Source organism: Variovorax sp. AB1(2024), assembly GCF_037482385.2.
In the GTDB taxonomy this organism is placed as follows: Bacteria; Pseudomonadota; Gammaproteobacteria; order Burkholderiales; family Burkholderiaceae_C; genus Variovorax.
The window spans coordinates 4,455,001-4,508,893 of record NZ_JBBHKP020000001.1 but is presented as its reverse complement, the minus strand read 5'-3'; the positions used below and the strand labels follow the sequence as shown (position 1 = coordinate 4,508,893).

Sequence of the window (53,893 nt, the reverse complement as noted above, 5' to 3'; positions counted from 1 at the left end):
CTGACCCCGCCGAGTGTAGTTGATACGGAAGGGAGAGCTGTGTTCAGGGCGTGTGCGCAGGCCACCGGGTGCTCCCCTCCGCGAATGTCCCCCGCCCTTCGGGCTCCTCCTTTATTTCGCTGCGGGGAGCACCCGGCGCCCCGCGCACAAGGCACGCTGCTGGTGCGACCGATCGAGGAAGGCTCTGCGGTTCCGGTCAGCGCGCGACCTCAGCCGGGGGCTTGACGCGCCAAGGCGCCAGGACTTCGACCACCATCGCCTCGAAGAGAAGGATGTCAGCCTGCCAGGCGAGCACCTGGACAATTGCTTTTCTTTCCGTCAATGTCGTCACGCTGGCCTGCAGCCGGGTTTCCATGATCACGGCCGGGGTCTTGAAGTCCATGTTCATGTTGACGGTGAGCACCTGCAGCCGGTCGGGTATGACCGAATACGTAGCGAGTCCGGCCCACTGGTCGACCAGGCCTGTGAGGTAGCCGCCAAAGATGTTGCCGGTGGGCATTGCGGCATGCAAAGGCGGCGTGTAGACACCGTAAAGCCGCCCGTACTCCCAGCGCGCAACGCACGGCGTGGCAAAGGGAAGGCCAATCGTCGCGATCGGAGTCGGGGCGATGTCGGTGCCATCTACCACTTCATTCAATACCTTGCGGTATCTCGTCTTTGTCTCCAGGCCGGGGAAGTCCGCCGGGCGATCGCGCTCGCGCACCAACAGTTCAACATCAAACATCAGGTCGCTCCGTCGGTTGTCGTGGGGTGTCATTCGTGTGTAGCCTTCATGAACGTCTCTTCTTCGCGAGCGGTCAGCATCCAGATGGCGATGCATTGAGCTGCCGCGCCAGCCAGGGGAATGAAAAGCAGGTTGCCGCTTGCCGAGAAGAGTCCTCCCAGTGCAGCTCCTGCAGCCATGCCAAAGTAGGTGGCCATGGTGTTGAGTGCGATCACCTGTACGGCGTGTGGCGGGCTCAGAGCCACAAGACGAGAAGCCTGCGGGGGCGTGCATGCCCAGCCGGATGCCGCAAAGATGGCGACGGCAACCGGGAAGAGCCACACCCCCAAGGGAGGGCCGCTGAACACGGCCAGACTCATCAGGAGCAAAGAAGCGAGATGCACACAAAGAAAGTACTGCAGTGCACGTACGGGTGTTTTGAGGAAATCGCCGAGCCGTCCACCGATGAGATTCCCGGCAATGGCCGCCGCACCATAGATCAACAAGACAAAGCTTGTCTTGTCTGCCGACCAACCGGTCGCGGACTGGCTGATCGGGACGATGAACGTGTATGAGGCAATGCCACCTGCCATCCATACGAAGCAACTTGCAAGAGTCCGGATCACGTTGCCGTTTCGGAGTGGCGACAGGCGCTCTCCCAGCGAAAGGCTCCTGGACTGGAAGTTGGCCGGCATCACCCACCAGAGCGCCGCGGCCGCGGCTGCGGCCAGGGTCGCAATCAGGATGAAGGTCATCCGCCACGAACTTACGCTTGCGAGCATCAAACCCAGAGGGACGGCCGTGACGAGGGCGGCCGTCAGTCCCCCCAAGACGAAGCTGCTGGCCTGGGCACGTTTTTCGGGAGGCAGAAGGTTGATGGCAGCCGCAACTGCTGCCGGCGAATAAGCCGCGGCACTCATTGCCGCGATCAGGCGCCACAGCAAGAGCCAGGCGTATTGCTCCGACAGGGCTGCCGCAAGATTGGCAGCGGCGAAGACGCCCATCGACGCGATGAGGATCGTCCGAAGAGATTTTCCGCCCAATACGGCACCCAGGATCGGGGCGCTTATCGCGTAAGTCAGCGCGAACGCCGACACCAGCAGGCCTGCCTGGGACAGCGACACCTGAAGCCCTGTCGCCAGATCTGGAAGGATGCCCGCGATCACGAATCCATCGGCGCCGATCGCGAACATTCCGAGCGCCAGCAGCACCACGGATCCCGGCACGCTCAGCCCGGGGCCGCACTGTGCTTTCACTGTCTCTCCAGGTTGCATTGATGCTCCGCGATTTTTCAGCCATCAGGGATCGACGACGTGGATCTGTTGCTGACCGGCTGAATGGGTTTGTTCGGATGATTCTTTGCGGGGTGGATAAGATTGTCCATGTCTGTTTTTGCATCTGATGAGACATAGAAGGTCTGATGATCGATCTCCAGAAACTCCACTATTTCGTCGCTGTCGCAGAGACGTTGAACGTTGGAAAAGCGGCAACGCTGCTGCACATTTCCCAATCGCCTTTGAGCCGCCAAATCATTGCGCTGGAAGAACGTCTGGGTACGGCACTCTTCTCGAGAGAGCGGAAGCGGCTTCAGCTGACGGACGCGGGGCGGCAGTTCCTCGATGAGGCAAAAGCCCTCATGGAACATGCGCAGCAGCTGGAGGATCGGATCCGGGATGAGGCCGAGGGAAGGACGGGCTCTTTGACGCTTGGTTTCGTGGAGGGCGCCATTCACGTAGGAGCGCTCCAGACGGCCATCAAGCGCTTCCTGAAGGTCGCGCCGCACGCCAGGATCGAGCTGAAGAACCTTCGCTCTAGGCAACAGTTCGAAGCCTTGCAGTTCGGCGGAATCGATGTCGGATTCTCTTACTCGCCGCCCTTGCAAAACAGTCCGCTTGTCGCAGAGCAGATCGCGGATGAAGGGTTTGCTGTCGCGATGCCCAGGAATCACCCGCTGGCCAAGGGGCGCTTTGATCCGCGAAAGCTGGATGGGGAGGCATTCATAGCCCTTCCCGAAAAAGACTCCCCAGAGGCTCGGCAGAGTTTGATGGGGGCGTGTGCGAGCGCAGGCTTCATCCCCAACGTTCGATTCGAAGCGGCGGAGCCTTCCGTCGTGCTCGGGCTGGTAGACGCGGGTGTTGGATTGGCGATCGTTCAGGAAAGCCTGGGCAAGGCGCCAGGCAGGGGAATCGTGCTCCGCCCGTTGCCTCCGTCATTCCCCATGAGAGCCAAAATATTCAGGGTCACAAGGAAAGCCACGCGGCCCCTAGTCGCAAGATTTCTCGGCAGCCAGCAAGCCTGAGTTGCCGCCGAATGCCCGTCTTGCCTACGAGAACAGGCGGTGCATGGCGTCGATCGACTCCGGTCCATACGCGACTACGCCGACGGGCACGGCATAGTCTATGGCCTCGATGATCTTGCCCGCCCACACGGGGCTGAATCCACCGCATAGTTCGATGAGCTGCACGCCTTCGCGAACCATCTCCTGCGCGACCTCGATGCCCTCGGAGGCCGTTGCGACGCCCACCACCTTCATCTGAAACTGCACTGTCCCCTGATGCTGGACAAATCGGTCTCCGGTCACGATGAATCCGAACTTGGTGAGGGCCATGAGCTTGTTCTCCGTTTGTGCGTGGATGAGAGCGTTGGAGCAAGAGACGCCGCTGGCGACCGCCTGCCTTCAATTCAGCCTAACACCGGACCAGGCTTCTCGTCTGCAAGATTCGCGACTGGCTGGCTCTCGCTCGAACAATCTCAGTGAACTAACTCAGCCGGCGGCAGCAGCTTGTCGATCCGCTCGCGCAGCGACTCGGCGCGCTCGGGGCCGGCGGCTTTCTCGATTTCCGTGAGCATGAGCGCGGCGATGGTCAGCATGGCTTCGCGGTCGCGGGCTTCGCGCAGGGCGTCGCGCATCTGCAGCGCGAACTTGGGATCGCGGCGCACGAACATGCGCTCGCAGATGTCGAACAGGAACATGCGCGTGGTGGCCAGGGAGCGCTTGCCGTCGAAGGTGTCGGCCGATGTGGCGATCTGGATCGGCTCGCTCGCGGGGAGCGGTGCGGGTTGGGCGGGCGCCGGGGTAGGGGGCACGGCCTTGCCGGGGGCAACCGCCACCTTCGGAGTCTGCAGATAGCCGCGCTGCACCAGCGTCTGGATGGCCTGCTCGGCTTCGTCGCGGGTGCTGAACAGCGGGCTGAAGTCGCTCAGCGAACGCCGCCCGTCGGCCATGAGCAGCAGTGCGCGTTCACGCTGGCTGAGCGTGCGCTGTCCGCCCTGGAGTTCGTCGCGCGCCTTGTCGGTCTTGGTGGGAAACATGGCAGCCACAGCTTTCGGAGATCGAGGGCAGCAGCATCGTTGCAAGCGGTGACATCTTCATGAACCCTTTTCGCTTACGGAAATGGCGTTGGCCCCGCACGATTTCCCGGTACCGCGACTGCCTTGCCCGGCGGTATGCTCCGGCACCGCGGAAGGGGCCCACCTCATGCTTCCCATCGTCTTTGCACTCATGGCGACAGTCCTGCTGCTCGTGTGGATGGGCTTTTTCATGATGGGATCGCTGCCGCTGCTGATCCTCAAGCACGACACGCCGCTGGACTCGCGCTTCATCCGTGGCCTGTTCAACGTGTATTACCTCGCGACGATGCTCACGGGCAGCGCGGCGGCGCTCTGCTACGCCTGGTCGGGCAGGCCGGCATTTGCCGCGGGCATGGCCTTCGTCGCCGGCCTGGCCTTTTCGCTGCGCCGCTGGCTGATCATTCCGCGCATGGACCTGCTGCGCGGCACGATTCCGGCGCTGGATGTCTCTGCCCGCCGGTTCCGCCAGCTTCACATTGCCGGAATGGCGCTCAACGTGGTGCAGTTGGGCACCGTGGCCTGGGCCCTTACGAAGCTGGGGCTGTGAGCCGTCAGCCGCCCGCGCTTTCCTTGCGGATCAGCCACTGGTTGCCCACGCGCTGCAGCTCGAGCGTCTTGCGGCCCGTCTCCTTCACCTTGTCGGCGCGGTAGACCTGCTTGAACCTGGCGCTCGCGGCCTGTCCGTTGATGCTGATGACGAGGTCTTCGATGCCCACGCTGATGCTCGACTTGTCCGCAATGCGCGCGCGGCGCTCGGTCTCCCAGCGCTTGCGGTCCTGGTTGAGCGCCGGCGTGAAGTCGGGCGCGTAGGCGGCGAGGTAGCGGTCCACGTCGCGGGCCGACCAGGCCGCGGCCCAGGCGCGCACCGCAGCCTCGACTTCGGCGATGCCGACCGTGGGAGCGGGGGCTGCTGTGTCGGTAGCTGCGGGTGCGGCCGGCGTTGCCGGCGGCGTGGCGCCGAATGCGGCCGTGGCCAGCAGCAGTCCACCGGCGAGCAGGCTGGTGGTCGTCAAGGATCGGTTCATGGCGCAGTTCCCTCTTTGTCGGTTATAGGCGTCGAGTCCGACGCCGATTCTGGCAGTGAACCAACGCGCCGCGCGAGGCTCAGGCCGCCGCTCCCTCCACCTCGGCGGGCATCGCCTGCATCGACCGGTTGCGCAGCCTCAGGGCCAGCACCGTCGCGACGCAAAGCACGCACAGCACCGTCGCGAGCGTGACGCCGAGGCCGCGCGCATCGGACAACATGCCGAACAGCGGCGACACCAGTCCGCCCACCGACAGCGCCAGCCCCAGCGTGATGCCGCTGGCCGTGGCCGGATTGCGCGGCAGATAGTCCTGCGCCAGCGTCACTTGCGCGGCGAAGGGCAGGAACATGCACATGCCGAGCAGCGCGGTGCAGGCCAGCGCCCAGCCGGCATCTGGCGCGAGCACCAGGCCCGCGAGCGACGGCAGCGCGAGCAGGTAGCCGGCGCGGATCGTGCCCATGCGGCCGATGCGGTCGCCCAGCCAACCGCCGAGCAGCGTGCCCACAGCGCCCGCGGCGGTGAACGAGGTCAGCGCCGCGGCGCCCTGGAAGGCGGTGCCGTGCAGGTCGCGCGTGATGCGCAGCGACAGCATCGACACCACCGTCACGTAAGGGATCGACCAGCCGATGATGGTCGCGACCAGCAGGCTGAAGGCGCGCCAGTCGTTGTGGGGCTTCAGCACTTCGGCGCCTGCCTTGCGCGCAGCGGCCGCCGTGGCGGCGGAGGCCGCGCCGCTGCCGGCATTGGCGGCCATCCACACGACGCCCATCGCCAGCGCGGGCACGCCCAGCAGGTAGCTGCGCGACAGGCTGCCCCCGCTGACCACGGCGGCCGCCAGCACCGGCGCGAAAGACGCGCCGATGGTCCCGCCCACCGAGAAGACGCTCATCGCCTTCTGCGACGCGCCGCCGGCCGCGCGCGCCGCCACGGTGGCGGGCGGGTGATAGGCCGCGATGCCCAGCCCGCAAAGCACCATCGCGATCCAGGTCAGAAGGTAGCTGTGGCTCAAGCCTGCCAGCACCACGCCAAGCGCCGCCACCATGAAGCCGGTGGGCACCAGCCAACCGCGCGGATGGCGGTCTGCGTACAGGCCGAACAGCGGCTGCACCACGCTCGACAGCCCGGTGGCCGCGAGCATCAGGCCCGCCACGGCGGTGTAGCTGTAGCCGCGCTCCAGCACCATGAACGGCAGCAGTGCGGGCACGAGGCCCTGGTAGAGGTCATTGACGGCATGGGTGCCGGTGAGCAACCCGAGTCGGCGCTTGTTCATTCGATCGCTTCTTTCGTTTCCTTTGGGAAAAAGCATCGTAGGAAGCCGTGCGAAGATGTTCTCGCTACGAATCAACAAGCATCGTCGAGAAATGGACAAAGCAATCAACCTGCGGCCTGAAGAGGGCGAGTCGACCCCGCGCGCCGTGGCGGTGCTGGCCACCGACCCCGCCGGCGACGCCTTCATACCGCCGCATGCGCACCGGCGCGGCCAGCTGATCCACGCGATCTCGGGCGTGATGCTGGTGAGCGCCGCGGCCGGCAGCTGGGTGGTGCCGACCGGGCGCGGTGTGTGGGTGCCGGCGGGCATGGAACACCAGATCCGCATGGCCGGCGAGGTGAAGATGCGCACCGTGTTCGTCGAGCCCGGCACGCGCGCCGACCTGGGCGCCGAATGCCGCGTGATCCATGTCGGCGCGCTGCTGAGGGAGCTGATCGTCACCGCCGTGGCGCTGCCGCTGGACTACGCGCCGGGCGGCCGCGACGAGCGGGTGATGGAGCTGATCCTCGACGAGATCGAGGCGGCCCCCGCGCTCTCGCTGCACGTGCCGATGCCGCGCCATGCGCGCCTGGCCGTGCTGTGCGAGGAGCTGGTGCGCGACCCTTCGCTGCCCGCCACGCTGGACGACTGGGCGCTGCGCCTGCACATGAACACTCGCACGCTCGCGCGCCTGTTCCAGCGCGAGACGGGCATGAACTTCGGCGCGTGGTGCCGGCAGGCGCGGCTGCTGCTGAGCCTGCCGCGGCTGGCGGCGGGCGCGTCGATCCTGGAGGTGGCGCTGGCGCACGGCTACGAGAGCCCGAGCGCCTTCACCGCGATGTTCCGGCGCACGCTGGGCGTGCCGCCCAGCGTGTACCTGCGCCGCGACTACCTGGCGTAGACCAGGTCGCGCAGCGCCAGCGAAATCCAGGGCACGTAGGTGATCACCATCAGGCACGCCATGATCACCAGCACGAAGGGCACCAGGTGCCGCACGATGCGGTCCAGCGATATTCGCGCCACGGTGCAGGCCGCGAACAGGTTCACGCCGAAGGGCGGCGTGATCATGCCCAGGGCCAGGTTCACCACCATGACCAGCCCGAAGTGCACCGGGTCGATGCCGAAGTGCACCGCCACCGGCGCCAGGATCGGCGCCAGCACGATGATCGCCGCGCTGGTCTCGATGAACATGCCGATCACGAACAGCGCCGCGTTCACGCCCAGCAGGAACATCGCCGGCGACTGCAGCACCTCCTGCAGCCAGTGGCCGATGGCGTCGGGCACGCCCGCGCGGGTGATGAGGAACGCGAACAGCCCCGCGTTGGCGATGATGAACATGATCACCGCCGACGACATCACCGACTTGCGCAGGATGGCGTACAGGTCCTTCAGCTTGATCTCGCGGTAGATCACCATGCCCACCACCAGCGCATAGAACACCGCGACCGCCGAGGCTTCCGTGGGCGTGAAGACGCCGCCGTAGATGCCGCCGAGGATGATCACCGGCATCAGCAGCGCCCAGCCGGCCTGCCAGAGGGCCCGGCCGAAGGGCATGCGGCCTTCGCCGTCAGTCTTGCCCCAGCCCTTCCACTTGCAGTAGACCCACACGAACAGCATGAGCGCCAGGCTGATCAGGATGCCGGGGCCGAAGCCCGCGATGAACAGCTCGCCGATGGACACTTCGGCGCTCACGCCGTACAGGATCATCGGGATCGACGGCGGAATGATCACGCCCAGTTCCGCGCTGGTGGCTTGCAGGGCCGCAGCGTAGGAAGTGGGGTAGCCGTGCTTGATGAGCGCCGGGATCAGGATGGCGCCGATCGCGAAGGTGGTGGCCACCGACGAGCCCGACACCGCCGCGAAGATCATGCAGGTGAGCACGCAGGTCATAGGCAGGCCGCCCTGCACGCCGCCCACGATGCTCTTGGCAAATTCGACCAGCCGGCGCGAGATGCCGCCGGTTTCCATCAGGTTGCCGGCCAGGATGAAGAACGGAATGGCCGCCAGCGGAAACTTGTTGATCGAATTGAACATCTCCTTCACGGAGATCAGCATGTTGGCGTTCGTCACCTGGATGCCCAGGATCGACGCCAGCCCGATGGACACCGCCACCGATACCGACAGTGCAAAGCAAAGCACCATCGTCGCAACCATCACCACACTCATGATCCAGCCCCCACGCTCGGCACTTCGTGTCCTTGCTGCCCCCCGAGGGGACCGTTCGCTTGCCTGGGGCGGCCCAGCGCGGCGCTCATTGCGCGGTCTCCAGTTCGAGCCGCTTGGGGTCGAGAAAATTGCCGACGATGCCGAACAGGCAGAACAGCGAGCCCACGGGCAGCGCCAGGTAGGACCACACCATCGAGATGCTCTCGAGGCCGGCCATCGACTGCACGCGTCCGCGCATGGCGTAGTCCCAGCCCCACCACAGCACGATCAGCATCAGCACCAGCGCGGCGACGCTCACCACCGCGTCGAGCACGCGGCGCATGCGCGGCGGGCTCCAGCGGTAGAGAACGTCCACGCTCACCATCGCGCCCTGTCTGAACGCCATCGGGATGCCCATGAACACCATCCAGATGAGGCTCACGCGGATCAGGATCTCGCTCCATTCGGCCGGCTGCTCCAGCACGAAACGGGTGACGATCTGGAACACGCCCAGGGCCGACGCGACGACCAGCATCGCGCAGGCCATCAGCATCGAGAAGCCGGTGGTCCAGCGCTCGATGCCCAGGAATTTTTCTTTCACTTGTAGTCGCGGATCTTGTCGAGATTGGCCTTGCCGAAGTCTTTCTCGAACTGGGCATTGACCGGCGCGAGCGCGGCGACGAACTTGGCCTTGTCGACGTTGTCGATCACCGTCATGCCCTTGGCACGCAGGTCGGCCACGCCCTTGGCGTCGTCTTCGTCCACGCGCGCGCGGTTGGCCTTGGTGCCTTCCTTGGCAGCGTCGAGGAAGGCCTGCTTGTCGGCCGCGCTGAGCTTGTCGAAGCTCGCCTTGTTCATCACGAAGATGCAGGGCGAGTAGACGTGGCCCGTGAGCGACAGGTGCTTTTGAACCTGGTCGAACTTGGCCGAGATGATGACCGGCAGCGGGTTCTCCTGGCCGTCGACCGTGCCTTGCTGCAGCGCGGTGAACACCTCCGGGAAGGCCATCGGCGTGGTGATGATGCCGAAGCCCTTGTAGGCCGCGATGTGCACCGGGTTTTCCATCGTGCGCATCTTCAGGCCCTTGAGGTCCTCGGGGGCCTTCACGTCGCGCTTGCTGTTGGTCATGTGGCGAAAGCCGTTCTCGGCCCACGCCAGCGCCTTGAAGCCCTTGGCGTCGAACTTGGTCAGCATCTCCTGGCCGATCGGGCCGTCGAGCACGGCACGCGCGTGGGCCTTGTCGCGGAACAGGAAGGGCACGTCGAGGATCTTGGTCTCGGGCACGAAGTTGGGCACCGGGCCGGTCGAGGAGAACGCGAGTTCCTGCGTACCCAGCTGCACCGCCTCGATCGACTCGCGCTCGCCGCCGAGCGAGCCGTTGTAGAAGGTCTGCACCTTGTAGCGGCCTCCCGTGCGCTTCTCGACTTCCTTGGCGAAGGTGTCGATGGCGACGCCCTGGTGCGAGTTCTGCGCAGTCGAAATGCTGATCTTCATGGTCGTCTGTGCAAAGGCGACCGAGCTCAGGGCGAGCGAAAGGCAGGCGGCGGCAATGGGGCCGAATTTCATGTTGTCTCCGGGGAGTTGGGTCAGGAACGCGTCAGGCGCAACGGACTATGCAACAACCGGGAGCTTTACCGCGTCGGGATTTTCACGGACGTAGTCACGAATGACGGCCTCGAAGCTCTCGTCGGGCAAGAGCCCCAAGGCCTTCGCACGCACTGTCTCGAAGTGCCCGGGCCACGTCTTCACGATGCGCTGGATCGCCGGGTCGGGCGTGCGGTCGAGCAGGGCGGTGGCTGCCTTGCCGGCCACGCGCTCGAGCGCCAGCGCCATTTCGCCGACCGTGGTGGCGAGCGAGGGCAGGTTGAGCGCGGTGCGCGGGCCCCATTCGGCGTCGGTTGCTTCGGCGGCGCGCACGATGCCCTCGATGGTTCGCGTCGGTGACGCGACGGCCACAGGCGTCGAGTCCGGCACCGGACAGGCGGCGCGCAGCCCGGCCAGCGGCTCGCGGATCATGCCGCTGAAGAAACCCGAAGCTGCGCCGTTCGGCCTGCCCGGCCGCACGCTCACCGTCATGAGCCGCACGCTGCGCCCGCGCACGAAACCCTTGCGCGTGTAATCGGCCATCAGCTGTTCACCGATGAATTTCTGGATGCCGTAGCTGGTCTGGGGCGTAGGCAGCGTGTGGTCTTCGATGACCCTGGGCAACGGCTGCTCGGGCGAGTCGCCGAACACGGCGAGCGAGCTGGAGAACACCAGCACGGGCTTCGTGCCGAGCGCGCGTACCTTTTCGAGCAGCGCATGCGTGGCCGCGAAGTTGCTGCGCATGCCGAGGTCGAAGTCGGCCTCGCATTCGCCGCTGACGGCGGCGGCCAAGTGGAAGATGGCGTCGGCTTCGCGCCAGAAGCTGGCGTCGGCATCGGCTGTGAGCTGCGCGTTCAAGTCGCCGGTGACGGCGGTGATGCGCGCATCGGATGCGAGGTCGGCCGGCGGGGCGGCGCGGTCGACCAGCGTGATGCGTTCGATGGTGCGGGCCGGTGCGCCGGCCAGCGAAAGGCTGCCTCGCTTCAACAGCGTGCGTGCGAGGCGTGCGCCCAGAAAGCCGGCGCCGCCGGTGATGACGATCTGCATGGGTCTTGTCTCCTTTGAGCGCCAAGAATAAGCGCGGCCGCGGGCTGTGGCATGCTCGTTGGCGGTTTCGCGGATTTCATCGACAGGAGACGCCGGATGCTGACGGTCGTGGTTTTGTGGCTCATCGCCATCGCATGGCTGGTCGCGAACGGCGTGTTCGCGCAGAAGCCTTTGCCGCGTTACCGGCGCAGGCGCGCCTTGTGGGCCTGGATCTTCCTGGGCGCGTGTGCGGGGGCGCTCGCTGGCCTGGCCAGCGCGAATTTCTCGCTGCCCGGCGCCATCGCCGGTGCCGTCGTGGCCGGATTCGTCGCGGGCAAGTTCATCGCGCGCGACTGAGCGGATGCCGATGCTTCCAGGGAAGCAAAGGGCTCCGAGGAAAAGAAAAAGCCCTCCGAAGAGGGCGTCCTTCGAAAGGCGCAGGCGCCTTACATGCCGACGTAGTTCGGCCCGCCGCCGCCTTCAGGCGTGACCCACACGATGTTCTGCGTCGGGTCCTTGATGTCGCAGGTCTTGCAGTGCACGCAGTTCTGCGCGTTGATCTGCAGGCGCTGCTTGCCGTCTTCGGTGCCCACGAACTCGTACACGCCGGCCGGGCAGTAGCGGCTTTCGGGGCCGGCGAACTTCTCGAGGTTGATGTTCACCGGCACCGTCGGGTCTTTCAACGTCAGGTGGGCCGGCTGCTGCTCTTCATGGTTGGTGTTGCTGATGAACACGCTGGAGAGCCGGTCGAAGGTGAGCTTGCCGTCGGGCTTGGGATAGACGATGGGCTTGCACTCCGAGGCGGGCTTCAGGTACAGGTGGTCGGCCTTGTTGCGGCGCAGCGTCCACGGAATGTTGCCCTTCAGCAGCCACTGTTCGATGCCGTTCATGAGCGTCGCCACGCCCAGGCCCTTCTTGAACCATGCCTTGAAGTTGCGCGCCTTCTTCAGCTCCGCGTGCAGCCAGCTCTTCTCGAAGGCTTCGGGGTAGGCAGTGAGTTCGTCGTGCTGGCGGCCGGCCTGCACCGCCTCGAAGGCGGCCTCGGCGCACAGCATGCCGGTCTTGATGGCGGCGTGGCTGCCCTTGATGCGGCTCACGTTGAGGTAGCCGGCCTCGCAGCCGACCAGCGCGCCGCCGGGGAACACGGTCTTGGGCAGCGACATCAGGCCGCCGGCCGTGATGGCGCGCGCGCCGTAGCCGATGCGCTTGGCGGGCTTGATGCCCTTGGCCTCGTCGCCTTCCAGGTACCAGCGGATGTTGGGGTGCAGCTTCCAGCGCTGCATTTCCTCGAACGGGCTCAGGTAGGGGTTGCTGTAGTCCAGGCCGGTGATGAAGCCCATGGTGACCTTGTTGTCCTCCATGTGATAGAGGAAGGCGCCGCCGTAGGTGTCGCTCTTCATGGGCCAGCCGGCGGTGTGCAGCACGAAGCCGGGCTGGTGGCGCTTGGGGTCGATCTCCCAGACTTCCTTCACGCCCAGGCCGTAGGTCTGCGGGTCCTTGCCGGCGTCGAGCTTGTACTTGGCGATGAGCTGGCGGCCCAGGTGGCCGCGCGCGCCTTCGGCGAACACGGTGTACTTGCCCAGCAGCTCCATGCCGAGCTGGAAGTTCTCGGTGGGCTCGCCGTCCTTGCCGACGCCCATGTTGCCGGTGGCCACGCCGCGCACCGAGCCGTCTTCGTTGTAGAGCACTTCGGCCGCCGGGAAGCCGGGGAAGATTTCAACGCCCAGGTTCTCGGCCTGCTGCGCCAGCCACTTGGTGAACGCACCCAGGCTGATGATGTAGTTGCCGTGGTTCTGGAAGCACGCCGGCAGGAACGCGTTGGGCGTGCGCAGGCTGCCCTTTTCGCCCAGGAACACCATCGCGTCGTCGGTGACGGGCTGGTTCAGCGGGGCGCCCAGTTCCTTCCAGTCGGGCAGCAGCTCGTTGAGCGCGCGCGGGTCCATGATGGCGCCCGACAGGATGTGCGCGCCGGGCTCCGAGCCCTTCTCGAGCACCACGACCGAGATCTCTTTCTCCTGCTGCGCGGCGAGCTGCTTGAGCCGGATCGCGGTCGAGAGGCCGGCCGGGCCGCCACCGACCACGACCACGTCGTATTCCATGGCTTCGCGAGGGCCGAACTGGGCGAGGATTTCGTCGTGGGTCATGTGGGTTGGGTCGATAATGATTTTTCGAGGCGCGGGGCATCCCGGGTTGCGGGGCATTTTATGCGGCGTCCGCGGGCGGCCCGCGTCACTTGCGGGCACGGCTTTCCCTCGCGTCGCCTGCGCGACTCCACAGGAATCAGTTCATGGCTTACAGCATCGATCTCTCGGGCCGCGTTGCCTTCGTCACCGGCGCCTCCAGCGGGCTTGGCGCCCAGTTTGCAAAAACGCTGGCGCGCGCCGGTGCCGCGGTGGTTCTGGCAAGCCGCCGCATCGAGAAGCTAAAGGAACTGCGCGCGCGCATCGAAGGCGAGGGCGGCGACGCCCACGTGGTCGAGCTCGACGTCACCGACATCGGCAGCATCAAGGCCGCCGTCGCGCGCGCCGAGACCGAGGTCGGGGCCATCGACATCCTGGTCAACAACTCGGGCGTGAGCACCACCCAGCGCCTGCAGGACGTGACGCCCGACGACTACGACTACATCTTCGACACCAACGTCAAGGGCTCGTTCTTCGTCGCCCAGGAAGTGGGCAAGCGCATGCTGGCGCGCGCCACGGGCACGGCGCCGGGCACCTACATCGGCGGGCGCATCATCAACATCGCGTCGGCGGCGGCGCTGAAGGTCATGCCGCAGATCGGCACCTACTGCATGAGCAAGGCCGCCGTGGTGCAGATGACCAAGGCCATGGCGCTGGAGTGGGGCCGCTTCGGCATCAACGTGAACGCGCTGTGCCCCGGCTACATCACCACCGAGCTCAACGAGGAGCACTGGACCACCGAAGGCGGCGCCAAGCTGGTCAACATGCTGCCGCGCAAGCGCGTGGGCAAGCCCGAAGACCTGGACGGCCTGATCGTGCTGCTGGCCAGCGGCCAGAGCCATTTCGTGAACGGCGCCGTCATCGCGGCCGACGACGGGTTCGCGCTCTGAGTCCGAGGGCCTTGGTCGGCATTGCGGCCGGGCTGGGCGCGGGGGCGCTCTGGGGGCTGGTGTTCGTGGCGCCGCGCATGGTGGGGCACTTCGGCATGGTCGACATCACCGCCGCGCGCTTCCTGGTGTTCGGTGCCGTCTCGGGGCTCGCCGTGTTCGCGCGGCCGGCGGCCGTGCGCTGGCCCACCGGCCGGCAGGCGCTGGCGGCTCTCGCGCTCAGCGTGCTGGGCTTCAGCGGCTACTACCTGCTGCTGGCCTTCGGCATCGAGGCTGCGGGCACCGAGGTGCCGAGCCTCATCATCGGCACGATCCCGGTCTGGATGATGCTGCTGGGCAGGCCGGCGGGCCTTCGCCTGACCGCGCTGCTGCCGGGGCTGGCGCTCACCGGCGCGGGCATCGCGCTGATGATCTGGGGCGCATGGTCGGCGCAGCATGGCGCGGGCGCTGCAAGCGGCGCGCGCTTCGGCCTGGGCATCGCGCTGGCGCTGTGCGCGATGGTGAGCTGGACGGTCTACGGCCTGCTCAATGCAGCCTGGCTGCAGCGCCACACCGAACTCAATGCGACCGACTGGGCGAATTGGCTCGGCGTGGCGACCGGGTTGGGTGCGTTGGCGCTGTGGCTGGCCGCGGGCAGCGATGTGGCCACGCTGCGGGCGCGGCCCGACGGCATGCTCTTCGTCTGGCTCGCGCTGGTCAGCGGCTTCGGCTCGTCGTGGCTGGCCACCGTTCTCTGGAACATCGCGAGCCAGCGGCTCTCCGCGAGCCTGTGCGGCCAGCTGATCGTGAGCGAGACGCTGTTCGCGCTGCTCTATTCCTTCGTCTGGGACGGCCGCTGGCCGCAGGCCACCGAGTGGACCGCGGCATTGCTGTTCGTGCTGGGCATCCTCGCATCCATCAAGGCGCACCGATGAGAATCGAAATCCCCGAAAAGAAGAAGCTCGTGTACGAAACCCTGATCCCCATCCGCTGGGGAGACATGGACGCCATGGGCCACCTGAACAACGGCACCTACTTCCGCTACCTCGAGACCGCGCGCATCGACTGGATGCATTCCATCGGCTTCGAGCCCGAGCCGAGCGGCGAGGGCATGGTGATCGTCAACGCCTTCTGCAACTTCTACCGGCAGATCGAATACCCCGGCAAGGTGCTGCTCAAGATGTACGTGAGCGACCCGGGCCGCACCACCTTCGAGAGCTGGGGCACCATGGCACGCGAGGAAGCGCCCGACGTGATCTGCGCGGCCGGCGGCGCGACCACCATCTGGGTCGACTTTCCGAAGCAGAAGGCGCTGGCGCTGCCCGACTGGCTGCGCACGCTGGTGAGCGAGTAGCCGGCCGGGCGCCGTAGCTCAGGCCGGCTGCAGCACGATGCGCGCCTCGAAGCCGTGCGCCGCGCCGGGCGGCGGCGATTCGAGTTCGAGCCGCGCGTCGTGCTTCTCGACGATGGTCCCGACGATCGACAAGCCCAGCCCGTAGCCCGCGCGGTCGGAGGCGTGCCGCACATGGCGCTGCCGCAGCGTGCTCAGTTGCTCCGCGCCGACGCCGGCGCCGAAGTCGCGGACCACCAGCGTGCAGGGGGCCGTCACCTCGACCACCACGCGCTCGCCGCCGTAGCGCAGGGCGTTTTCCACCAGGTTGCGCAATGCGATGGCCAGCGCGTCGACGTCGCCCAGCGCCACCGGCGCGGCGCTGTCGGGCACCTTGAGCGTCAGGCGTTCGTTGATGTGCGGGTCTTGCCAGAGCTCCTGCGCCACGGTGCCGACCAGTTGCACCAGGTCGACCCGCGCACGCGCCAGCGAGGCGCCGGATTCCGCGCGCGACAGCTGCAGCAGCTTCTCGGCGCGGTGGCTGAGCATCTGCAGCGCGTCGAGCGCGGCCTGCACGTCGTTGCGGCGCAGGTCGTGCTCCAGCGCGGTCTGCAGGCGCAGCCGCGCGGCGGCCAGCGGCGTGCGCAGCTCGTGCGCGGCATTGGCCGCGAGCGCGCGCTCCACGTCGAGCGACTGCGAAAGCCGCTCCAGCAGCCGGTTGACGTGATCGCCGACCGAGCGCAGCTCCTGCGGCAGGCCCGGCAAGGTGATGGGGCGCAGGTCGGCGCCGTTGCGTTTCGCGATTTCTCCGGCCAGTTGCTGCAGCGCGCGCAGCTCGGTGCGCGCCACGTTGCGCAGCACCAGCGCGAGCAGCGGCAGCACTGCGCCCAGCGGAATGATCAGGCCGAACAGGGTGCGGTTGAGCGCGCGGCGCCGCTCGTCGAGCGGGTCGGCCACCTGGAAGTACAGCCCCAGCGTGGGGTGGCGCACCGTGTAGATGCGCCAGCTCTGGTTGTTGGCGAAGCCGGCGGCCAGCGGAACGTCGAAGGCGCCGACGGGCGCCTCGGCCGAGCGCAGCAGCACGTGCTCGTGCACGTCCACCACCTGGTACATCACCGCGTCCTCGGAGAACAGCTGCTTGGGCGCGATCAGCGGCTCCGTGGGGGCGGCGCCGCCGGTGTGCTGCAGCTTGTCGAGTTCCTGCACCGCCATGTCGAACATGCGGTGCGACACCTCGACCAGTTCGTTGTCGAAGTTGTGGTTGATCTCCCGGTCGACGTACCAGACCACCGCCAGCACGCACATCAGCCACACGCCGCCGACCCAGACGATCAGCGTGCGGGTGAGCCGCCCGGCCAGGGAGTCGCGGCCTGCGCCGGGCTTTGCGCCGAATCTCATTCGTCGTCGTCCGTGGAGAACGACAGGCGGTAGCCGAGGCCGCGCAGCGTCTGGATGTGGCTGCGCCCGAGCTTGCGCCGCAGGCGGCTGATGAAGACTTCGAGCGTGTTGCTGTCGGCCTCGTCGCCGAAGCCGTAGAGCGCGTCGGCCAGGTTCTCGCGCGTGTGGATGCGCTCCGGCCGGGTCGCCATCACGCGCAGCAGCGCCCATTCCTTCTGGGTCAGCGTGATGGGGGCGCCGTTCTTGCGGACCATGTCGTGCGCCAGGTCGATTTCCAGCGTGCCCAGCTTCAGGACCGGCGAGCTGTTGGCGCTGCGCCGCCGCTCGACCGCGCGCAGGCGGGCCAGCAGCTCGGCGGGGTCGTAGGGCTTGATGAGGTAGTCGTCGGCGCCGGCGTCGAGCCCGCGGATGCGGTCGGTGACCTGGTCGCGCGCGGTCAGGACGATGACGATGGGGCGTTCGGGCAGGGCGCGTATCTGGGGAAGCAGCGACAACCCGTCGCCGTCGCCCAGGTGGAGGTCGAGCAGCACCGCCGCGTACTGGACCGAGAGCAGCGCGCCGCGCGCCTCGGCGAGGCCGGGTGCCACGTCGACCACGAAGGCCTTGGCCAGCAGGTAGCTGCAGACGGCATCTGCCAGCGCAGTGTCATCTTCGACCAGCAATATGCGCACGCCATGTCCTTTCAACAAAAAAAGAAGTCTAGCTCCGCCGAAATGCGGACACATCCGAAGTCAGGTTTCGTTCATGTGTCTTCAGGCTGGGTTCATTCCGCAAACGTAGGCTCGCGGCTGTTTTCAGGCCCTGCCTTCGTTCATGACTCGTGCTTCGAATTTTCGCCTGGGGGTGCTGACCCTCGTTGCGCTTGCCGCCTTGCTGGCGTGGGACGCAACCGGTTGGGATCTTCCGCTGGCGCGGCTGGCCGGCTCCCCGTTCGGTTTCACATGGCGGACGAACTCTTTTCTGGTCCACGTCATGCATGAAGGCGCCCGCGACCTGAGCTGGGCGCTCGTCACGGCGCTCTTCATCGCGATCCGCTGGCCGATAGGCGTGCTTCGGCGCCTGGGCACCGGCGACCGGTTGCAACTGGCGCTGACAACCCTGGCCGCGGTGATCGCCGTCAGCCTCATCAAGCATTCCAGCAATACCAGTTGCCCCTGGGACCTGAAGGAGTTCGGCGGCGTGGCGCGCTACGTGTCGCATTGGTCCTGGGGCGTGCCCGACGGCGGTCCGGGCGGGTGCTTCCCGGCCGGCCACGCCTCCGCGGCGTTCGCCTATGCGGGCGGCTACTTCGTGCTGCGCCGGGCGTCGGCCCGCGCGGCGGCCATCTGGCTGTCGGTGGCGCTGGTGGCCGGGTTGGTACTGGGCCTGGCGCAGCAGGTGCGCGGCGCCCACTACATGAGCCACACACTCTGGACCGCCTGGATCTGCTGGACGGTGGGTTTCGCCATCGAATGGGTGTTCGCGCGCTTCAACCCGCAACCGCTCAAGCCGGCAGAACCCGCCCATGCAGGATATTGACGCCGCCCTTTTCGAGCTGGTCAATGCAGGCCCTTCGGCGCCCGCATGGAGCCTGCAGTTCGCGAGCTTCGCCTCCGACATCCTGCCGGCGCTGCTGGCGCTGGCGCTGGCCATCGGCGCGCTGTTCGACCGGCGCTGGCGCCATGCCTTCTTCACGGCAATGGTCGGCGTGCTGGCCGCGTGGCTGATCGTGCAGGCCATCCGCTGGGCGTTTCCGATGCCCCGGCCGGCCTATTACGGCCTGGGCATCCAGTGGGTGCCGCAGGGCATTCGCCCCGGTTTTCCGAGCCTCCATGCCGCCGGCGCCTTCACCGCGGCGTTCTCGCTCTGGTGCCTTCCGTGGCGTTCTCCGATGCTGGCCGCGCTGGCCGTGGCCGCCACGGTGGCCTGGAGCCGCCTGTACCTGGGGCTGCATTTCCCGTCGGACGTGGTGGCCGCGGCGATGCTCGGCGCGCTGGTGTCGATCCTGGCGGAGCGGGGCATCCGCCTGATGTCACGGACCCGTACCTCGCCGGCGTCGGCGCGGGCCCCGGGCGGGCGGCTGCGATCGCGTACAAGGCGCGCCTGAACATGGCATGAACGGGGGATTCAGGCTATCTTCAGCCCCCGTTCCTACATTAGTTGGATGTCTGTCTTGCGTATTGACCCGGCACCTGAACCACAAGGTAGCTTCCCCGAACCCGATTCACTCGTGACCGCATCTTCGGCGGCGCCCTGGACGCGCTTCGACCTGTGGTTGCGCCGGCCCCGCTCCGCGGCCATGGTCGTCGTGTGGCTGAGCCTCTACCTCGTCCTGACCACCAATTGGCCGCTCTGGAACGAGCTGGCCCGCATCGGCGGTGCCCCCAGCACCTACATGCCGACCATCCTGGTCATGAGCCTGCTCACCTTCTGCGGCTCGGTGGCGATCCTGTCGTTCACCGCCTGGTCGCGCTGGATGAAGCCGCTGTGGTTCTTGGTGGTGGTGCTGGCCGCGGTGGTGCAGCACTACATGCTCGCCTACCGCGTGGTCATGGACCCGACCATGGTCGCCAACGCGATGCAGACCGACCCCAACGAAGCGCGCGACCTGCTGAGCTGGCGCATGGCCTTCAACGTGCTGGTGGTGGCGTTGCCCGCGGCCTTCGTGCTCTGGCGCGTGCGCATCCTGCCCATGCGCTTTCTGTCGAAGCTCTGGCGCAACGTCGCGCTGCTGCTGCTGTCGGTGGTCGTGGCGCTGGGCGCGGTGGTGTCCATGAACCGCGAGCTGGCGCCGCTGATGCGCAACAACGTGCACCTGCGCTACATGATGAACCCGATCGCTAGCCTCTATTCGGCCGGCTCCCTGTTCATCAAGCCCCTGTTCAAGCGCACTGGCAAGCTCATCCCGATCACGGCCGGCACGGCGCTGGGCGCCAGCTATGCCGGCCAGACGAAGCCGCCGCTGTTCGTGGTGGTGGTGGGCGAGACGGCGCGGGCCGATCACTTCTCGCTCAACGGCTATGCCCGTGACACCAACCCCGAGCTGGCGAAGCGTGGCGTTCTGAGCTACCGCGAGGTGCGCTCCTGCGGCACCAACACGCTGGCCTCCGTGCCCTGCATGTTCTCGCCGCTGGGCAAGGAAGGCTACGAATCGCGCAAGGACGACTACGAGACCCTGGTCGACGTCCTGCAGGCCGCCGGCCTCGCCGTTTTCTGGCTCGACAACCAGGCCGGCTGCAAGGGCGTCTGCGAGCGCATTCCGAATGCGTCCGCCTTCGCCGGGCTCGACGCTGCCACCAAGAAGGCGCTGTGCGACGGCGACGAGTGCCTCGACGACGTGATGCTCAAGGGCCTGGACGAACGCATCGCCGCGCTGCCGGCCGAGCGCCGCGCCAAGGGCATCGTGCTGGTCATGCACCAGATGGGCAGCCACGGCCCGGCCTACTACAAGCGCTCCGCGCCCGACGTGAAGCATTTCCTGCCCGAGTGCAAGACCAACGCGCTGGCCGAGTGCGGCCACGCCGAGCTGATGAACGTCTACGACAACTCGATCCTGCAGACCGACCGCTTCCTCGGCCAGACCATCGACTGGCTCAAGACCCAGTCGAAGCAGTACGACCCGGCGCTGCTGTACGTGAGCGACCACGGCGAGTCGCTCGGCGAGTACGGCCTGTTCCTGCACGGCGTGCCGTACAGCTTCGCGCCCGACGCGCAGAAGCACGTGCCCATGATCACCTGGTTCAGCGAGGGCATGGACCAGCGGCGCAAGCTCTCGCGTTCGTGCATGGAAGCGGGGCTCGACGCGCCGCTCACGCACGACAACCTCTATCACACGGTGCTCGGCGTGATGGACGTGACCACGCCGACCTACAAGCCCGCGCTGGATGCCCTTGCATCCTGCCGGGCGAAGGGCTGAGGCGGCGCTATTTCTTCTCGCGGGGCACGCGCCCCATGAGGAAGAACTCGTTGTTCGGCTGCATGCCGCTGAAGCTGGCCATGCGGTTGCTCAGCCCGAAGAAGGCGGTGATGGCCGCGATGTCCCAGATGTCCTCGTCGTCGAAGCCGTGGGCATGCAGCGGCGGGAAGTCGCTCTCGTCGATCTCGTGCGAGCGGTCGCAGACCTTCATCGCAAAGTCGAGCATCGCGCGCTGGCGCGGCGTGATGTCCGCCTTGCGGTAGTTCACCGCCACCTGGTCGGCCACCAGCGGCTTCTTCTCGTAGATGCGCAGCAGCGCGCCGTGCGCCACCACACAGTAGAGGCACTGGTTGGCCGCGCTGGTGGTGGTGACGATCATCTCGCGGTCGCCCTTGGTGAGCGAACCTTCTTCCTTGAGCATCAGCGCGTCGTGGTACGCGAAGAAGGCGCGCCACTCGGCCGGACGGCGTGCAAGGGCAAGAAACACGTTGGGTACGAAGCCGGCTTTTTCCTGTACCGCGAGGATGGCGGCGCGGATGTCCTGCGGCAGGTCTTTGAGTTCGGCGAGCGGGTAGCGGTTGGTCGTGGTCATGTTGTCTCCGTTGTGGTCGTCGGTTGGCAGTGCCTTTTTGAAAGCGCTCTGAAAGGCGCCGCGCCTGTTCCATCATAGGCAAGCAGCTTTCCTACATGGTGGGACGCCGGCCGCCGCCATGATGAAGGTTCGCACAACAACACGCGGCGAGTGCCGCACATAACGCGATGAAAGACGAGTCGTATCCCGACCGGCGTGGCTTCCTGCGCCGGTCCATTGCCATCGTGCCGGCCGCAACGGCCTTCAGTGCCGGCGGCATCACCGGCGTGACACTGGCACAGCCCGCACCATCGGCCCCGGCACCCGGCCCCGCAGCAGCGGCCACGCCCGGCGCTCCCTACACACCGGTCTACTTCAACGCCGCCGAATGGGCCTTCGTGCAGGCGGCGGTGGCAAGGCTGATTCCTTCCGACGACACCGGCCCCGGCGCCATCGAGGCCGGCGTGCCCGAGTTCATCGACCGCCAGATGGAAGGCGCCTTCGGCCATGCCGCCACCTGGTACATGCAGGGCCCGTTCGTCGATGTGTCGCCGCTCTTCGGCTACCAGAAGAAGATGCCGCCGCGCGAGGTCTACCGCGCGGGCATCGCGGCCACGGACGCCTACAGCCGCAAGCAGTTTTCCGGCAAGGCCTTCGCGCAGCTCGACGCCGCGCAGCAGGACGAGGTGCTCAAGGGCCTGGAGGGCGGCACCATCGCGCTCGACGGCGTGGGCGCGACCGACTTCTTCGGCTTCCTGCTGCAGAACACCAAGGAGGGCTACTTCAGCGACCCGATCCACGGCGGCAACAAGAACGCCGCCGCCTGGAAGATGATCGGCTTCCCCGGCGCGCGCGCCGACTACGCCGACTGGGTCGACCGGCCCGGCGTCAAGTACAACCTGCCGCCGGTGAGCATCGCCGGCCCGCAGGGCTGAGGGAGCGGCACACCATGGCAAACATCAAAAAGCCCAGTGTGGACGCGGTGCTGGTCGGCTTCGGCTGGACTGGCGCGATCATGGGCATGGAGCTCACCGCAGCCGGCCTGAAGGTGCTGGCGCTGGAGCGCGGCGAGAACCGCGACACGCAGCCCGACTTCGCCTACCCGCGCATCACCGACGAGCTGAGCTACGGCATCCGCGGCAAGCTGTTCCAGAACCTATCGCGCGAGACCGTGACCATCCGCCACACGCCGGCCGACGTGGCGGTGCCGTACCGGCAGCTCGCGTCCTTCCTGCCCGGCGACGGCGTGGGCGGCGCGGGCGTGCACTGGAACGGCCACCACTGGCGGCCGCTGCCCAGCGACCTGCGCATCCGCAGCAACTACGAAGAGCGCTACGGCAAGAAATTCATTCCCGAGGGCATGACCATCCAGGACTTCGGCGTGAGCTATGAAGAACTGGAACCGCACTTCGACCAGTTCGAGAAGATCTGCGGCACCTCCGGCAAGGCCGGCAACATCGGCGGCAAGATCCAGCCCGGCGGCAACCCCTTCGAAGGCGCGCGCGCCAACGAATTCCCGCTGCCGCCGCTGGCCTCCGTCAACAGCGCCAGGCTGTTCGAGAAAGCCGCGCGCGAGCTCGGCTACCACCCCTTTCCGCAAGCGGCCGCCAATGCCTCGCGTGCCTACACCAACCCGCACGGCACGCAGCTCGGGCCGTGCAACTTCTGCGGCTTCTGCGAGCGCTACGGCTGCTACATGTATTCGAAGGCATCGCCGCAGACCACGCTGCTGCCGGTGCTGATGAAGCGCCCCAACTTCGAGCTGCGCACCCGCTCGCACGTGCTGCGCGTGAACATGTCGCCCGATGGAAAACGCGCCACCGGCGTGACCTATGTCGACGCGCAGGGCAACGAGGTCGAGCAGCCGGCCGACCTGGTCGTGCTGTGCGCGTACCAGTTCCACAACGTGCGCCTGCTGCTGCTGTCGAACATCGGCAAGAAGTACGACCCCGCCACCGGCGAGGGCGTAGTGGGGCGCAACTACGCCTACCAGCTCAACGGCGGCGCGAGCCTGTTCTTCGACAAGGACCAGCCGATGAACCCCTTCGTCGGCGCGGGTGCCAGCGGCAGCGTGATCGACGACTTCGACGGCGACAACTTCGACCACGGCCCGCTCGGCTTCGTGGGCGGCGCGAGCATCAACTGCATCAACACCGGCGGCCGGCCGATCCAGCAGCTGAGCCTGCCGCCCGGCGCGCCCAGCTGGGGCGCGGGCTGGAAGAAGGCCGCCAAGGAAAACTACCTCTACCAGGCCAGCGTGGGCAGCCAGGGCTCGGTGATGGCCTACCGCGACAACTACCTCGACCTCGACCCGACCTACAAGGACGTGCACGGCCAGCCGCTCCTGCGCATGACCTTCGACTGGAAGGCCAACGACCTCGCGATGACGCAGTTCATCGGCACCAAGGTCGAGCAGATCGCCAAGGCCATGGGGCCGAAGCAGATGAAGCTGAACTTCCAGAAGGCAGGCGCGCACTACGACGTGCGCTACTACCAGTCGACCCACAACACCGGCGGTGCGCCGATGGGCACCGACCCGACGACCAGCGCGGTCAACCGCTTCCTGCAGGTGTGGGACGTGCCCAATGTGTTCGTGATGGGCGCCAGCGCCTTTCCGCAGAACTTCGGCTACAACCCGACCGGCATGGTGGGGGCGCTGGCCTACTGGGCTGCCAAGGCGATCCGCGAGCAGTACCTGAAGAACCCGGGAGCGCTGGCATGAACGCGCGCCGTGTTTCTGTCGGCGTGGCGGCGGCCGCCGTGGCCCTGTTGTGCGCCGGGGCCTGGGCCGTGGCGCAGAAGGCGGAGGCGCCGCCGGTGGCCGGCGTGGCCGCACCAGAAGCTGCCGCGCCCGCATCGTCCGACCCCGTGCTGGAGCGCGGCCGCTACCTCGCGCGCGCCGGCGATTGCGTGAGCTGCCACACCGCGCCCGGCAAGCCGGCCTTCGGCGGCGGCCTGCCGATGAAGACGCCGTTCGGCACCATCGTCTCGACCAACATCACGCCCGACCCCGGGGCTGGCATCGGTGCCTACACCGAGGCCGAGTTCGCCCGCGCGCTGCGCGAAGGCGTCGCCAAGGACGGACATCACCTGTACCCGGCCATGCCGTACCCGTCGTTCGCGCGCGTGAACGACGAGGACATGCACGCGCTCTTCACCTTCTTCCGCAACGGCGTGCAGCCCGTGGCGCAGAAGCCGCCGGCCACCGACCTGCCGTGGCCCTTCAGCATGCGCGGGCTGATGGTCGCGTGGAACTGGATCTACCTCGACAAGGGCGTCTACCAGCCCGACACCGCGCGCAGCGCCGAATGGAACCGCGGCGCCTACCTGGTGCAGGGCCTGGGCCACTGCGGCGACTGCCACACACCGCGCAGCATGCTGGGCGGCGTGAAGGCGGCCAGCGAAGGCAAGGGCGAGCTGTTCCTGTCCGGCGCGGTCATCGACGGCTGGTATGCGCAGCCGCTGCGCCACACCGGCCGCCCGACCATGGCGCAATGGCCGGCGCAAGACATCGTGCAATACCTGCAGACCGGCCGCACCAGCCACACGGCCGCGTTCGGCGCCATGGTCGACGTGGTGCAGAACAGCACCCAGCACCTGTCGACGCAAGACCTGCAGGCAGTGGCCACCTATCTGCAATCGCTGGGAGCGGAAGGCAGTGCGCAGAATGCGCCGTCGCCCGCGTCCCTGGTGGCGGCGGCTCCGCAGCACCCGACTGCCCTTGCGCTGCGCAACGGCACGGTCGAGGGCAACAGCGGCGCGATGGTCTATCTCAACAACTGCAATGCCTGCCATCGCTCCGACGGCACGGGCGCGGACAAGACCTTCCCGGCGCTGGCCGGCAACAGCGTGGTGAATGCCAAGGACCCGACTTCGCTGATCCGCCTCGTGCTCGCAGGCTCGGCCATGCCCAGCACCGCCCAGGCGCCGTCGCCCATCGCCATGCCCGATTTCGGCTGGCGCCTGAGCGACGCCGACGTGGCCAGCGTGCTGAGCTTCGCGCGGTCGAGCTGGGGCAACCAGGGCGATGCCGTCACGGCGGCCCAGGTGGCCAAGGTGCGCGATTCGATCAAGCCCGTGGCTACCGCGACCGCGACCACGACCGCGCAGCAGCAGAAGTGAACGGGCGGGGCGCGCTGGCCTACCTGAGCGCCACGAGATCGCTCTCGTCCTTCAGCTCGACGCCCGTGAGCCCGCGCCGCAGCGACTCGCGCATCAGCCACGCGAGCCTGAACGCGGCCGCCTCGTAGGCCAGGCCCTCCGGCCGCACGTTCGAGATGCAGTTGCGCTCGGCGTCGTGGCGGCCGCGCCGGGGCGAATGGGTCAGGTAGATGCCGAGGCTGTCGGGCGAACTCAGGCCCGGCCGTTCGCCGATCAGCATGACCGAGAGCGCCGCGCCGAACAGCTCGCCCACTTCGTCGGCCAGCGCGACGCGCGCCTGCGTGGCGATTACCACGGGTGAGAAGCGCGTGTGCGGCGGCAGCTGCGCGCGCAACGCCGCGAGCAGCGGCACCGCATGGCGCGCGACCGCGAGCGAGGAAAGGCCGTCGCCGATGACGATGCAGACATCGCAGCCGTAACGCCGCTCGCCGCGCAGGCGCGTGGCGTCGTCCTCGTCGAGCTGGCGGCCCAGGTCGGGGCGGCGCAGGTAGGCGGTGCGGTCGGCCGCGCGGCTGCGCGCGCGGGCTACTTCCCAATGCTGGCTGCGCAGCTGGCTGTCGAGCGCGTCGACGTCGAGCGCGGCGTGAATGGCATCGCGCGCCATCGCATGCGCCCAGCCGAAGCGCAGCGTCTCGTCGGTCGGCATGCCGGCGCCGGCACGGCCCAGGGCCAGCCGCGCGGGCGTGGCGGAGCGCCATTGCGCCCACGGGTTGGGGGTGACAGGCGAGTCGCTCATCGTGCCAATGCGGCGAGGCCGCTCATGTCGGCCAGCAGCCGGTTGGAGGAGGGCGGCGCGAGCCGGCCGGCGGTATCGGTGATCTGCATGCGCTGCAGCCAGGCCTCGAACTCGGGTGCGCGCTTCAGGCCCAGCGTCTGGCGCATGAACAGCGCGTCGTGGAAAGAGGTGCTCTGGTAGTTGAGCATCACGTCGTCCGCGCCCGGGATGCCCATGATGAAGTTGATGCCCGCCGTGCCCAGCAGCACGAGCAGCGTGTCCATGTCGTCCTGGTCGGCCTCGGCGTGGTTGGTGTAGCAGATGTCGCAGCCGATGGGCAGGCCCAGCAGCTTGCCGCTGAAATGGTCCTCGAGCCCGGCGCGGATGATCTGCTTGCCGTCGTACAGATACTCCGGCCCGATGAAGCCGACGACGGTGTTGATGAGCAGCGGCTTGTAGCGCCGCGCCAGCGCATAGGCGCGCACCTCGCAGGTCTGCTGGTCGACGCCGAAGTTGGCGTTGGCCGACAGCGCGCTGCCCTGGCCGGTCTCGAAGTACATGACGTTGTCGCCCACGGTGCCGCGCTGGAGCGACAGCGCGGCCGCATGGGCCTCGTCGAGCAGTTCGGGCGTCACGCCGAACGAGAGGTTGGCCTTCTCGGTGCCCGCGATCGACTGGAACACCAGGTCGACCGGCGCCCCGGCCTCCGCGAGCTTGAGGGTGTTGGTCACATGGGTGAGCACGCAGCTCTGCGTGGGGATCTCGAAGCGCTGGATCACCTCGTCGAGCATGCGCAGCAGATCGCCGAGCACCGGCATGCTGTCGGATGCGGGGTTGAGCCCGATCACAGCGTCGCCCGCGCCGTAGAGCAGGCCGTCGAGCGTGGAAGCCGCCACGCCGCGCAGGTCGTCGGTCGGATGGTTGGGTTGCAGGCGCACCGCCAGGTGGCCGGGCAGGCCGATGGTGTCGCGAAAGCGCGTGACCACGCAGCACTTCCTGGCGACCGACACCAGGTCCTGGTTGCGCATGAGCTTGGACACCGCCGCCACCATTTCGGGCGTGAGGCCCGGTGCCAGTGCGGCGAGCGTGGCGGTGTTGGCCGCGTCGGACAGCAGCCAGTTGCGGAAGTCGCCCACGGTGAGGTGCGACACCGGCGCGAAGGCGCCCGCGTCATGGCCGTCGATGATGAGGCGCGTGATGTTGTCGCTCTCGTACGGGATCAGCGCTTCGTTCAGGAACTGCTTGAGCGGCGTGTCGGCCAGCACGTGGCGCGCCGCCATGCGCTGCTGCGCGGTGGCCGCGCCGATGCCCGCGAGGTAGTCGCCCGAGCGCGCGGGGCTGGCGAAGGCCATGACCTGTTTCAGGTCGTCGAAGCGGAAGACCTGGCCGGCGATGGTGGTGCTGTAGCGCATGGGTCTTGGGTCGGAGGTCGTCAGGCGTTGTTGGTCGAGGAAAGCATTTCGTCGGGCGCCGCCGCATCGCGCTGCGCCGAGGTCAGCAGGAAGTAGCCGTAGGCCGCGGCCATCAGCACGACGAACAGCAGCGTGAGCATGCCGTTGAACCACACCATCGCGCCCAGGCACACCGCGCCGAGCCCCAGCGCAATGGCCGGGAACACGGGGTAGAACGGCGCGCGGTAGGTGCGCCGCAGGCCGGGCTCGCTGCGGCGCAGCTTGAACAGCGCGGCCATCGAGATCATGTACATCACGATGGCGCCGAGCACCGCCATGGTCACGATGTTGGCGGTGAGGGTCTGCCCGCCGAACTGCACCCACTCGTCGCTGAAGATGGCAATGACGCCGATCACGCCGCCGGCCAGCAGCGCGCGGTGCGGCGTGTCGAAGCGCGGGCTCAGGCCGGCGAAGTAGCGCGGCAGGTAGCCCGCGCGCGCCAGCGCGAAGATCTGGCGCGAGTAGCCCATGATGATTCCGTGGAACGAAGCGATCAGCCCGAAGAGCCCGATCCACACCAGCATGTGCAGCCAGCCGCTGTTGTCGCCCACCACCGCCTTCATGGCCTGCGGCAGCGGGTCGTTGATGTTGGCGAGCTTGCGCCAGTCGCCCACGCCGCCCGCGAAGATCATCACGCCGAAGGCCAGCACCACCAGCGTGACGATGCCCGTGGTGTAGGCGATGGGAATGGTGCGGTGCGGGTCGCGCGCTTCCTCGGCCGCCATGGCCGCGCCTTCGATGGCCAGGAAGAACCAGATGGCGAACGGGATCGACGCGAAGATGCCCGAGATGGCCGCGCCGTTCAGCGCGCTGCCGCCGGCCCAGCCGTTGGCGGTGAAGTTGGCCAGCGTCCAGCCCGGCGAGACAACACCCATGAACACCAGCAGCTCGACGATGGCCAGCACCGTGACGAACAGCTCGAACGCCGCCGCGATGCCCACGCCGATCCAGTTGAGGCCGATGAAGATCACGTATGCGCCCAGCGCGAACCACTTCGGGTTGATGCCTGGGAACTGCACGTTGAGGTAGGCGCCGATGGCCAGCGCGATGGCCGGCGGCGCGAAGACGAATTCGATCAGCGTCGCGAAGCCCGCGACGAAACCGCCGTGGGGCCCGAAGGCGCGCCGTGCATACGCGAAGGGGCCGCCCGCGTGCGGGATGGCTGTCGATAGTTCGGTGAAGCTGAAGATGAAGGTGGTGTACATCGTCGCCACCAGCAGCGTGGCGACGAGAAAGCCGAGCGTGCCGGCCGTGTTCCAGCCGTAGCTCCAACCAAAGTACTCACCTGAGATGACGAGGCCCACCGCAATGCCCCAGAGCTGCAGGGGACCGAGTACCTTCTTGAGATGGCCGGTGCCGGCGTGCGCTGCCGGCGTGGCTTCGGTGGAGTTCATGCGGCGTCCTCTCTTCGTGAATGGTGACAGTGCACATTCGGCAAAGCAAGGGCTGTTCCACCGGATACACCGGCTTGCGGGCGCGGCATGCGCGCTGGCCATAATCGGAGTCTTTCAATCCCCGAGGTGTTTCGTGAAGTCTCTTTTCTGTGCCGCTCTCGTGTCCGTCCTTGCCATCCCCGCCGCGTTCGCGCAGTCCGCGCCCGTGACCACGCCCAGCGGGCTGATCTACCAGTCGCTCAAGGAAGGCACGGGCGCTTCGCCCGCGGCCACCGACGTGGTCAAGGTGCATTACCGCGGCACCTTCCCCGACACCGGCAAGGAATTCGACAGCTCCTACAAGCGCGGCGAGCCGACCGAGTTCCCGCTCAACGGCGTGATCCCCTGCTGGACCGAAGGCGTGCAGAAGATGAAGCCCGGCGGCAAGGCCAAGCTGACCTGCCCGCCGTCCATCGCCTACGGCGCGCGCGGCGCCGGCGGCGTGATCCCGCCGAACGCCACGCTCAACTTCGAAGTCGAGCTGGTGTCGGTCAGCAAGCGCTGACGCGCTCGCGCCGGGCGCGGGTCGCTCAGATCTGCGCCATGCCGCCGTCGACGAACAGCTCGACGCCGTTCACGAAGCTGGCGTCGTCCGAGGCCAGGAACACCACGGCCTTGGCGATCTCGTCGGGCGTGCCAACGCGGCCCAGCGGAATGCCCTGGGCCTGCGACTCGACGAAGGCCTGCACCTGTTCCTTGTCGAGCCCCAGCAGGTCGTAGGCCGGCGTCGGCACCACGCCCGGGCTCACCGCATTCACGCGCATGCCCTTGTCCTTCAGGTCCACCGTCCAGCTGCGCGCGAAGCTGCGCACTGCGGCCTTGGTGGCGCTGTACACGCTGAAGGCCGGGTTGCCCTTGATGCTGGTGATCGACGCGTTGAGCACGATCGACGCGCCCTTGGGCATCAGCGGCAGCGCCTTCTGCACGGTGAAGAGCAGGCCGCGCACGTTGGTGTTGAAGATGCTGTCGAAGTGTTCTTCCGTGATCTGGCCCAGCGGCAGCAGGCTTCCGCCGCCCGCGTTGGCGAAAAGCACGTCGAGCCGGCCTTTCTCCTGCTTGATGGCGGCATAGAGGCGGTCGAGGTCATCGAGCTTCGACACGTCGCCGAGCACGCCGGTCACGTTGCGGCCGATGGCCTTGACGGCCGCGTCGAGCTCAGCCTTGCGGCGACCGGTGATGAACACATGCGCGCCTTCGGCCACGAAGCGCTGCGCGGTGGCCAGGCCGATGCCGCTGGTGCCGCCGGTGACGAGTGCGATCTTGCCTTCGAGCTTGAGAGTCATGATTTCCTTCTTCCTTGGTTCGTGTTGTGGACGCAGGGAAGTTTGGGCGCGACACCCTCGCGGACCAAGAGGCCTGGCGGGACTTGTTTGTTTCCTTATCGCCAACAATGCGCCGGCAGGTCAGCGCTGCGCCATGCCGCGCCTAGCCGGGCTGGTACTGGTACTGGTACAGCCAGGTTTCGGTCAGCGTCTGGTCGCCGACCTTCAGGTACATGCGCATGTCGACGGGCTCGTTGCCTTCGGGCGTGTAGTCGAACTGCGCGCGCCAGTGGCCCGGCACGCCGTTGGGCACGGCCTCGGCGAACACGTAGGAGAACTTGCCGCGCGGCGCCGTCAGCACCACCTCGGGCTTCACGCCGAAGGGCACGGTGGCCAGCGGCTGGCCGATGAACTCCACCATGAACTTGCGCACGCCCTGCGGGCGCGGCTGTCCCGGCTGGCCGCCGCGTCCGATGCGCGTGGCCACGCAGTGCGCGAGCGGCGAGGGAAACGGTTCCTGGTCGGTCCAGTGCAGGCGGTACTGCAGGCTGTAGCTCGCGCCCGCCTTGGCATCGGCCTTGGGCACCCAGAAGGCGACGATGTTGTCGTGGATCTCGTCGTCGGTCGGTATCTCGATGAGCTGCACCGAACCCTCGCCCCAGTCGCCCAGTGGCTCGATCCACAGGCTCGGGCGCTTCTCGTAGTTCACGCCGTCCTGGTAGTGGTCGAACACGCGGTCGCGCTGCAGCAGGCCGAAGCCGCGCGGCCTGGTGTCGGTGAAGGCCGAGGCGCGCGTCTGCGTCGGGTTGTTGAGCGGGCGCCAGATGCGCTCGCCAGCGCCGTTCCAGATCGCGAGGCCGTCGGAGTCGTGCACTTCGGGACGCCAGTCGATGGCGGTGGGCTTGTTGGTTTCCGAGTACCAGTACATCGAGGTGAGCGGCACCAGGCCCAGGCGGGCCACGTCGCGGCGCATGAAGAGGCGCGCGTCGATGTCCATGATGACGGCCTTGGTGCGCTGCATGACGAACTTGAACACGCCGGTGACGCTCGGCCCCTCGAGCAGCGCGTACACCGTCATCGATGTGGTGTTGCCGGCGGCCGGCGTCTCGAAATAGAAGCGCGTGAAGTTCGGAAACTCCTCGGGCTTGTCGGGCACCGCCACGTCCAGCGCTATGCCGCGTGCCGACAGGCCGTACTGGTACAGCTCGCCGATCGCGCGGAAGTACGAAGCGCCGAGGAAGGCGACCCAGTCGTTCTTCTGCCAGTCGAGCTTGCTCTGGTCGCCCAGGCGGCTTTCCTGCAGCCGGAAGCCCGCGAAGCCCGCGCCGGGCGGCAGCTGGTGCGCGGGGCTGTCGGCCGGCATCGAGAAGTAGTCGGGGCTGTAGAGCACTTCGCGCGCAAAGGCGTCGCCCCCGGCGTTTTCGAGCACGTGCATGCGCACCGGCGCCTGGAAGAAGCGGCCCAGGTGGAAGAAGGTGACCGGAAACGCCCCGGGGCCGTCGCGGAACAGGGCGTTGGCGGGGTCGAACTTGATCTTGCCGTGCGCGTCGTAGTCGATGCGGTCGAGCACTTCGGGAGCCAGCGGCGCGGCGGCCACGTAAGGCTGGGCGGCGAGCGCCTTGGCCTGCGCGACCAGGGCGTCGAACGAGAAGGGGGAGGGCTGGCTCAGTTGCAGGCCGTTGGCGGCAAGTGCCTCGGTGGGGAGGCCCAAGGCGGCGAGTGCGGCGGCGGCGCCACCGGCGGCAAGGAAGGATCGGCGATCAAGCATGTGGTTCTTGAGGGTTGCGAATCTCTGGGGGAAAAGAAAGGAAAGCGGCGGAAATGAATCGGCCATTTTCCGCGACCGGGAACAACCCCGAGCTTGACCCGGCACACGGCCGCCCCGCGTCAGCCATTCCGCGCAAACCGGGCCGGACAAGGCCGGGAATCCGGAAAATTGTGCTTTTATGTATCCGCGCCCCCAGTCTTGTCAGCGGGATCGGTGGCCTTCAGCGCATACACCGCATACAGGGGCACGCCGAGCAGCAGCATCACCATCGGCGCGAACAGCATGTAGGGCAGGCCGATGCCTTCCATCACCCGGTAGGTCGCGTCCAGCGCCAGCCGGGGGTGCGACTGCGTCAGCTCGGCCTCGCGGCGGATGCCCCAGTGAAACTCGGCGCCGGTGGTGCGCACCGACGGATGCTGCCTCGCGCGGCCCACGGCCAGCCAGCACATGGCGTCGAAGGCCAGCACCGAGCCCGCGGGCGCGCGTTCGCCGAATGTCGCGAACACCGCCTGCACCTGCTCGGGCTGCAAATACATCAGCACGCCCTCGGTGAACAGGAACACCGGCCGCGCGTTGCGCGTGCGCGGCAGGCCCAGTTGCTCCCACCAGTCGGGCGCGGTCAGGTCGAGCGTGCGCAGGTCATGGCGCTGGTTGGTTTCGGGGATCAGTTCGCGGCGCAGTTCGAGCACTTCGGGCAGGTCGGCGTCGGTCATGTGCGACTTGTCGTCGTCCAGCCACTGGAAGTAATGGCTCAGGCCGCAGCCCATGTTGACCACGCGGGCGCCGGGGTGCGCCTTCAGGAAGTCCTGCGCGAGGCTGCGGAAGCGGCGCGTGCGCGAGAGGATGCCGTAGATGGTGGCGCGGTCTTCGGGCAGCGCGCTGCCGTCGTCGCGGATCCGCTCGAGGATGCCGGCGGCATAGGCGTCGCGCACGGCCACCCGCGGAAACATCGCATCGCCCGAGGCTCGCGCGGCCAGGGGAATCCGCAGGGTGGAAGGCACGGCCGACAGGCGTCTGGCGGGTTTGCTGTGTGTCATGAATGCCCAGGAAAGACCGGACCCCAGTCTGGCCGCTCCGGCATCTATGGGCAAGTCAGTCTTTTGTTCAGGCGGACGGCTTGCCGCGCTGCCGCGCAAGATGGCGGTAGACCGTGCTGCGATGCACGCCGAGGCGCCGCGCCGCCCTGGAAACGTCGTGGTCGCAGGCCCTGAGCGCTTCGTCGATGGCATGGCGGGTGATGTCCAGCAGCGGGCCGGCCTGCGGTGCCGGGGCGGCTTCGGTGGCTGCATCCGTCGGCGGCGCGGCGGGCGCGCCGAACAGGTGGGCGGGCAGGGCGGCGGCAGTCACCGAATCGCCCGGGTCGGCCAGCGCGACCACCGCGCGCAGCGTGCTGCGCAGCTCGCGCACGTTGCCCGGCCAGCGGTAGGCGGCCAGCGCTTCGAGCGCATCGCTCTCCAGCCGCAGGTGCTTGTCGGCGCCGCCCGATTCGAGGAACAGCCGCGCGATCAGCGCGTGCCGGTCGGCGCGCCGGCTCAGCGGCGGCAACGCGACGGTGAAACCGGCCACGCGGTACATCAGGTCGGCCCGGAAGCGGCCGGCCTGCACCAGCGCCGGCAGGTCGCCGTGGGTGGCGCAGACCAGGTCGAAGTCCACCGACACGCCCTGGCCGCCACCCAGCGGCGTGACCACGCGTTCTTCCAGCACCCGCAGCAGCCGGGTCTGCAGCGCCAGCGGAATCTCCGCGATCTCGTCGAGGAACAGCACGCCGCCGTGCGCTTCGCGGATGCGGCCCGCCATGCCCTTGCGACGGGCGCCGGTGAAGGCGCCTTCGTCGTAGCCGAACAGCTCCGACTCGATCAGCGTCTCGGGCAGCGAGGCGCAGTCGACCGCCACGAACGGGCCGCCCGCGCGGCGGCTCGCGGCGTGCAGGCGGCGCGAGAACACTTCCTTGCCGCTGCCGGTCTCGCCGTTGACCAGCACCGACACGCCTTCGTTGAGCACGCGCACGGCCTTGTCGAGCAGCGGCAGCACGTCGTCAGCCGCCTGGGGCGCGTCGGCGCGCCGTGCCGCCGGCCGCGCGCCGCCCTGCGCGTTGGAGCGCTCCATCACGGTGGCGATCTGCCGCCCGCCGGGCAGCGTCAGCAGGCTGCGCCGGTGCTCCATGCGCGGCCAGTTCGGGCCGAGGAAGTCCCTGGCCTCCAGGTCGAGCAGGCCGTCCCATGAGCGGCCGAACAGTTCCAGCGCCACACGGTTGGCCGCCGCGATGCGTCCGCCCTCGATCACGATCAGACCCTCGCGCGCGGTGCCGATCAGCGCCGGCCGCGCATGGAAGCGCAGCACATGGCCCTGCGCCTCGGCCAGCAGCATGCGGTGCTCCACCTGCTGCGCGGCCATGCGCACTAAGCCCAGCGCATGCGTGTTCACGCGCACCGTCTCGCCCGAGATGTCGAGCGCGCCGGCCAGCTCGCCCCGGCCGGTGAATATGGGGGCGGCCGCGCAGCCCAGCGCGCCGTTCTGCGCCAGGTAGTGCTCGCCGCCCAGCACCATCAGCGCCTCGCGTTCCGCCAGCGCGGTGCCTATGGCGTTGGTGCCGCGGTTGTGTTCCGACCATTCCACGCCGGGCTGCAGCGCGATGCGCTCGGCCTTGGGCAGGAAGTCGGGGCTGCCGATCTCCTCCAGGATCAGCCCGCTGGCGTCCGACAGGATCACCACGCAGCCATTGCCTACTGCATGCTCGGCCAGCCCGTCGAGTTCGGGCTGCGCGCAGTCCAGCAGCCGCATCGACTGCTCGCGCCGCTCGCCCAGCAGGGCCAGCGCCATGGGGGCCGGGTCGATGTGCTGGTGGTCGACCGGACGGCTGCGCTGCCACGAGCGCGAGATGTGCGGCGCGATCCACGGTGCGGGGTCGCGGCCCTGCACGAAGAACAGGTCCCGGGCCTGTTCGACCCGGACCGATGGCCACTGCGCTTCGCTCATGCGTGTCTCCGGTTGTCTGCCGTTCGCGGTCTGTTCGCCTTGTGCGACATCCTAGTCGCTGTGTTCGCAGGAACATGTCGCAGATTGCGAATGAAAACCCGCTGCGAAGTGCGCCTGCCAGCGGGGAAGCACTCAGGGAATGTCCCGATCCCGGCGGGTACGTGGCTTGCTGATGTCCGTGCGGGTCGCCGCATGTCGCGGCGCCAACAGCAGCAAATGGAGACAACTCATGGACATGCTCGAACCAGGCAAATTCGGTACCGCGGTTCCGTTCAAGAAGCGCTACGGCAACTACATCGGCGGCGAATGGGTCTCGCCGGTGGAGAACCAGTACTTCGAGAACATCACGCCCGTCACCGGCAAGGTCTTCTGCGAAGTACCGCGTTCCACGGCGGCGGACATCGACCGCGCGCTCGACGCCGCGCACAAGGCCAAGGCCGCCTGGGGCCGCACCTCGACCACCGAGCGCGCCAACATCCTGAACAGGATCGCCGACCGCATGCAGGAAAACCTGCCCGTGCTCGCGGCCGCCGAGACCTGGGACAACGGCAAGCCGATCCGCGAGACCATGGCCGCCGACCTGCCGCTGGCGGTCGACCACTTCCGCTACTTCGCGTCGTGCATCCGCGCGCAGGAGGGCGGCATCAGCGAGATCGACCACGAAACCTTCGCGTACCACTTCCACGAGCCCATCGGCGTGGTCGGCCAGATCATTCCGTGGAACTTCCCGATCCTGATGGCGGTGTGGAAGCTGGCACCCGCGCTGGCGGCCGGCAACTGCGTGGTGCTGAAGCCGGCCGAGCAGACGCCGGTGTCGATCCTGGTGCTGATGGAGATCATCGGCGACCTGCTGCCGCCGGGCGTGCTGAACGTGGTGAACGGCTTCGGCGTGGAAGCGGGCAAGCCGCTGGCGTCGAGCAACCGCATCGGCAAGATCGCCTTCACCGGCGAAACCACCACCGGCCGGCTGATCTCGCAGTACGCGAGCCAGAACCTGATTCCCGTCACGCTGGAGCTGGGCGGCAAGTCGCCCAACATCTTCTTCGCCGACGTGATGGACCGCGACGACAGCTTCTTCGACAAGGCGCTCGAAGGCTTCGCGATGTTCGCGCTGAACCAGGGCGAGGTCTGCACCTGCCCGTCGCGCGCGTTGATCCAGGAGTCGATCTACGACCGCTTCATGGAACGTGCGCTCAAGCGCGTGGCGGCCATCAAGCAGGGCAGCCCGCTCGACATGGGCACGATGATCGGCGCGCAGGCCTCGAGCGAGCAGCTCGAGAAGATCCTGTCGTACCTGGACATCGGCAGGCAGGAAGGTGCCGAGGTGCTGATCGGCGGCGAGCGCGCCAGGCTCGAAGGCGACCTGGCCGACGGCTACTACGTGAAGCCGACCGTGTTCAGGGGCCACAACAAGATGCGCATCTTCCAGGAAGAAATCTTCGGCCCCGTGGTGTCGGTGACGACCTTCAAGGACGAGGAAGAAGCGCTCTCCATTGCCAACGACACGCTCTACGGCCTGGGCGCCGGCGTGTGGAGCCGCGACATGAACCGTGCCTTCCGCATGGGCAAGGGCATCCAGGCGGGCCGCGTGTGGACCAACTGCTACCACCACTATCCGGCGCATGCGGCCTTCGGCGGCTACAAGCAGTCGGGCATCGGGCGCGAGAACCACAAGATGATGCTCGACCACTACCAGCAGACCAAGAACCTGCTGGTGAGCTACAGCGAGAACAAGCTGGGCTTCTTCTGATGGCAGGCGATGTCCTGCGCGTCACCGCGAGCGATGCCGCGCTCGCGTTGATCGACAGGCTCGCCGCCAGGCACGGCCCGCTGATGTTCCACCAGTCGGGCGGCTGCTGCGACGGCAGCGCGCCGATGTGCTACGCCCAGGGCGAGTTCATCGTCGGCGACTACGACCGCCTGCTGGGGCACATCGGCGGCATGCCGTTCTACATCAGCGGGCCGCAGTTCGAGTACTGGCAGCACACGCAGCTGATCATCGACGTGGTGCCGGGGCGAGGCGGCATGTTCTCGCTGGAGGGGCCGGAGGGCGTGCGCTTCCTGACGCGCTCGCGGCTCTTCACGGACGAGGAATGGGCCGTGCTGGAGGCCGAGGAGGCGAGCGGGTCCGGTAGGGCGGCTGCGGGCTGAAGCCCGCAGCTAGTTCGAAGTTGCGAACAACTGCTTCACCAGCAGTTGCGTCGCCGGCGACAACGTTGCGCCCGCCTTCGTCGCCATCAGCAGCCGCCGCGTGGCCCATGCGTCGCGCAGCCGCACCACCTTCAAGTCGAGCGCCGCCACCTGCGCCTTGCATGCCGCGAGCGGCACCACGCCGATGCCGAGGTTGGCCGCGATCATGTGGCACATGGCGTCGAAGCTGCGCACCTGCACGCGCAGCCGCATCGGAACGCCGGCCTGCTCGGCCGCGCGCGACGTGAGTTCCAGCAGCGAGCTGCTGCGGTTCAGCCCGACGAATTCGTGCGCGAGGCAGGTCTTGAAGTCGACCTGCCTGGCTCGCGCGCGTGCCAGCGGGTGCTGCCTGGCGCACAGCACCACCAGCTCGTCGGTCTGGAAGGGGGCGACGTCGAGGCCGTAGGCGGGCGTGTTCTCGGCGAACACGCCGACGTCCGCCAAGCCGTCGACCAGCGCGCGCACGATGTCGCCGCTGAGCTGCTCCTCGACCTCGATGCGGATGTCGGGGTGCTGCGCAACGAATGTCGCGAGCGTGGTGGGCAGGAACTCGGTGAGCGCCGACATGTTGGCCCACAGCCGCACATGGCCGCGCACGCCGCTGGAGTAGTCGTTGAGCTCGTTGCTGAACTGCTCGAAACCCTGGAACAGGCGCATCGCATGCTGCATCGCCACATGGCCTGCGGGCGTGAGCGAAATGCCTTGCGCGCTGCGTTCGAGCAGTTTCGAGCCGGTGGCCGCTTCGAAATCTGAAAGCCTGCGGCTTGCCGCGGACAATGCGAGGTGGCATGCCTCCGCACCCTTGGTGATGCTGCCCGACTGCGCCACCGCGCAGAACAACCGCAGCGTGACGAAGTCGACGCGCGCGGGATTGATGGGAGTGGCCATCGGCGGATTCTAGAGAAGCAGAAACCGGGCCTTCGCGTTTCGCGAAGACCTGCTGCCATCACGGCAATTCCGCTCGGCGCGATCTGTTCCTAGAGTTGGGCCAACCCAACATGGAGACAGACGCGGACATGAATGCACTCGAAGGCCTGAAGGTGCTGGAGCTCGGCCAGCTGATTGCCGGTCCCTTTGCCGGCAAGACGCTGGCGGAGTTCGGCGCCGACGTGATCAAGGTCGAACCCGAAGGCACCGGCGATCCGCTGCGCAAGTGGCGGCTGCTGCGCGACGGCGGCTCGGTCTGGTGGGAGGTGCAATCGCGCAACAAGCGCTCGGTGTGCCTCGACCTGCGCAGCGCCGAAGGACAGGACGCGGTGCGCGCACTGGCTTGCGAGGCCGACGTGCTGATCGAGAACTTCAAGCCCGGCACGCTGGAGGGCTGGGGCCTGGGTTGGGAGCGCCTGCACGCGCTGAATCCGCGGCTCATCATGCTGCGCATCTCCGGCTACGGGCAGACCGGGCCGTATCGCGACAAGCCCGGCTTCGGCGTGCTCGGCGAATCGATGGGCGGGCTGCGCTACCTGAGCGGCGAGCCGGGGCGGGTGCCGGTGCGCGTGGGCGTCTCGCTGGGCGACACGCTGGCGGCGCTGCACGGCGTGATCGGCGTGCTCACGGCGCTGCACCACCGCACGGCGCACGGCGGGGAGGGGCAGTTCATCGACGTGGCGCTGTACGAGTCGGTGTTCAACGTGATGGAAAGCCTGCTGCCGGAGTACGACGCCTTCGGCGCGGTGCGCGAGCGCGCCGGCAGTGCGTTGCCCGGCATCGCACCGACCAACGCCTACCGCTGCAGCGACGGGCACTATGTGCTGGTGGCGGGCAACGGCGACAGCATTTTCCGGCGGCTGATGCGGGCCATCGGCCGCGCGGACCTGGAATGCGATCCGCAGCTCGCGCACAACGACGGCCGTGTCCTGCGGGTGGAAGAGATCGACGCCGCCATCGAGGCGTGGACGCTGCAGCGCAGCCGCGACGAAGTGCTGGCGGTGCTCGATGCAGCCGGCGTGCCGGTCGGCCGCATCTACACCGTGGCCGACATCGCGAGCGACCCGCAGTACCTGGCGCGCGGGATGATCGTCGAGTCGGCAACATCCGGCGGCGGCACGCTGAAGGTGCCCGGCGTGGTGCCCAAGCTCAGCGCGACGCCGGGGCGCATCGCGCATCCCGCGCCGCGCCTGGGCGAGCACAACGGCGACTTGCACTCAGGCGGCTGGCCTGCGCGCCGCGCGGAAAGCGAGGCCGCATGAAAAACGGCAACGGCACCCGGCTGCACATCAACGAGGTGGCCACGCGTGACGGCTTCCAGATGGAAAGCCGCTTCATTCCCACCGACGACAAGGTCGCGCTGATCGACCGGCTGGGCGGGCTGGGCTACGCGAAGATCGAAGTGACCTCGTTCACCTCGGCGAAAGCGATCCCGGCGCTGCGCGACGGCGAGGAGGTGATGCACCGCATCGCCCGCAGGCCCGGCGTGGTCTACACCGCGCTGGTGCCCAATCTGCGCGGCGCGGAGCGGGCGCTGGAAAGCCGCATCGACGAGTTCAACATCGTGATGTCGGTGAGCGAGACGCACAATTTGTCGAACCTGCGCATGACGCGGGAGCAGTCGTTCGCGCAACTGGCCGACGTGGTCGCGCTGGCGAAGCAGGCCGGCGTGCCGCTGAACGTGTCGCTCTCCTGCGCGTTCGGCTGTCCGATGGAAGGCGATGTGCCGGTGCCTTCGGTGCTCGGGTGGATCGATCGCTTTGCCGCGCTCGGCGTGCAGGGCGTGACGCTGTGCGACACCACCGGCATGGCCTATCCGACCCAGGTGCAGGCGCTGTGCGAGCGGGTCGTCGCGGACTGGCCGGCGCTGGACTGGACCGCTCATTTCCACAACACGCGCGGCATGGGTCTCGCGAACACGGTGGCGGCCGTCGAAGCGGGCATTCGCCGGCTCGACATGTCGCTCGGCGGCATCGGAGGCTGCCCCTACGCGCCGGGCGCGACCGGCAATGTCGCGACGGAAGACGTGGTCCACATGCTGCAGTGCATGGGCTACGAGACGGGCATGGACCTCGACGGACTGATTGCCGCGGCGGCCGAGCTGGCGTTGCTCGTGGCGCATGAATTGCCGAGCCAGGTTTCCCGGTCGGGACATCGCCTGACGCGGCACGCGCCACCCGCGCACAGGAGGAACTGAACCCATGATCGATCATCTGGACCACCTGGTGCTGACCACCGCGCACGAGGAAGACTGCATCCGCTTCTATGTCGACGTGATGGGCATGGCGCTCGAGAGCTTCGGCGCCGGGCGCAAGGCTTTCCGCTTCGGCAACCAGAAGATCAACCTGCACGTGAAGGGCCACGAGTTCGAACCCAAGGCGCAACTGCCGACCCCAGGCTCGCTGGACCTGTGCTTCATCGCCAGCGTGCCGCTCGACGTGGTGATGGCGCGGCTGGCGGACAAGGGCGTGCCGATTCTCGAGGGGCCGGTGATGCGCACGGGCGCCACTTCGCGCATCCGCTCGGTCTATGTGCGCGACCCCGACCTGAACCTGATCGAGATATCGGAACTCGCGGCCTGAAGGGGCGGGCTTCGAAGACAGCGGACAAGAAAACCACCGGAGACAGACGAACCATGCAAACCATTCGCCGCCTGCTCGCGGCCGGCCTCGTGCTGGCCGCTTCTGCCGCCAGCGCCGACACCTGGCCTTCCAGACCGATCACCTTCGTCGTTCCCACCGCGCCAGCCGGTTCCACCGACATCATGGCGCGGCTGGTCGGCGAGCCGCTGCAGCGCGCGCTGGGCCAGCCCGTGGTGGTCGACAACAAGCCGGGCGCCAGCGGCAACATCGGCGCCGAGTGGGTGGCGCGCGCCGCGCCCGACGGCTACACGCTGCTGATGCAGTACTCGGGCTACCACGTCGGCAACCCCTCGCTCTACCCGAACCTCAAGTGGAGCCCGACCAGGGACTTCGTGCCGGTGGCGATGGTGATGCGCGCGCCGCACGTGGTCGCGGTGAGCGGCAAGCTGCCTGTGAACTCGATGAAGGAGCTCATCGAGTACGGCAAGAAGAAGGAGGGCGGCCTGTTCTATGCATCTTCTGGCAACGGCTCGATCCAGCACATTGCGGGCGAACTGCTGTCGAGGCAGTCGAAGCAGGCGATGACGCACGTGCCGTACAAGGGCTCCGGGCCGGCCATCAACGACCTGATCTCGGGCAACGTCGACATGTTCATCACCACGCCACCGTCGGTAATCGGCCATTTCGCGACCGGGCGCATCAAGGCGCTGGCATACACGGGCAGCAAGCGGCATCCGTCGATGCCCGATGTGCCGACTTCGGCCGAGGCGGGCTTGCCCGGCTACGAGGTGGAGTCGTGGTTCGCGGTGTTCGCACCGGCGAAGACGCCGCCCGATGTGGTCGCCAGGCTGAGCGCGGAGATCAGGAAGATCGTGGAGAGCGAGTCCTTCCGCAAGAAGGTGGACGAGCAGGGCGCTTTCGCGACCTACATGGATTCGCCGACGCTCGCGAAGTTTGTCGACCACGAACTGGCCGCGTGGTCGAAGGTGATCAAGTCGGCGGACATCAAGCCGGACTGACGCAGCTTCGGCTAGAGCTTCACGCCGACGATCGACAGGATGATGGCGGAGAGCGTCAGCGCGACTGGCAGTTTCTGCGCGACGAGCGCATGCGCGCGCACGGCGGTGGCCTGCGTTTGCAGCAAGAGGCTTCGTTCGGAATGGATGCGTGTGGACATGTCAGGCTCCTGGGTTGATTGCGGGCTGTGTGCCTGCGTGGGTTCAACGATAGACCCGCGGGAGCGCGCCGGCGCGGCGCTTTCGTCGACACGGCGTTTCCGTTTTTGCAACGATCCCGGGGTCGCCTGGCTGAAACTTTTTTTTGCGGCTGCGGCTGCGGCTGCGGCTGCGGCTGCGGCGCCGGCACCTAACCCGCGATGAGCTTCTGCACCAGCTCCGCCGTGGTCGCGGCCGCGTACTTGCGCATCAGCCGCGCCCGGTGCAGTTCGACCGTGCGGTGGCTGATGCCCAGCGCCTTGCCGATTTCCTTGGAGGTCAGCCCGCGCATCACCTGCGCCGCCACCTCGCGTTCGCGTGGTGTGAGCTCGGCCTTCACCGCGCGGCGCGAGCCCAGGTCCTCGAAGGTCCAGATGCCGGCCTCGTGGGGGGCGGCGCGGTTCATCGCATGGCCGGTGACGTGGCACCAGAAGGTTTCGCCCGCGATCGCACCGTGCAGGCCGCCCAGGCGCTTCATCATGCGGTTGTCGGCGTAGTGCCCGCTGGCGTTCAGAAAGGGCTCCATGCGCTTGCCGATGCGCTCGAACTCAGCCACGCTGGGGTACAGGATGCTGAACGAATGCCCTACCAGTGCGGAGGGCGTTGCGCCAAAAATCTCGCATACGCGCACGTTGCAGGCCACGATGGTGCGGTTGCTCGAAACCACCATGCCGACGGGCGCGTGTTCAAAGGCCAGCCGGTAATCGATTTCGGGCATCGGGTGTCACCATTACGAAATACTACGTATGCGGGTAGGTAGTATCGTTCAAGGCTTTCCCACCCACTCTCCATTCATCCATCAAGGAGCCCGAGTGAACAAGATTTATCCCTCCGCGGACGCGGCACTCAAGGGGGTCGTCGCAGACGGGCAGATGCTCGCGGTCGGCGGCTTCGGCCTGTGCGGCATTCCCGAAGCGCTGATCGACGCGCTGAAGGATTCCGGCGTGCAGAACCTCACCGTCGTTTCGAACAACGCGGGCGTCGACGGTTTCGGCCTCGGCAAGCTGCTCGAAACGCGCCAGATCAAGAAAATGATCGCGTCCTACGTCGGCGAGAACAAGGAGTTCGAGCGCCAGTACCTCGCGGGCGAGCTGGCCCTCGAATTCACGCCCCAGGGCACGCTGGCCGAGAAGCTGCGCGCCGGCGGCGCGGGCATTCCGGCCTTCTTCACCAAGACCGGCGTCGGCACGCAAGTGGCCGAAGGCAAGGAACTGCGCGAGTTCGGCGGCGAGACCTACGTCATGGAACATTCGCTGGTGCCCGACGTGGCGCTGGTGAAGGCCGACGTGGCCGACAAGTCCGGCAACCTGCGCTTTCGCCTCACGGCGCGCAACTTCAACCCGGCCGCGGCCATGGCCGGCAAGATCTGCATCGTCGAGGTCGAGAAGATCGTGGAAGTGGGCGAACTGGCCCCCGACGACATCCACCTGCCGGGCATCTACGTGCACCGCATCGTGCTCAACGCCAACCCCGAGAAGCGCATCGAGAAGCGCACCGTGAGCGCCGCCGCGCCGGTGGACGCCGCGGCCGCCAAGGTCGAGGCCCAGGCCGTCATCGCGCAGGCCGCAGCCGGCAGCGAAGTGCCGGTGCCCACCGTGCCCGCCAACAAGAAAGAAGGAGCCTGAGATGCCCTGGACCCAAGACCAGATGGCGGCCCGCGCCGCCCAAGAACTCGAAGACGGCTTCTACGTCAACCTCGGCATCGGCATTCCCACGCTCGTGGCCAACCACACCGGCACCAAGGAAGTCTGGCTGCAGAGCGAGAACGGCATGCTCGGCATCGGCCCGTTCCCGACCGAGGACAACGTCGACGCGGACCTCATCAACGCCGGCAAGCAGACCGTGACCACGCTGCCCGGCTCGGCCATCTTCGGCAGCCATGACAGCTTCGCGATGATCCGCGGCGGCAAGATCAACCTGTCGATCCTGGGCGCGATGCAGGTCAGCACCAAGGGCGACCTCGCCAACTGGATGATCCCCGGCAAGATGGTCAAGGGCATGGGCGGTGCGATGGACCTCGTAGCCGGCGTGAAACGCGTGATCGTGCTGATGGAACACGTTGCCAAGAAGAAGGACGGCACCGAGGACCTGAAGATCCTCGAGAAGTGCACCTTGCCGCTGACCGGCGTGGGCGTGGTCGACCGCATCATCACCGACCTGGCCGTGATGGACGTGGTGCCCGAGGGCCTGAAGGTGGTCGAACTGGCGCCGGGCGTCACCTTCGACGCGCTGCAGGCCAAGACGGGCGCCAAGCTGATCCAGTAAGGGACTGGCGCAACGACTGCAAGAGGGCAGGGCAGCGGAAGCAGGCCCTGCCTTTTTGCCTTGGAGAACCGAAATGAATGCGAGCGAAGTTCTGGCCGGCATCTGGCGGCACGCGGGCCTGCCCGAGGAAGCCCTGTCGTTTGCGCGGCTCACCGGCGCCGACCCGGTGCTGCCATCGTCCTTCGCGGTCGGCACCGCGGCGCAGAGCACCATGGCAGCGGCGGCGCTGGCTGCCTGCGAGCTGGGGCACTTGCGCGGCACCGGGCGGCAGCAGGTCGGTGTCGACATGCTGCACGCGGCGCTGGAGTGCATCGGCTGGTTCAGCCTCGACGGGCAGGTGCCGGATCAGTGGGATGCGTTCTCGGGGCTCTATTGCTGCGCCGACGGATGGGTGCGCGTGCACGCGAACTTCGCGCATCACCGCGACGGCGCGCTGCGGCTGATGAAGCTCGATCCGGCCACGGCCACGCGCTCCGATGCGGAGGCTGCCATGGCCACATGGCGTGCCCGCGATTTCGAGGACGCGGCTGCCGCGGCAGGGCTGGTGGCGACGGCACTGCGGCGCTTCGACGAATGGGACGCCACGCCGCAAGGGCAGGCCGTCGCGGCGCAGCCCCTGTTCACCATCGAGCGCATCGGCGACACGCCGCCGCTCGTGCTGCCGCCGCTTCGCGAAGACGAACGGCCGCTGTCGGGCCTGCGCGTGCTCGACCTCACGCGCGTGCTGGCCGGCCCGGTGGGCGGACGCGCGCTCGCGGCCTACGGCGCCGATGTGATGCTCGTGAATTCACCGCATTTGCCGAACATCTCGGCGATCGCGGACACGAGCCGCGGCAAGCTGTCGGCGCATGCCGACCTGCGGACCGAGGAGGGCCGGGCGGCGCTGCAACGGCTGGTTGCCGACGCGCACGTGTTCGTGCAGGGCTATCGGCCGGGCGGGCTCGAAGCCCTGGGATTCGGACCGGCGGCGCTGGCAGAGCAGCGACCGGGCATCGTGTGCGTGTCGCTGAGCGCCTACGGCACGCAGGGCCCGTGGGCGAGCCGACGGGGTTTCGACTCGCTGGTGCAGACGGCGATGGGCTTCAACCACGCCGAAGGCGAGGCCGCCGGGGACGGCAAGCCCAAGCCGCTGCCCATGCAGATCCTCGACGAGGCCACCGGCTACCTGATCGCTTTCGGCGCCGCCGCGGCGCTGTGGCGGCAGCAGCGCGAAGGCGGCAGCTGGCAGGTGCGGGTGTCGCTGGCGCAGACGGGGCATTGGCTGCGCGGCCTGGGGCGCGTGCCGGGCGGGCTTTCCATCGCCAAGCCCGGCCTTGCGCCCTACGTCGAGACCACCGCCTCGGGCTTTGGTGAGCTGGCAGCGTTGCGCCATGGCGCGATGCTTCAGCGAACGCCCGCCGCGTGGCCGCGTCCCTCGATGCCACCGGGCAGCCATGCGGCGCGCTGGCCGGCCGTCATGCAATGAGTGCGAAACTGGTTGCATGGCCTATCTCGATATCGACAACCTTCAATCCGTTTTCCTCGACGACGACGCACTCGGCGCGCGTCATCTGCATCGTCAGCCCTGCGGCTTGCTGAACATCACGAGCGGCCGGATCGTGGCCTGTGATCCCCTGGTGCAGCCCGAGCGCGCAGCCTTCGTGCGCAGCGTGAACCGGCGCGGCGCATTTCCCGTCGAGGTGCTGCACGACAAGGGCCGCCATGCGCTGGCGGTGCTGTGGCTGGGCGAACGCGGCGGGCACCGGGTATCCGATCTGCGCTGGGAACCGGCGCTCCTCGAAGGGCAATCGCAGGATGCGCTCGGAGACGACGAGTTCTTCGGCTACCCCGTCGATGCCGGCGTGGGCTGCTTCATGGATGCCGATGCGGCAAAGGCCATGGCCGAGCGCGAGGCGCGCGAGTCCGAAAAATCTGTCCATTTCAACTATTACGACGACGTGCTCGCGGAGGAACTGGGCTCGGCCGACATCGCCAACCATTACCCGCAGGGGCAAGGCACCGCGAACAACATCGTGATCTTCAGCTCGGGCTGGGGCGACGGCAGCTACCCGAGTTTCTGGGCGCTCGATGCGGCCGGCGAACCCGTGGCACTGGTGACCGACTTCATGACGATGGCCGGCGGCGATGCGCGCGACGAGAACGACAAGCGCAGCGATGCCTACAAGGCCAGCCTGTCGCCGGAGAAGCTGGCTGCCCTCGATGCGCTGGGCGCGGCGGCCGTGGCAGGCGACTCGTCTCTCATCCGGTCGCTGCTCGGCGAAGGGCTCGCAGGCGCCAACGAGATCGTTCCGTCGTTGGGCGAAACCGCCATCACCAGCGCCATCCGCATGAACCGGCTCGAAGCGTTGCGCGTGCTGCTGGGCTCGATGCCGTCGCTGCCGATGCCGCCGCTGTTCTATACCGGGGACGAGGAGGAAAGCTACCTCGTCTACGCGCGCCGGCTCAAGAAGCCGCGCGTGCCGGGGCTGGTGGAACTGCTCGAAAAATCCGAAGCCGCCGCAGTTGCTACAGCTGCTGCCGAACCGGCTCCTGCGGGCAAGAGCCTCTGGAAGCGCCTTTTCTCCTGAGCCGTCAGGCGCCCAGCGCGGCGCGGACCTTGTCGCCCAGTCCGCGCAACCGCTCCACGGGTTCGTTGGAGAAGACGAAGCGCAGGTACTGCGCGCCATGCGTCTCGCCCCAGCCCTGCATCGCGGTGGCGCAGACGCGCGACTTCAACAGCCGCTCGGACAGCGTCTGCCCGTCGATGCCGAAGTCGCTCGCACGCAGCAGCAGCGACCAGCCGCCGGCCGGCACGCCGACCGGCAGCCCCTTGAGTTCGTCGAGCACCGTGTCGCGCCGGCGTTCCAGTTCGCTCACATACGGCGCAAGCGTGCGAGGCGATTGCTCCAGCGCCGTCGCCACCGCGTCCTGCGCGATGCCCACGGGCACCACCACGTTCGCGAGCGACACGGCCACGAGGTCGGGCATGTAACTCTCGGGCGCCACGGTCCAGCCCACGCGCCAGCCGATCATGCGCAGTTCCTTGGCCGACGAGCCGACGGTGATGGTGCGCTCGGCCATGCCCGGCAGGCCCGCGGGGTGGATCACCCGGCGGCCGTCGTACAGCAGCCGTTCCATGGCCGTGTCGAGGATCAGCGTCAGGTCGTGCCGCACGCACAGGTCGGCGATGGCGCGCCAGTCTTCCTCGTCGAAGCAGCCGCCGGTGGGCATCGACGGAGACATCAGCAGCATCACCCGCACGCGCGGGCCGACGGCGGCCTGGAGCGCGTCGCGGTCCAGCTTCCATTCGCCGCCGGGGGTGAAGCGAAAGGGCGCGTACTTCGGGGTGCCGCCGGCAAGGCGGATGCGATTGAGCAGCCCGGCGTAGGTCGGATCGGTCACCAGCACTTCGTCGCCGACCTCGACGGTGGCGAGCAGCGCGTTGAGGATGCCCGACAGCCCGCCGGCCGAGATCACGCAGTTGCGCGCGCCGCTGTACGCCACGCCCGACAGCGCCGACACGTGCCGGGCCGCCACGTCGCGCAACCGCGACTGGCCGACAAAGGGCAGGTAGCTGTTGTCCGAGTCTTCGGAGGCGGCGCGCACCGTGCGCGCGACGGCCTCGGGGTCGGGCGGGATGTCGACGTCGAGGTTTTCGAGCCGAAGGAACGGCGGGCCGTCGGCGTCATCGGCAATGGCGCCCATGCGATCGACGCCGATGCCGGCGATGTGGGTCAGGCGGGCGGGGCGGTGGCGAGGCATTCCGGTCTCCTTGCTGTTCACGGCGGGGAGCCGCCAGCATGGCACAACCCGGGCCGTCAGGCTGCGGTGCCGGGCGGACTGTCCAGCAGCAATTGGGCCCGATGCGCCTCGGCGGTCTGCCGCAGGAATTCCCAGGTCGCCTGCATCCGCACGAGGTGCTTGGTTTCCGCGGGCATCGACATCCAGAAGGTCCGCGTGAAGTTCGCCTGCCCGGGCAGCACGGGCTGCAGCGCGCCGTCTTTCTCGGCGATGAAGGCCGGCAGCACCGCAATGCCCGCGCCCGCCGCCACCGCGCTGTGCTGCGCGAGCACGCTGGTGCTGCGCAGCGCGAAGCTGTCGGGGCGGTGGAGCTCGTCGAGGTATTGCAGCTCCTTGCTGAACAGCAGGTCGTCCACATAGCTGATGAAGGTGTGGCCGCGCAGGTCTTCGCGCGTCTTGATCGGCTTGTGCGCCGACAGGTACTGCTTCGATGCGTAGAGCCGCAGCGTGTAGTCGGTGAGCTTGGTGACGACCACCGGGCCGCGCGCCGGTCGTTCGAGCGAGATCACGATGTCGGCCTCGCGCCGCGACAGGTGCACCAGCCGCGGCATGGCCAGTAGATCGATGGTCAGGCGCGGGTGCTGCACCGCGAACAGGGCCAGGCGCGGCGCCAGCACCACGGTGCCGAAGCCCTCGGTGGCGCCGATGCGCACCAGGCCCGACAGGCCTTCCTGCGAGGCAGGCGCGGTGCTTTCCACGGCCTGGAAGGCGCTTTCCATTGCCTCGACCTGAGGCTGCAGCCGCCGGCCTGCCTCGGTGAGCCGGTGGCCGCCCGCTTCACGCGAGAAAAGCGGGGCGCCGACCTCTTTCTCCAGCGCCTGGATGCGGCGCGCCACCGTGGTGTGGTCGACCTCGAGCCGGCGCGCGGCGCTCATGAGCGTGCCCGAGCGGGCGAGTTCCAGGAAGTAGCGAAGGTTGTCCCAATCCATCTGCTTGCTTGCCCTCGGGTTGATGCTCTGCAAATTTGCAAAGCCTTGGCGCATTTTTGTCTATTGTCATGGCAAATCTGCAAAGCTAGGATGTTGCTCTGCACCGGCCGGGCCGGCACCGAATTCACAGGATCACAGGAGACAAAACCCCCATGGACGCCACCACCACCCCGTCGACCCAGGTCGCCACCGTCAAGCTGCTCATTGGCGGCAAGCTGGTCGAATCCAAGACCACCGAATGGCGCGACGTCGTCAACCCGGCCACGCAGCAGGTGCTGGCCCGCGTGCCCTTCGCGACCCCGGCCGAACTGGACGCCGCAGTGGCCTCCGCCAAGGAAGCATTCAAGACCTGGCGCAAGACCCCCATCGGCACGCGTGCCCGCATCTTCCTGAAGCTGCAGCAGCTCATCCGCGAGAACATGGGCGAGCTGGCCGCCATCCTCACCGCCGAACAGGGCAAGACGCTGCCCGACGCCGAGGGCGACGTGTTCCGCGGCCTCGAGGTGGTGGAGCACGCATCGAACATCGGCAACCTGCAGCTCGGCGAACTGGCCAACAACGTGGCCAACGGTGTCGACACCTACACGCTGCTGCAGCCGCTGGGCGTGTGCGCCGGCATCACGCCGTTCAACTTCCCGGCCATGATTCCGCTGTGGATGTTCCCCATGGCCATCGTCACCGGCAACACCTTCGTGCTGAAGCCCTCCGAGCAGGATCCCATGGTCACCATGCGCCTGTGCGAACTGGCGCTCGAAGCCGGCATTCCGCCCGGCGTGCTGAACGTGGTGCACGGCGGCGAAGCCATCGTCAACGGCATCTGCGACCACAAGGACATCAAGGCGATCAGCTTCGTCGGCTCGACCAAGGTCGGCACGCACGTCTACAACCGCGCCACGCTGGCCGGCAAGCGCGCGCAATGCATGATGGGCGCGAAGAACCACGCCATCGTCATGCCCGACGCCAACAAGGAGCAGACGCTCAATGCACTGGCCGGTGCGAGCTTCGGTGCCGCGGGCCAGCGCTGCATGGCCGTGTCGGTGGCGGTGCTGGTGGGCGAGGCGCGCAACTGGGTGCCCGAACTCATCGAAAAGGCGAAGACGCTGAAGATCGGCGCCGGCACCGAGAAGGGCGTGGACGTGGGGCCGCTGGTGTCGTGCGCCGCCTACGACCGTGTGAACAACCTGATCGAGCGCGGCGAGGCCGACGGCGCCAAGCTGGTGCTCGACGGCCGCAAGCCCACCGTGCCGGGCTATGAGAAGGGCAACTTCGTGGGCCCGACGATCTTCACCGGCGTGAAGCCGGGCATGACGATCTATGACCAGGAAATCTTTGGCCCGGTGCTGTGCATTGCCGATGCCGAGTCCATCGACGAGGCCATCGACCTGATCAACAGCAACCCGAACGGCAACGGCACGGCGATCTTCACGCAGTCGGGCGCCGCGGCACGCCGCTTCCAGGAAGACATCGACGTGGGCCAGGTCGGCATCAACGTGCCGATCCCGGTGCCGGTGCCGATGTTCTCGTTCACCGGTTCGCGCGCCTCCAAGCTCGGCGACCTGGGTCCGTACGGCAAGCAGGTCATCATGTTCTACACGCAGACCAAGACCGTGACGGCACGCTGGTTCGACGACAGCACCGTCTCGCACGGCGTCAACACCACCATCAGCCTCAAATGAGGCACAGGCTTCGCGTCGCGGCCTGGGGCGCGGTGGCGGCGGTCGCATTGCTGCTCTCGGGCGGGGCGCAGGCGGCCGGCCAGGACGAGCCGCTCGACTGCAACCCGAACGGAAACCAGCAGCAGATGAACGACTGCGCGGTGCGCGACTTTCGTGCGGCCGATGCCGCGCTCAGCATCCGCTACGGCGAGGTGATGAAGACGCTCTCGCCGCAGCTGCGCGTCGCGCTGCGCAACGAGCAGCGGACGTGGCTCAAGGGGCGCGATCCCGCTTGCAAGCGTGCCGCAAAGGCGAGCGAAGGTGGCTCCATCTGGCCGTTGGTGTTCAACGCATGCCTGGAGAAATCGACCCGCAAACGGACCGCCGAACTGGACCGCTGGAAGGGTCGCGAACAATGAATTTCGAACTGTCCGAAGAACAGAACGCCTTTGCGCAGACTGCGCGCGACTTTGCACAGGCCGAGTTCGCGCCGCATGCGGCGCAGTGGGACGCGCAATCCATCTTTCCGAAGGAGGCCATCGCCAAGGCTGGCGAACTGGGCTTCTGCGGTTTGTATGCGCCCGAGCGCATCGGCGGCCTCGGCCTGCCGCGGCTCGATGCGGCGCTGGTGTTCGAGGAGATGGCCGCGGTCGACCCGTCGACCACGGCTTTCATCACCATCCACAACATGGCGACGTGGATGCTCGGCACCTGGGCTACCGACGAGGTCGCGAAGCACTGGGGCGAAGAGCTGACGACCGGGCGCAAGTTGGCGTCCTACTGCCTCACCGAGCCGGGCGCCGGGTCGGATGCGGGTTCGCTCAAGACGCGCGCGGAATTGCAGGGCGCCGAATACGTCATCAACGGCGGCAAGGCCTTCATCTCCGGCGCGGGGTCGACCCACGTGCTGGTGCTGATGGCGCGCACGGGCGGCGCGGGCGCGAGCGGCATCTCGGCCTTTGCGGTGCCGGCCGATGCGCCCGGCATCAGCTACGGCAAGAAGGAGCACAAGATGGGCTGGAACAGCCAGCCCACGCGCACCATCAGTTTCGACAACGTGCGCATTCCCGCGCAGAACCTGCTGGGCAAGGAGGGCGAAGGCTTTCGCATTGCCATGAAGGGGCTGGACGGCGGGCGCATCAACATCGCGACTTGCTCGGTGGGGGCGGCGCAGGGAGCGCTCGACGCGGCGCGGCGCTATCTGCATGAGCGCCAGCAGTTCGGCAAGCCGCTCGCGAGCTTCCAGGCGCTGCAGTTCAAGCTCGCCGACATGGCGACGGAACTGGTCGCGGCGCGGCAGATGGTTCGGCTGGCGGCATCGAAGCTCGACGCGGGCCATGCCGACGCGAGCACCTATTGCGCGATGGCGAAGCGCTTTGCGACAGATGCCGGGTTCAACGTCTGCAACGACGCGCTGCAACTGCACGGCGGCTACGGCTACCTGAGCGAGTTTCCGCTGGAGCGCCTGGTGCGCGACGCGCGCGTGCACCAGATCCTCGAAGGCACCAACGAGATCATGCGCGTGATCGTTGCGCGAAAATTGCTGGAGGGCGACAGCGATATCCGCTGAGCGTGCCGTATCCGGAACCTGAAAAAACAATGACCGACAACGTAGTTCTCTTCGACGAAATCAAGACCGCCGGCGGCCAGCGCTTTGCCGTGGCCACGCTCAATGCGCCGGCGTCGCTCAATGCGCTGTCCGTGGACATGGTGCGCCTGCTGACGCCCAAGCTGCGCGAATGGGCGCGGGATGACGGCATCGTCGGCGTGCTGCTTCAGGCTGCTGGCGAAAAGGCGTTCTGCGCCGGCGGCGACCTGCGCCAGCTCTACCAGACGCTGCTGGACTGCGGCCCCGCGCGCAACACCTATGCCGAAGACTTCTTCCGTGAAGAGTACGAGCTCGATTACCTGATCCACACATTCCCCAAGCCCTTCCTGTGCTGGGGCCACGGCATCGTGATGGGCGGCGGCGTGGGCTTGCTGGCCGGCGCGTCGCACCGTGTGATGACGCTGCAAAGCCGCATCGCCATGCCCGAGATCAACATCGGCCTGTATCCCGACGTGGGCGGCAGCTGGTTCCTGCGCCGCACGCCGGGACGCACGGGGCTCTTCCTGGCGCTCACGGCCGCGAACATCAACGCAGCAGACACCATCTTCTGCGGGCTGGCCGACGTGCTGGTGCCGCAGGAGCGCAAGGGCGACGTGATCGAGGCCATCGCTTCCACCCGGTGGGCTGGCGAGGGCAAGGCCGATCGCGCAACGCTGTCGCGCATTCTTGCCAGGGCGGGCGAGGGCGCGGAGATGCCGGCGTCGAAGGTGCGCGAGCACTACGACACCATCAATGCGCTGATGGCGGGTGAAGACCTGCTTGACATCGCCAAGCGCCTGCGCGATCTGCAGAGCGACGACGCCTGGCTGCAGACCGCTGCGAAAACCTTTGCCAAGGGCGCGCCAAGCTCCGCGGCCCTGAGCTTCGAATTGTGGCAGCGCGTGCCGCGCATGTCGCTGGCCGAGGTGTTCCGGCTCGAATACTGGGCGTCGCTGGGTTTCTGCGCTCAAAAGGACTTTGCGGAAGGTATCCGGGCCGTGCTGGTCGACAAGGACCGCAATCCGCGCTGGAGCCCGGCCACGCTCGAAGAAATCACGCCTGCCTTCGTCGAAGACCATCTGCGCCCGCGCGGCGAGATGCCGGCCGAGCTGGCATCGCTGGTCTGAGCCGGCCCCATCCACACATATATAGAACAACGGAGACAAGACACATGAAGATCGCTTTCATCGGACTCGGCAACATGGGCGGCCCGATGGCCATGAACCTGCTCAAGGCCGGCCATACGCTCAGCGCTTTCGATCTCTCGGCCGAAGCCTGCAAGAAGTTCGGCGCTGAAGGGTTGCCGATTGCCTCTTCGGCAGCCGAGACGGTGGCCGACGCGGAGGTCGTCATCAGCATGCTGCCGGCGAGCGCGCATGTCGAAGGCTTGTTCCTTGGCGGGGCGGGCAAGCCTGGGCTGCTCGAGAGCATCAAGGCCGGTACGCTGGTGATCGACAGCAGCACCATTGCCGCCGCGACATCGCGCAAGGTGGCTGAAGCTGCGGCAGCCAAGGGCGTAGCGATGATCGACGCACCTGTGTCGGGTGGCACGGGCGGTGCGATTGCCGGGACGCTGACCTTCATGGTCGGCGGCGAGACCAAGGACCTGGAGCGTGCGCGCCCGGTGCTCGAGAAGATGGGGGCGAACATCTTTCATGCCGGCGCTGCCGGTGC

55 protein-coding genes and 1 riboswitch (2 of these 56 running past the window's edge) are annotated in these 53,893 nt (G+C 67.6%); of the genes, 29 read left to right on the top strand and 26 right to left on the bottom strand.

Annotation, left to right across the window (positions count from 1 at the left end; translation table 11 throughout):
* Positions 1 to 13, bottom strand: a riboswitch (glycine riboswitch); it reaches 78 nt to the left of the window's first position.
* Positions 14 to 196: 183 nt separating this feature from the next.
* The gene (locus tag WIX39_RS21095; RefSeq protein ID WP_409195770.1) at positions 197 to 757 is read right to left on the bottom strand and encodes a PaaI family thioesterase; all 561 of its coding nucleotides are present in this window, start codon (positions 755 to 757) and stop codon (positions 197 to 199) included.
* The gene (locus WIX39_RS21090; RefSeq protein ID WP_409195769.1) at positions 754 to 1,959 is read right to left on the bottom strand and encodes an MFS transporter; all 1,206 of its coding nucleotides are present in this window, start codon (positions 1,957 to 1,959) and stop codon (positions 754 to 756) included. Before WIX39_RS21090 ends, WIX39_RS21095 begins: the two co-directional genes overlap by 4 nt.
* Before the next feature lie 164 nt (positions 1,960 to 2,123).
* Here WIX39_RS21090 and WIX39_RS21085 point away from each other — a divergent pair, with 164 nt between their 5' ends.
* Positions 2,124 to 3,002: a LysR substrate-binding domain-containing protein gene (locus WIX39_RS21085; protein ID WP_106934064.1), complete on the top strand. Its 879-nt coding sequence runs from the start codon at positions 2,124 to 2,126 to the stop codon at positions 3,000 to 3,002.
* 24 nt (positions 3,003 to 3,026) lie between these two features.
* Here the strand turns inward: WIX39_RS21085 and WIX39_RS21080 are convergent, their stop codons facing one another.
* A complete protein-coding gene (locus WIX39_RS21080) occupies positions 3,027 to 3,311 on the bottom strand; it encodes a DUF6506 family protein (protein WP_106934065.1) in 285 nt (94 codons plus the stop codon).
* 143 nt (positions 3,312 to 3,454) lie between these two features.
* Positions 3,455 to 4,015: a hypothetical protein gene (locus WIX39_RS21075; protein WP_409195768.1), complete on the bottom strand. Its 561-nt coding sequence runs from the start codon at positions 4,013 to 4,015 to the stop codon at positions 3,455 to 3,457.
* Between the two features lie 166 nt (positions 4,016 to 4,181).
* Between WIX39_RS21075 and WIX39_RS21070 the strand changes: the two genes are divergently transcribed.
* The gene (locus WIX39_RS21070; protein WP_081267070.1) at positions 4,182 to 4,601 is read left to right on the top strand and encodes a hypothetical protein; all 420 of its coding nucleotides are present in this window, start codon (positions 4,182 to 4,184) and stop codon (positions 4,599 to 4,601) included.
* A 4-nt stretch (positions 4,602 to 4,605) separates the two neighbouring features.
* Here the strand turns inward: WIX39_RS21070 and WIX39_RS21065 are convergent, their stop codons facing one another.
* Both WIX39_RS21065 and WIX39_RS21060 read right to left on the bottom strand, forming a co-directional pair.
* Positions 4,606 to 5,079: a L,D-transpeptidase Cds6 family protein gene (locus tag WIX39_RS21065; protein WP_409195767.1), complete on the bottom strand. Its 474-nt coding sequence runs from the start codon at positions 5,077 to 5,079 to the stop codon at positions 4,606 to 4,608.
* Between the two features lie 79 nt (positions 5,080 to 5,158).
* Positions 5,159 to 6,349 (bottom strand): MFS transporter, encoded by a 1,191-nt coding sequence (locus WIX39_RS21060; RefSeq protein WP_409195766.1) that lies wholly within the window; start codon positions 6,347 to 6,349, stop codon positions 5,159 to 5,161.
* 91 nt (positions 6,350 to 6,440) lie between these two features.
* Between WIX39_RS21060 and WIX39_RS21055 the strand changes: the two genes are divergently transcribed.
* Positions 6,441 to 7,229, top strand: a complete 789-nt coding sequence (locus WIX39_RS21055; RefSeq protein ID WP_106934070.1) for an AraC family transcriptional regulator — start codon at positions 6,441 to 6,443, stop codon at positions 7,227 to 7,229.
* On the opposite strand, the gene WIX39_RS21050 is transcribed toward WIX39_RS21055, so the two are convergent.
* The 4 genes from WIX39_RS21050 to denD form a co-directional block, all read right to left on the bottom strand.
* Positions 7,217 to 8,494: a TRAP transporter large permease gene (locus WIX39_RS21050; protein ID WP_081267074.1), complete on the bottom strand. Its 1,278-nt coding sequence runs from the start codon at positions 8,492 to 8,494 to the stop codon at positions 7,217 to 7,219. The two genes, WIX39_RS21055 and WIX39_RS21050, sit on opposite strands and share 13 nt — an antisense overlap.
* A gap of 85 nt (positions 8,495 to 8,579) precedes the next feature.
* A complete protein-coding gene (locus WIX39_RS21045) occupies positions 8,580 to 9,074 on the bottom strand; it encodes a TRAP transporter small permease (RefSeq protein WP_081267075.1) in 495 nt (164 codons plus the stop codon).
* Positions 9,071 to 10,039, bottom strand: a complete 969-nt coding sequence (locus tag WIX39_RS21040; protein WP_081267076.1) for a TRAP transporter substrate-binding protein — start codon at positions 10,037 to 10,039, stop codon at positions 9,071 to 9,073. The genes WIX39_RS21045 and WIX39_RS21040 overlap by 4 nt, the downstream gene beginning before the upstream one ends.
* Before the next feature lie 45 nt (positions 10,040 to 10,084).
* On the bottom strand, positions 10,085 to 11,104 hold the full coding sequence (gene denD / locus WIX39_RS21035) for a D-erythronate dehydrogenase (protein ID WP_409195765.1): 1,020 nt from the start codon (positions 11,102 to 11,104) through the stop codon (positions 10,085 to 10,087).
* A 96-nt stretch (positions 11,105 to 11,200) separates the two neighbouring features.
* Between denD and WIX39_RS21030 the strand changes: the two genes are divergently transcribed.
* A complete protein-coding gene (locus WIX39_RS21030; RefSeq protein ID WP_409195764.1) occupies positions 11,201 to 11,440 on the top strand; it encodes a hypothetical protein in 240 nt (79 codons plus the stop codon).
* 89 nt (positions 11,441 to 11,529) lie between these two features.
* Here WIX39_RS21030 and WIX39_RS21025 read toward each other — a convergent pair whose 3' ends face one another.
* Entirely contained in the window at positions 11,530 to 13,227 is a 1,698-nt protein-coding gene (locus WIX39_RS21025) for an electron transfer flavoprotein-ubiquinone oxidoreductase (protein WP_106934074.1), read from the bottom strand.
* 143 nt (positions 13,228 to 13,370) lie between these two features.
* On the opposite strand from WIX39_RS21025, the gene WIX39_RS21020 reads away from it, so the two are divergent.
* Genes WIX39_RS21020 through WIX39_RS21010 form a run of 3 tightly spaced genes read left to right on the top strand, consistent with a single transcriptional unit; the run spans position 13,371 to position 15,483 of the window.
* Positions 13,371 to 14,153 carry an SDR family oxidoreductase gene (locus tag WIX39_RS21020; protein ID WP_081267080.1) on the top strand — a complete coding sequence of 261 codons (783 nt, stop codon included), beginning with the start codon at positions 13,371 to 13,373 and terminating at the stop codon, positions 14,151 to 14,153.
* A 20-nt stretch (positions 14,154 to 14,173) separates the two neighbouring features.
* Positions 14,174 to 15,064 carry a DMT family transporter gene (locus tag WIX39_RS21015; protein ID WP_267898733.1) on the top strand — a complete coding sequence of 297 codons (891 nt, stop codon included), beginning with the start codon at positions 14,174 to 14,176 and terminating at the stop codon, positions 15,062 to 15,064.
* Positions 15,061 to 15,483 carry an acyl-CoA thioesterase gene (locus WIX39_RS21010; RefSeq protein WP_081267081.1) on the top strand — a complete coding sequence of 141 codons (423 nt, stop codon included), beginning with the start codon at positions 15,061 to 15,063 and terminating at the stop codon, positions 15,481 to 15,483. Before WIX39_RS21015 ends, WIX39_RS21010 begins: the two co-directional genes overlap by 4 nt.
* A gap of 18 nt (positions 15,484 to 15,501) precedes the next feature.
* Here WIX39_RS21010 and WIX39_RS21005 read toward each other — a convergent pair whose 3' ends face one another.
* Together WIX39_RS21005 and WIX39_RS21000 are read right to left on the bottom strand one after the other, a co-directional pair.
* On the bottom strand, positions 15,502 to 16,857 hold the full coding sequence (locus WIX39_RS21005; RefSeq protein WP_081267082.1) for a sensor histidine kinase: 1,356 nt from the start codon (positions 16,855 to 16,857) through the stop codon (positions 15,502 to 15,504).
* Positions 16,854 to 17,528, bottom strand: a complete 675-nt coding sequence (locus WIX39_RS21000; protein ID WP_081267083.1) for a response regulator — start codon at positions 17,526 to 17,528, stop codon at positions 16,854 to 16,856. The genes WIX39_RS21005 and WIX39_RS21000 overlap by 4 nt, the downstream gene beginning before the upstream one ends.
* A gap of 301 nt (positions 17,529 to 17,829) precedes the next feature.
* Here WIX39_RS21000 and WIX39_RS20995 point away from each other — a divergent pair, with 301 nt between their 5' ends.
* From WIX39_RS20995 to WIX39_RS20985, 3 genes are read left to right on the top strand one after another with little or no spacing between them, the layout of a single operon-like run.
* Complete coding sequence (locus WIX39_RS20995) at positions 17,830 to 18,375, top strand: phosphatase PAP2 family protein (protein ID WP_409195763.1); 546 nt, start codon at positions 17,830 to 17,832, stop codon at positions 18,373 to 18,375.
* A complete protein-coding gene (locus WIX39_RS20990) occupies positions 18,362 to 18,943 on the top strand; it encodes a phosphatase PAP2 family protein (protein WP_409195762.1) in 582 nt (193 codons plus the stop codon). The genes WIX39_RS20995 and WIX39_RS20990 overlap by 14 nt, the downstream gene beginning before the upstream one ends.
* Positions 18,944 to 19,000: 57 nt before the next feature.
* Complete coding sequence (locus WIX39_RS20985) at positions 19,001 to 20,752, top strand: phosphoethanolamine transferase (RefSeq protein ID WP_081267086.1); 1,752 nt, start codon at positions 19,001 to 19,003, stop codon at positions 20,750 to 20,752.
* A 7-nt stretch (positions 20,753 to 20,759) separates the two neighbouring features.
* Here the strand turns inward: WIX39_RS20985 and WIX39_RS20980 are convergent, their stop codons facing one another.
* The gene (locus WIX39_RS20980; protein WP_409195761.1) at positions 20,760 to 21,344 is read right to left on the bottom strand and encodes a peroxidase-related enzyme; all 585 of its coding nucleotides are present in this window, start codon (positions 21,342 to 21,344) and stop codon (positions 20,760 to 20,762) included.
* A 167-nt stretch (positions 21,345 to 21,511) separates the two neighbouring features.
* Between WIX39_RS20980 and WIX39_RS20975 the strand changes: the two genes are divergently transcribed.
* From WIX39_RS20975 to WIX39_RS20965, 3 genes are read left to right on the top strand one after another with little or no spacing between them, the layout of a single operon-like run.
* Complete coding sequence (locus tag WIX39_RS20975) at positions 21,512 to 22,258, top strand: gluconate 2-dehydrogenase subunit 3 family protein (RefSeq protein ID WP_409195760.1); 747 nt, start codon at positions 21,512 to 21,514, stop codon at positions 22,256 to 22,258.
* Positions 22,259 to 22,272: 14 nt separating this feature from the next.
* The gene (locus tag WIX39_RS20970; protein WP_409195759.1) at positions 22,273 to 24,045 is read left to right on the top strand and encodes a GMC family oxidoreductase; all 1,773 of its coding nucleotides are present in this window, start codon (positions 22,273 to 22,275) and stop codon (positions 24,043 to 24,045) included.
* The gene (locus WIX39_RS20965) at positions 24,042 to 25,445 is read left to right on the top strand and encodes a c-type cytochrome (RefSeq protein ID WP_409195758.1); all 1,404 of its coding nucleotides are present in this window, start codon (positions 24,042 to 24,044) and stop codon (positions 25,443 to 25,445) included. The genes WIX39_RS20970 and WIX39_RS20965 overlap by 4 nt, the downstream gene beginning before the upstream one ends.
* Positions 25,446 to 25,464: 19 nt before the next feature.
* Here WIX39_RS20965 and eutC read toward each other — a convergent pair whose 3' ends face one another.
* The 3 genes from eutC to eat are packed head-to-tail and all read right to left on the bottom strand — an operon-like array spanning position 25,465 to position 29,044.
* Complete coding sequence (eutC, locus tag WIX39_RS20960; protein WP_285414808.1) at positions 25,465 to 26,220, bottom strand: ethanolamine ammonia-lyase subunit EutC; 756 nt, start codon at positions 26,218 to 26,220, stop codon at positions 25,465 to 25,467.
* Positions 26,217 to 27,611 carry an ethanolamine ammonia-lyase subunit EutB gene (locus WIX39_RS20955; protein WP_409195757.1) on the bottom strand — a complete coding sequence of 465 codons (1,395 nt, stop codon included), beginning with the start codon at positions 27,609 to 27,611 and terminating at the stop codon, positions 26,217 to 26,219. Before WIX39_RS20955 ends, eutC begins: the two co-directional genes overlap by 4 nt.
* A 20-nt stretch (positions 27,612 to 27,631) precedes the next feature.
* Positions 27,632 to 29,044, bottom strand: a complete 1,413-nt coding sequence (gene eat / locus WIX39_RS20950; RefSeq protein WP_409195756.1) for an ethanolamine permease — start codon at positions 29,042 to 29,044, stop codon at positions 27,632 to 27,634.
* Between the two features lie 133 nt (positions 29,045 to 29,177).
* Between eat and WIX39_RS20945 the strand changes: the two genes are divergently transcribed.
* Positions 29,178 to 29,588, top strand: a complete 411-nt coding sequence (locus tag WIX39_RS20945; protein ID WP_081267093.1) for an FKBP-type peptidyl-prolyl cis-trans isomerase — start codon at positions 29,178 to 29,180, stop codon at positions 29,586 to 29,588.
* 25 nt (positions 29,589 to 29,613) lie between these two features.
* Here WIX39_RS20945 and WIX39_RS20940 read toward each other — a convergent pair whose 3' ends face one another.
* The 4 genes from WIX39_RS20940 to WIX39_RS20925 form a co-directional block, all read right to left on the bottom strand.
* The gene (locus WIX39_RS20940; protein ID WP_409195755.1) at positions 29,614 to 30,366 is read right to left on the bottom strand and encodes a glucose 1-dehydrogenase; all 753 of its coding nucleotides are present in this window, start codon (positions 30,364 to 30,366) and stop codon (positions 29,614 to 29,616) included.
* Positions 30,367 to 30,508: 142 nt separating this feature from the next.
* The gene (locus WIX39_RS20935) at positions 30,509 to 32,113 is read right to left on the bottom strand and encodes a glucan biosynthesis protein (protein WP_409195754.1); all 1,605 of its coding nucleotides are present in this window, start codon (positions 32,111 to 32,113) and stop codon (positions 30,509 to 30,511) included.
* A 176-nt stretch (positions 32,114 to 32,289) separates the two neighbouring features.
* Positions 32,290 to 33,150 (bottom strand): class I SAM-dependent methyltransferase, encoded by an 861-nt coding sequence (locus WIX39_RS20930; RefSeq protein ID WP_409195753.1) that lies wholly within the window; start codon positions 33,148 to 33,150, stop codon positions 32,290 to 32,292.
* 67 nt (positions 33,151 to 33,217) lie between these two features.
* Positions 33,218 to 35,089, bottom strand: a complete 1,872-nt coding sequence (locus WIX39_RS20925; RefSeq protein WP_409195752.1) for a sigma-54-dependent Fis family transcriptional regulator — start codon at positions 35,087 to 35,089, stop codon at positions 33,218 to 33,220.
* 229 nt (positions 35,090 to 35,318) lie between these two features.
* Here WIX39_RS20925 and adh point away from each other — a divergent pair, with 229 nt between their 5' ends.
* Both adh and WIX39_RS20915 read left to right on the top strand, forming a co-directional pair.
* A complete protein-coding gene (gene adh / locus WIX39_RS20920; protein WP_409195751.1) occupies positions 35,319 to 36,839 on the top strand; it encodes an aldehyde dehydrogenase in 1,521 nt (506 codons plus the stop codon).
* Positions 36,839 to 37,240 (top strand): DUF779 domain-containing protein, encoded by a 402-nt coding sequence (locus WIX39_RS20915; protein ID WP_285414802.1) that lies wholly within the window; start codon positions 36,839 to 36,841, stop codon positions 37,238 to 37,240. The genes adh and WIX39_RS20915 overlap by 1 nt, the downstream gene beginning before the upstream one ends.
* 9 nt (positions 37,241 to 37,249) lie before the next feature.
* Here the strand turns inward: WIX39_RS20915 and WIX39_RS20910 are convergent, their stop codons facing one another.
* Complete coding sequence (locus WIX39_RS20910; protein WP_409195750.1) at positions 37,250 to 38,167, bottom strand: LysR family transcriptional regulator; 918 nt, start codon at positions 38,165 to 38,167, stop codon at positions 37,250 to 37,252.
* A gap of 128 nt (positions 38,168 to 38,295) precedes the next feature.
* Between WIX39_RS20910 and WIX39_RS20905 the strand changes: the two genes are divergently transcribed.
* Genes WIX39_RS20905 through WIX39_RS20890 form a run of 4 tightly spaced genes read left to right on the top strand, consistent with a single transcriptional unit; the run spans position 38,296 to position 41,807 of the window.
* Positions 38,296 to 39,468 (top strand): CaiB/BaiF CoA transferase family protein, encoded by a 1,173-nt coding sequence (locus WIX39_RS20905; protein WP_106937409.1) that lies wholly within the window; start codon positions 38,296 to 38,298, stop codon positions 39,466 to 39,468.
* On the top strand, positions 39,465 to 40,403 hold the full coding sequence (locus tag WIX39_RS20900; RefSeq protein WP_106934086.1) for a hydroxymethylglutaryl-CoA lyase: 939 nt from the start codon (positions 39,465 to 39,467) through the stop codon (positions 40,401 to 40,403). The genes WIX39_RS20905 and WIX39_RS20900 overlap by 4 nt, the downstream gene beginning before the upstream one ends.
* Before the next feature lie 4 nt (positions 40,404 to 40,407).
* On the top strand, positions 40,408 to 40,788 hold the full coding sequence (locus tag WIX39_RS20895; RefSeq protein WP_106934087.1) for a VOC family protein: 381 nt from the start codon (positions 40,408 to 40,410) through the stop codon (positions 40,786 to 40,788).
* A 53-nt stretch (positions 40,789 to 40,841) separates the two neighbouring features.
* Positions 40,842 to 41,807, top strand: a complete 966-nt coding sequence (locus WIX39_RS20890; protein WP_106934088.1) for a Bug family tripartite tricarboxylate transporter substrate binding protein — start codon at positions 40,842 to 40,844, stop codon at positions 41,805 to 41,807.
* Between the two features lie 11 nt (positions 41,808 to 41,818).
* On the opposite strand, the gene WIX39_RS20885 is transcribed toward WIX39_RS20890, so the two are convergent.
* The gene (locus WIX39_RS20885) at positions 41,819 to 41,965 is read right to left on the bottom strand and encodes a hypothetical protein (protein WP_172839808.1); all 147 of its coding nucleotides are present in this window, start codon (positions 41,963 to 41,965) and stop codon (positions 41,819 to 41,821) included.
* Positions 41,966 to 42,153: 188 nt separating this feature from the next.
* A complete protein-coding gene (locus WIX39_RS20880) occupies positions 42,154 to 42,720 on the bottom strand; it encodes a LuxR C-terminal-related transcriptional regulator (protein WP_081267103.1) in 567 nt (188 codons plus the stop codon).
* Positions 42,721 to 42,814: 94 nt separating this feature from the next.
* On the opposite strand from WIX39_RS20880, the gene WIX39_RS20875 reads away from it, so the two are divergent.
* The 4 genes from WIX39_RS20875 (at position 42,815) to WIX39_RS20860 (ending at position 46,834) form a co-directional block, all read left to right on the top strand.
* Positions 42,815 to 43,627: a CoA transferase subunit A gene (locus tag WIX39_RS20875; protein WP_081267104.1), complete on the top strand. Its 813-nt coding sequence runs from the start codon at positions 42,815 to 42,817 to the stop codon at positions 43,625 to 43,627.
* A 1-nt stretch (position 43,628) separates the two neighbouring features.
* Positions 43,629 to 44,267 carry a 3-oxoacid CoA-transferase subunit B gene (locus WIX39_RS20870; protein WP_081267105.1) on the top strand — a complete coding sequence of 213 codons (639 nt, stop codon included), beginning with the start codon at positions 43,629 to 43,631 and terminating at the stop codon, positions 44,265 to 44,267.
* Positions 44,268 to 44,340: 73 nt separating this feature from the next.
* Positions 44,341 to 45,732, top strand: coding sequence for a CoA transferase (locus WIX39_RS20865; RefSeq protein ID WP_106934089.1), 1,392 nt, complete (start codon positions 44,341 to 44,343; stop codon positions 45,730 to 45,732).
* 16 nt (positions 45,733 to 45,748) lie between these two features.
* Entirely contained in the window at positions 45,749 to 46,834 is a 1,086-nt protein-coding gene (locus WIX39_RS20860) for a DUF4241 domain-containing protein (RefSeq protein ID WP_409195749.1), read from the top strand.
* Between the two features lie 4 nt (positions 46,835 to 46,838).
* On the opposite strand, the gene WIX39_RS20855 is transcribed toward WIX39_RS20860, so the two are convergent.
* Both WIX39_RS20855 and WIX39_RS20850 read right to left on the bottom strand, forming a co-directional pair.
* Positions 46,839 to 48,008, bottom strand: a complete 1,170-nt coding sequence (locus WIX39_RS20855; RefSeq protein ID WP_409195748.1) for a pyridoxal phosphate-dependent aminotransferase — start codon at positions 48,006 to 48,008, stop codon at positions 46,839 to 46,841.
* 56 nt (positions 48,009 to 48,064) lie between these two features.
* Positions 48,065 to 48,976: a LysR family transcriptional regulator gene (locus WIX39_RS20850; RefSeq protein ID WP_285414793.1), complete on the bottom strand. Its 912-nt coding sequence runs from the start codon at positions 48,974 to 48,976 to the stop codon at positions 48,065 to 48,067.
* A 152-nt stretch (positions 48,977 to 49,128) separates the two neighbouring features.
* On the opposite strand from WIX39_RS20850, the gene WIX39_RS20845 reads away from it, so the two are divergent.
* The 5 genes in view from WIX39_RS20845 to mmsB are tightly spaced (at most 44 nt apart) and all read left to right on the top strand, a layout consistent with a single transcriptional unit that may run on beyond the window.
* Positions 49,129 to 50,652, top strand: a complete 1,524-nt coding sequence (locus tag WIX39_RS20845) for a CoA-acylating methylmalonate-semialdehyde dehydrogenase (RefSeq protein WP_409195747.1) — start codon at positions 49,129 to 49,131, stop codon at positions 50,650 to 50,652.
* The gene (locus WIX39_RS20840) at positions 50,649 to 51,050 is read left to right on the top strand and encodes a lysozyme inhibitor LprI family protein (protein ID WP_409195746.1); all 402 of its coding nucleotides are present in this window, start codon (positions 50,649 to 50,651) and stop codon (positions 51,048 to 51,050) included. The genes WIX39_RS20845 and WIX39_RS20840 overlap by 4 nt, the downstream gene beginning before the upstream one ends.
* Complete coding sequence (locus tag WIX39_RS20835; RefSeq protein ID WP_409195745.1) at positions 51,047 to 52,201, top strand: acyl-CoA dehydrogenase family protein; 1,155 nt, start codon at positions 51,047 to 51,049, stop codon at positions 52,199 to 52,201. The genes WIX39_RS20840 and WIX39_RS20835 overlap by 4 nt, the downstream gene beginning before the upstream one ends.
* Before the next feature lie 29 nt (positions 52,202 to 52,230).
* On the top strand, positions 52,231 to 53,346 hold the full coding sequence (locus WIX39_RS20830) for an enoyl-CoA hydratase/isomerase family protein (protein WP_106934094.1): 1,116 nt from the start codon (positions 52,231 to 52,233) through the stop codon (positions 53,344 to 53,346).
* 44 nt (positions 53,347 to 53,390) lie between these two features.
* Positions 53,391 to 53,893, top strand: the 5' portion of a protein-coding gene (gene mmsB / locus WIX39_RS20825; RefSeq protein WP_081267112.1) for a 3-hydroxyisobutyrate dehydrogenase. The gene runs 391 nt beyond the window's last position; only the first 503 of its 894 coding nucleotides appear in the window; its start codon is at positions 53,391 to 53,393; the stop codon falls past the right edge of the window.

Excerpts from the sequence above, each read along its gene's own strand:
- WIX39_RS21095 (WP_409195770.1), bottom strand. The coding sequence starts at position 757 with ATGACACCCCACGACAACCGACGGAGCGACCTGATGTTTGATGTTGAA.
- WIX39_RS21085 (WP_106934064.1), top strand. The coding sequence starts at position 2,124 with ATGATCGATCTCCAGAAACTCCACTATTTCGTCGCTGTCGCAGAGACG.
- WIX39_RS21080 (WP_106934065.1), bottom strand. The coding sequence starts at position 3,311 with ATGGCCCTCACCAAGTTCGGATTCATCGTGACCGGAGACCGATTTGTC.
- WIX39_RS21075 (WP_409195768.1), bottom strand. The coding sequence starts at position 4,015 with ATGTTTCCCACCAAGACCGACAAGGCGCGCGACGAACTCCAGGGCGGA.
- WIX39_RS21070 (WP_081267070.1), top strand. The coding sequence starts at position 4,182 with ATGCTTCCCATCGTCTTTGCACTCATGGCGACAGTCCTGCTGCTCGTG.
- WIX39_RS21065 (WP_409195767.1), bottom strand. The coding sequence starts at position 5,079 with ATGAACCGATCCTTGACGACCACCAGCCTGCTCGCCGGTGGACTGCTG.
- WIX39_RS21060 (WP_409195766.1), bottom strand. The coding sequence starts at position 6,349 with ATGAACAAGCGCCGACTCGGGTTGCTCACCGGCACCCATGCCGTCAAT.
- WIX39_RS21055 (WP_106934070.1), top strand. The coding sequence starts at position 6,441 with ATGGACAAAGCAATCAACCTGCGGCCTGAAGAGGGCGAGTCGACCCCG.
- WIX39_RS21050 (WP_081267074.1), bottom strand. The coding sequence starts at position 8,494 with ATGAGTGTGGTGATGGTTGCGACGATGGTGCTTTGCTTTGCACTGTCG.
- WIX39_RS21040 (WP_081267076.1), bottom strand. The coding sequence starts at position 10,039 with ATGAAATTCGGCCCCATTGCCGCCGCCTGCCTTTCGCTCGCCCTGAGC.
- denD (WP_409195765.1), bottom strand. The coding sequence starts at position 11,104 with ATGCAGATCGTCATCACCGGCGGCGCCGGCTTTCTGGGCGCACGCCTC.
- WIX39_RS21030 (WP_409195764.1), top strand. The coding sequence starts at position 11,201 with ATGCTGACGGTCGTGGTTTTGTGGCTCATCGCCATCGCATGGCTGGTC.
- WIX39_RS21025 (WP_106934074.1), bottom strand. The coding sequence starts at position 13,227 with ATGACCCACGACGAAATCCTCGCCCAGTTCGGCCCTCGCGAAGCCATG.
- WIX39_RS21020 (WP_081267080.1), top strand. The coding sequence starts at position 13,371 with ATGGCTTACAGCATCGATCTCTCGGGCCGCGTTGCCTTCGTCACCGGC.
- WIX39_RS21010 (WP_081267081.1), top strand. The coding sequence starts at position 15,061 with ATGAGAATCGAAATCCCCGAAAAGAAGAAGCTCGTGTACGAAACCCTG.
- WIX39_RS21005 (WP_081267082.1), bottom strand. The coding sequence starts at position 16,857 with ATGAGATTCGGCGCAAAGCCCGGCGCAGGCCGCGACTCCCTGGCCGGG.
- WIX39_RS20995 (WP_409195763.1), top strand. The coding sequence starts at position 17,830 with ATGCATGAAGGCGCCCGCGACCTGAGCTGGGCGCTCGTCACGGCGCTC.
- WIX39_RS20990 (WP_409195762.1), top strand. The coding sequence starts at position 18,362 with ATGCAGGATATTGACGCCGCCCTTTTCGAGCTGGTCAATGCAGGCCCT.
- WIX39_RS20985 (WP_081267086.1), top strand. The coding sequence starts at position 19,001 with ATGTCTGTCTTGCGTATTGACCCGGCACCTGAACCACAAGGTAGCTTC.
- WIX39_RS20980 (WP_409195761.1), bottom strand. The coding sequence starts at position 21,344 with ATGACCACGACCAACCGCTACCCGCTCGCCGAACTCAAAGACCTGCCG.
- WIX39_RS20975 (WP_409195760.1), top strand. The coding sequence starts at position 21,512 with ATGAAAGACGAGTCGTATCCCGACCGGCGTGGCTTCCTGCGCCGGTCC.
- WIX39_RS20970 (WP_409195759.1), top strand. The coding sequence starts at position 22,273 with ATGGCAAACATCAAAAAGCCCAGTGTGGACGCGGTGCTGGTCGGCTTC.
- WIX39_RS20965 (WP_409195758.1), top strand. The coding sequence starts at position 24,042 with ATGAACGCGCGCCGTGTTTCTGTCGGCGTGGCGGCGGCCGCCGTGGCC.
- eutC (WP_285414808.1), bottom strand. The coding sequence starts at position 26,220 with ATGAGCGACTCGCCTGTCACCCCCAACCCGTGGGCGCAATGGCGCTCC.
- WIX39_RS20955 (WP_409195757.1), bottom strand. The coding sequence starts at position 27,611 with ATGCGCTACAGCACCACCATCGCCGGCCAGGTCTTCCGCTTCGACGAC.
- eat (WP_409195756.1), bottom strand. The coding sequence starts at position 29,044 with ATGAACTCCACCGAAGCCACGCCGGCAGCGCACGCCGGCACCGGCCAT.
- WIX39_RS20940 (WP_409195755.1), bottom strand. The coding sequence starts at position 30,366 with ATGACTCTCAAGCTCGAAGGCAAGATCGCACTCGTCACCGGCGGCACC.
- WIX39_RS20935 (WP_409195754.1), bottom strand. The coding sequence starts at position 32,113 with ATGCTTGATCGCCGATCCTTCCTTGCCGCCGGTGGCGCCGCCGCCGCA.
- WIX39_RS20930 (WP_409195753.1), bottom strand. The coding sequence starts at position 33,150 with ATGACACACAGCAAACCCGCCAGACGCCTGTCGGCCGTGCCTTCCACC.
- WIX39_RS20925 (WP_409195752.1), bottom strand. The coding sequence starts at position 35,089 with ATGAGCGAAGCGCAGTGGCCATCGGTCCGGGTCGAACAGGCCCGGGAC.
- adh (WP_409195751.1), top strand. The coding sequence starts at position 35,319 with ATGGACATGCTCGAACCAGGCAAATTCGGTACCGCGGTTCCGTTCAAG.
- WIX39_RS20915 (WP_285414802.1), top strand. The coding sequence starts at position 36,839 with ATGGCAGGCGATGTCCTGCGCGTCACCGCGAGCGATGCCGCGCTCGCG.
- WIX39_RS20910 (WP_409195750.1), bottom strand. The coding sequence starts at position 38,167 with ATGGCCACTCCCATCAATCCCGCGCGCGTCGACTTCGTCACGCTGCGG.
- WIX39_RS20905 (WP_106937409.1), top strand. The coding sequence starts at position 38,296 with ATGAATGCACTCGAAGGCCTGAAGGTGCTGGAGCTCGGCCAGCTGATT.
- WIX39_RS20900 (WP_106934086.1), top strand. The coding sequence starts at position 39,465 with ATGAAAAACGGCAACGGCACCCGGCTGCACATCAACGAGGTGGCCACG.
- WIX39_RS20895 (WP_106934087.1), top strand. The coding sequence starts at position 40,408 with ATGATCGATCATCTGGACCACCTGGTGCTGACCACCGCGCACGAGGAA.
- WIX39_RS20890 (WP_106934088.1), top strand. The coding sequence starts at position 40,842 with ATGCAAACCATTCGCCGCCTGCTCGCGGCCGGCCTCGTGCTGGCCGCT.
- WIX39_RS20885 (WP_172839808.1), bottom strand. The coding sequence starts at position 41,965 with ATGTCCACACGCATCCATTCCGAACGAAGCCTCTTGCTGCAAACGCAG.
- WIX39_RS20880 (WP_081267103.1), bottom strand. The coding sequence starts at position 42,720 with ATGCCCGAAATCGATTACCGGCTGGCCTTTGAACACGCGCCCGTCGGC.
- WIX39_RS20870 (WP_081267105.1), top strand. The coding sequence starts at position 43,629 with ATGCCCTGGACCCAAGACCAGATGGCGGCCCGCGCCGCCCAAGAACTC.
- WIX39_RS20865 (WP_106934089.1), top strand. The coding sequence starts at position 44,341 with ATGAATGCGAGCGAAGTTCTGGCCGGCATCTGGCGGCACGCGGGCCTG.
- WIX39_RS20860 (WP_409195749.1), top strand. The coding sequence starts at position 45,749 with ATGGCCTATCTCGATATCGACAACCTTCAATCCGTTTTCCTCGACGAC.
- WIX39_RS20855 (WP_409195748.1), bottom strand. The coding sequence starts at position 48,008 with ATGCCTCGCCACCGCCCCGCCCGCCTGACCCACATCGCCGGCATCGGC.
- WIX39_RS20850 (WP_285414793.1), bottom strand. The coding sequence starts at position 48,976 with ATGGATTGGGACAACCTTCGCTACTTCCTGGAACTCGCCCGCTCGGGC.
- WIX39_RS20845 (WP_409195747.1), top strand. The coding sequence starts at position 49,129 with ATGGACGCCACCACCACCCCGTCGACCCAGGTCGCCACCGTCAAGCTG.
- WIX39_RS20840 (WP_409195746.1), top strand. The coding sequence starts at position 50,649 with ATGAGGCACAGGCTTCGCGTCGCGGCCTGGGGCGCGGTGGCGGCGGTC.
- WIX39_RS20835 (WP_409195745.1), top strand. The coding sequence starts at position 51,047 with ATGAATTTCGAACTGTCCGAAGAACAGAACGCCTTTGCGCAGACTGCG.
- WIX39_RS20830 (WP_106934094.1), top strand. The coding sequence starts at position 52,231 with ATGACCGACAACGTAGTTCTCTTCGACGAAATCAAGACCGCCGGCGGC.